Below are 55,491 nucleotides of genomic sequence, written 5' to 3' on the forward strand. Positions count from 1 at the left end.
CATCTGGTTCTGACGGTGGCTGGGGGCGAGGACCTCCCGATCGCGTCTTCGCCTGCGGACGCCGAGGAGACCCTGGCACGGCTCAGGGAAGCCATCCTGCCCGAGGGCATCCCTGCCGGGAGCGAGAGCCGATGGTCGATCGACCTGCTTGACCGCCTCGGGTGACAGCGAACGCCCACTCCCGTACGGAATGTTGGGACGCCACGTTCAATTTGCTCTGGTCCGTACCTCGGGTCGATGGATTCGGCCGAGGTTCGAACCCGTGCAGGTGATCTCCCGACGGAGCCTGGCGTCTACCAGTTTCTCGACAGCACGCGCGGGGACGCAACTGTGCTGTACGTCGGCAAGGCCGTCGACCTTCGGGATCGAGTCCGGTCGTACGCAGATCCTCGGGGTGAGCGCATCCGGCGGATGGTCGAGCGTGCCGCCGATATCGACGTCGTCGTCACCGACACCGAGACCCAGGCGCTCCTGCTGGAGGCGAACTTCATCAAGCGCTACCAACCACGGTACAACGTCCGGTTGCGCGACGACAAGTCCTACCCGCTCGTCCAACTCACCGACCACCCCACGCCGCGGATCGAGATCACGCGCGATCCCGACGAGGGCGCGGACGTCTTCGGCCCCTTCACCGACAAGAGCCAGGTCGAAACCGTCTGCAAGGCGATTCGGGAAACCTACGGCCTCCGTGGCTGTTCGGATCACAAGTACGCCAACCGCGACCGGCCGTGTCTGGACTACGATATCGGCCTGTGTTCGGCCCCGTGTACGGGCGAGATCAATCCGGCAACCTACCGTGAGGACGTTGCGGCAATCCGGCGGTTCTTCCGCGGCGAGACCGGCGTGCTCGCGGAGCCGATCCGCGCAGAGATGGAGCGGGCCGCCGACTCGGCTGCCTTCGAGCGCGCGGCGAACCTCCGGGACCGACTCGCTGTCGTCGAGTCCTTCCACACGGGGGGCGGTGGGGCCGTCGAATCGACCCAGGACCGGACGACCGACGTGCTGGCCGTCGCCCTGGAGGGAGACGCGGCGACGGTCGCGCGACTCCACAGTACGGGGGGTTCGCTGGTCGATCGGGAGCGTCACGCCGTCGAGACCCCTGACGATCGACGGGCTGGCGACGTCCTCGCCGCCTTCGTCCCGCAGTACTACGCCGAGCGGGAGTTGCCCGATCGACTCCTTCTTTCGGAACGGTTACCGGACGACGACGTTCGCTCCTGGTTGACTTCGGCTGGTGTCGACGTGGTCGTCCCCGGCGCGGGACGGGAAGCGACGCTGGTCGATCTCGCACTGAAGAACGCGAGACGCAAGACGGGACAGGACGACGGCGTGGCCGCGCTCGCTGACGCGCTCGGTCTCGATGCTGCCGACCGCATCGAGGGCTTCGACGTGAGCCACACCGGCGGTGGGAGTGTCGTCGGCAGCGACGTCTGTTTCGTCGACGGCACCCCGGCGAAACCGGACTACCGCCGCAAGAAACTCCCCGAGGGAAACGACGACTACGCAGCCATGCGGTCGCTGATCGGCTGGCGAGCCGAGCGGGCCGTGGCAGGCCGTGACGATCGGCCCGATCCCGATCTGCTCCTGATCGACGGTGGCGAGGGACAGCTCGCGGCCGCTCGCGAGGCGCTCGACGCCGTCGGCTGGGACATCCCCGCGGTCGGCCTGGCGAAGGCCGAGGAGCGCGTGATCACACCCGAGCGAGTCTACAAGTGGGACGACGACGCGCCACAGTTGCAACTGCTCCAGCGCGTCCGCGACGAGGCCCACCGCTTTGCCGTTCAGTATCACGAGACACTCAGGGACGACGTGTCGACGGCACTCGACGACGTCCCGGGCGTCGGTCCCGAACTTCGGACGCGGCTGCTGGGGCGGTTCGGCAGCGTCGACGGGGTGCGGGAGGCGTCGCTGTCGGAACTACGCGACGTCCCAGGTGTCGGTGAAGCGACGGCGAAAACGATACGACGGCAGCTTTGACGTGGGGTTTCGGAGTACTCTCCCGACGTGACCGAGGATTTATTATGCACACGATAATATTATCGCATGCATAATGATCGACCGGGAACCCGAACGGGAATGGCTCATCCCTCGGATCGAAGGCCCAGACCGGGAGACGCTCGTCGTCTACGGACGCCGTCGGGTCGGGAAGACGACACTGGTCACGGAGTCCCTGGCGACAGCCGAGGTAGAATCGGTCTACTATCTCTGTGATCGACGCGGGACATCGGTAAACGCACGGGCGTTCGGCGAACGGTGTGCGAAACACTTCGATGACGTCCCGCCGGCAGTCGATGGCTTCCTCGATGCCTTTCGATACGTGGCTGATCGTGCCGAGGGTCCGTTTGTCGTCGCCCTCGACGAGTTTTCGTACCTCGTCGAGGAGGACGAAACCGTCCCGTCAGTTTTCCAGACTATCGTCGACGAAGTGCTTGCTGGAACAGACGTCTCGCTCATCCTGCTTGGCTCGTCGATTTCGATGATGGAGGACGGTGTCCTGAGTTACGAAAGCCCACTGTACGGGCGGCGGACGGGGCAGTGGCGGATGGAGCCGATGACCGTCGGCGAAGCCGCTGCGTTCTTTCCGCAGTACGATCCCGTCGAGTTGATCGAGACCTATAGCGTTCTCGGAGGGATTCCGGCGTACCTCGAACAGTTCGATCCTGCCAGTGACCTCCAGGATAACATCGAACGGGAGATCCTTTCGAAAGGCGCGTTTCTGTACGATGAACCGGAGTTCCTCCTCCGGCAAGAACTCCGGGATCCGACGACGTACATGTCGATTCTCGAGGCGATCGCGGCAGGAGCGACTCGCGTCACTGAGATCGGAAACGAGATCGACCGCGACGCGAGTTCGCTTTCACGATATCTGGACAACCTCGTCGAGCTCGCGCTTGTCGAGCGGGAAACGCCGGTGACTGATCCTGACGGCCCTGGGGTATATCGACTCACCGATCATTTCGTCCGCTTCTGGTTCCGGTTCTGTCTGCCGAACCGATCACTACTCGAACAGGGTCGTTCGGAACCCGTCCGGGAATCTATCGAGGAGTCGTTCCCGAGTCACGTCAGCTGGACGTTCGAAGACGTCTGCCGACAGGCAGTTCGATCAGCCGCGTTTCCGGTCGACTGCTCGCGCGTCGGGCGCTGGTGGTACGACGATCAGGAAGTCGACGTGGTCGGGATCGACGAGGCGACGGAAACACTGCTGTTGGGGGAATGTAAGTGGACCGTTGAACCAGTCGGCCCTGGATTGCTAGCGGACCTCGAGACGACCGAACCGTCCGTTAGATGGTGTGGTTCGGACCGATCAGTCGTTTACGCGCTGTTTTCGAAGAATGGATTCACCGGGGAGTTGCGGGAGATCGCACTCGACCGTGAAGATCTCATCCTTTGTACCCCGGCGGATGTGCTTGATTGTTTTGAAAGCTAATCGCCACTCGCGGGCGTTCCGACAGTCGCATCGGCCTCCGATCCGACGCCGAGCCATGCCGACGCGGGTTGGCCGAGCGGGACGTGAACCCCGGCGTTGTTCCCGAGGCTGTGGGCGAGCATGTACAGCCCCCACACGAACAGCCAGAGGAAGAGCGCGCCAGCGATTGCCCGCGGGAAGGCGAAGAGATCCGCGAGGCCGGCACTGACGAGCGTCAGCCCGCCGGTCGGACCGATGAGGAACTCGAACCACGGCTTGACGACCAGCGCGATCGACCACATCCCGAGGATAATCCCGAGGAAGATCGTCCACGCGCCGAAAAATGGGTTCAGCGAGCCGACCGGGCCGAGTGCATCGGCGACGAGCATCAGCCCCGGGCCCCACATGAACAACATCCCGAAGGCAGCCATCAGGGTGCCGCCGGTCGAGTCGCCCTTCCGCAACGAGATCAACCCGGCCGCGAACTGACAGATCCCGCCGACCAGACCGATCGAGGCGACCAGCAGTCCAACGTCGGTGCCCCACCAGCCAAGGAAGTCGCCGGCGAATACCAGGTTGATCCCCGCAAGCGGCGCGAATCCGAGCGCCCCCGGGTCGCCCCATTCACTCTGTGCGTCTGATTGTGACATTTCTTGCCTCTACATTTCGTGGCCCCCACTATACAATTTTCGCTCCTCAGGGTCTGTGTGGACAATTATGGGGGATTCCGGGCGTCGGGAGCGTAGATCGGGTCGGGTGCGTATCCAGGGATCCATCTGGATCGGCAGTTGACGCGTCGAAGGGGCGGGATCCATCGGTAATGGCGGTACGGTTTCCCGTCTTCAGTGGGTCTTTACCCCCGGAGTGCGTGTTTTGGGTATGGGCGACCCCAAATCCGACAGCGTTCCGGCGTCCGAGACGGAGTGGCGTGAGGTTTTGACTGAAGAGGAGTACCACATTCTCCGCGAGCGTGGGACCGAACCCAAATTCAGTGGCGAGTACCTCGATGTCGACGACGACGGTGTCTTCCGATGTGCCGGCTGTGGCGCGGCGCTGTTCGATACGGACTCGCAGTTCGAGTCCGGCCACGGCTGGCCGAGTTTCACCGACGTCGTCGAGGACGGCAACGTCGAGACGGAACTCGACACCCGCCACGGCCGCGAGCGGACCGAAGTGCTCTGTGCGGAGTGCGGCGGCCACCTGGGGCACGTCTTCGACGATGGACCGGAGCCGACGGGCAAGCGCTACTGTATCAACTCCGCGGCGCTGGATTTCGAGACCGACGACGAGTGAGCGACCGGCCGGAGGTTTTTTGCACGTATTCGAAGTCAATGGGAGTGTGCCACGAGACGATACCGCGGAGGAACTGAACGAGAGTCCGTCGGGAGACGATACCGCGGAGGAACTGAACGAGAGTCCGTCGAGAGACGATACCGCGGAGGATCTGAACGAGAGTCCGTCACTGGACGATAGCGTAGAGAGATTGAATACGAGTCCGTCACGAGATGATAGTACGGAGGAGACGGACGGGTTGTTCGCCGAGGACTGGCTGGCTGATCTCCGTGACGTGCCGGTAATCCCCGGCGTCGTCGCCGGCGGAGTGGCATGGCTGTTGGGTTACCTTCTCATGGCCGCGCTATTCTTCGTCGGCCCGGCCACGCTGAGCGCCGGGTCGACTGTCGAACGTCTCCGCGGGATCGGGGTGATCTTCTACAACGCACAGTTCGTCAACGGCGCTGAGACTCTCTCCGCAGAGGGTGTCCAGGAGACTGTCCGGTTCAATCTCATTCTGGAACAGACCGTCACTTCGGTCCCCGAACCGGTGTATTTCGCCATTCCCGTCGTCGCGATCCTCGCCGTCGGGGCCGCGGTCGGGTACGTCGCCCTTGAGCACAACGCCGAGTACGTTACGGTCCCGCTGGTCGGCATCGCAATGGTGGCCGGCTATCTCCCGCTCGCCGTGGCCGGGGCGTTCCTTGTGGAACTTCCCGTCGGGTGGGCCTTGGGGACGCTCGTCCTGGAACCGGATTTGCTGGAAGCAACCGCGTTCGGGTTTGCTTACCCCTTCGTTATCGGGTCCGTTGGTGCGCTCCTCGGCTACGCTCTAAAGCAGTGAGTCGCACCGCGATTGGTTATTTCGGGAACGGGAACAGATCGGTCTTAATCTCGTCCCGTCGCCCATCGAGAATGTTAAACCGTTCGTTTCGACGCTGTTCCAACCAGTAGAGCAAGCGCTCGGCCCACTTGAGTTTCCGTCGCTTCTCTTTACTGAGCGAGTCGTCCTCGAAGTCCCACCCGGGGAAGACGAGTTCCTCGGCTCCCAGATGATCGGCCAGAAACGCCGCCCGGTCACCGTCCGTGAACCCGCCGTAGTTCACCACCGATCCGGTCGGCGCGGCCTGGGTCGTCGGGACGACGCTCGATAGGTCCAACGCCGGCACGGACTGCCGGAGTGTACTCACGTTGTCGCCGTGAGCGTGGACGGCCACCGGCACGCCCGCTTTGGTGAACTCCCGCACCGTCTCGGCGTGTTTGTCCAGATCGGTCACCACGAAATCGAGCTCGAATCCGATCTCGCGGAGGCTGTCGGCGCCCGTCGAGGCGGCGACGATGCGGTCCGCCTCGCGAACCACGTCAGCGTCCTCAAGCAGTGACGGCCCGGCCCCCGCGACGGCGACGGTCTCGCCTCCGAAGGCGTCCGGCGCTGGTTCGTACGGCTCGACCGCTCGTCGCTCGTACACTGACGCCAGCCAGTCGCGCGCCCGCTCGTCGCCCGCCCGGTCGTAGCCGAAGTCGTCGAGGATGGCCTCGTAGACCGGCTCCCAGGTGGCAAAGTCCATCACTCGAACGCCTCGGGACCGACGCCCAACTCGTGGCCGATTATCGCCGCGTCTCGCGTCTCGGCCACGTCGTGGGCCCGGATCACGTCGGCACCGCGTTCGACAGCCAGCGCGGTCGCGGCGAGGCTGACCGGCAGCGCCTCCTCGGTCGACCGCCCGACGAATTCCCGGAGGAAGTTCTTGCGGTTGATCGAGACCAGCATCGGCCGACCGAGCTCGCGGAAGTCGCTCAGTCGGTGGAACGTCTCGCGATCGTCTTCGAGCGTCTGGGATTCGCTCCACCCCCCGAAGGCCGGGTCGACGATCGTCTTCTCGGTGAACCCGCCCTGTTTGAGCGCCTCGTAGACCTGATCGACGTAGTCGGCATCGGCCGCCCACTCGGCATCGCAGCGTTCGGTCCAGTCCGTCTCGCCGACGGCTCCCGGCCGTTCGAGGTCCGGTGGGCTGGCCATCTTCACGACGGCGGCATCGTGGGATTCACAGACGGCGGGCATCTCCGGGTCGGCGAAGCCACAGACGTCGTTGACCATGTCGAAGCCACGCGAGAGGGCCTCGTCGGCGACCTCGCTGTAGCGGGTTTCGATCGAGAAGACGGCGTCACCGTCGACGGCGTCGATGGTCTCGATCGCGGTGTCGAGGCGCTCGCGTTCCTCCTCGGCCGAGAGCACGTCGAGGCGCTTGTTGGCCGATTCGAGGCCGACGTCGACGATGTCTGCGCCGGCGTCGATCATGTCCTCGACGTAAGCGGCCGCCTCGTCCGGGTCGGCGAAGACGCTCGGGTCGTACGGCGACTCCTGGCTGATGTTGAGCACGCCCATGATCCGGGGTGGGTGGTCGTCGCCGATCCCGAGCCCTGCGGCGTCCACGTTGTGCATAGTGGGGGCGACGACCGGGACGGCCAAAAACGGTTGGTCCCCGGCGAAGGCGCTCGGCCGTATGGTCTCGTCGGATCCCATCGACATCACTCACTCAAAAATGCAATCAACTCTGTCATTATAAGAAGGAGCAATAACCAAAAATTATTTTTAACTCAGTATGTAATTGCGGCAATTATGTCTGCAAGTGGTGGGCGGCGGGGATTGTTCGCAGTGATCGCGTCGCTTCTCATGATCGTCTCGATGTTGCCGGTAGGGACCGTCTCTGCTGGGACAGTCACCGAAACCGCGGGGAACACAGCGTCGGCTGATACTGTCCCCGAGGTCTCCATGGACGGGCCGCCGGTGGTGTTGAAAGCCCAGGCCATGGAACGGATCGGGAACCTCTCGGCTCCCTCGAACCGTCTTGCATCCGCCAGGGATCGCGCCCGAGCACGCGTGAACGATTCCTTTGCGTATTACCAGGGGCCGAGACGCGTCAGCGACCAGCAACTTTTCGTTGACGACGCCGTCGCGCTACGGGCGCTGGCTGCCTTCGACGGGACGAATCAAAGCAAGCGAATCGGGCAGATCGTCGAGTTGGTAGCGCGAGCGGATAATCAGTCTGCCAGGCAAGTCATCCGTGATGCTGAATCCGCATTCAAGGCGACTGAAGCGGACCTCGGCCCAGGAATGACACATAGTGCTGCGGCGCACATCGACAATGCTCGGCGACAACTCAACCGTGCCGAACGGATTCGTGACCGTGCAGCGGATAACTCGGGTGCCCAGTCCATCCGGACGACGGCACGTGCCGTCCGGACGTACGGCACGGCGCTCAACCAGGCACGGACTGCCTTGGGATTGATCGGTGGCGAGATTGGCCCGGAGGTGACGCTCACCCGACGGACGGATCCGGTCCGCAATGGAAGCGAACGAGCGCGCTATACGCTTGTGGGACAGGTCTCGGATCCGACCGGGCTAGACGCGGTGAACGTCACTGCGACGATCAACGATGATCGGACAGTCGACCTTCCGCTTCGCCGTGGCTACGCCAACGCCACCTTCGCGAAAACGATCAATCTCACCGCCCGTGTGAATACGATCGAAATCTTGGCCGTCGAAAGTACCGACAACCAACAGTCGAACAACGGCAAGCAGAAATCCAAGCAGAAGGGCAAAAAGAAGGGCAAAAAGAAGGGCAACAACGGCAACGGTGGCCAGTCATCCGGGCAGAGCCAGGCGAGCACGGTCGTGCTTCGCCTGGACGGTGACGGCCTGCCCGATACCTACGAGAAGAAAGTGACGGGCACGGATCCGCTGGATCCCGATAGTGACGCGCTCTCGACTGACGTGAACGAGGCCGACAATGGCACGATCGACGGCCACGAGGATTTCGACGGCGATCGTCTGTCAACGATCCGAGAACGCGAACTTGGGACGGATCCACTCGAGGCTGATACTGATGGTGATGGCCTCCCCGATGGCTACGAGCGTTTCGGGACCGGAACGGATCCACTCGATATTGACACGGACGGCGATGGCACTTCCGATGGTGCGGAAGACCTTGACGGAGACGGGTTGACCAACACTGAAGAGTACGACGCTGAGACCTCACCACAGTACGCCGACATCGACGGTGACGGGTTGACCGATCCCCAGGAACTCGCCAACGGGACGGATCCGTGGCAGGCCGACACTGACGACGACGGCCTCGACGATGGCGTCGAACCGACCGACCCGTTCGGGACTGATCCACTGGACCCTGACACCGATGATGACGGTGTCGACGATGGCAACGAGACCTACACGACCATGGCGGGAAACGAAAGTCTGGGGGTCGATGTCGAGTTGACTGGTCAGGGGAACGCTGCAGCCGAAACGACAGTGCAGGAACCGTCCGATGCAATGTTCTCCAAGCGGTTTGGTCCGCCAAACGTCTCAGCATCTTCGTACGTGTCCATCGAAACGCAAGCAGAGATCAATAACGCGACGGTGCAGATCGGCTATGACGGGCGTAACGTAACGAACGAATCGACACTCGGTGTCTACACGTTTAACGAAACGAGGAACACGTATCAACCACTCCCCAGTACCGTGGACCCCGCGAACGACACGGTGACGGCACGAACGGAGCATTTCTCGAAGTTCGTCGTCTTCAATCGGTCAGCGTGGCACGCATTTCTCGACCGCCGCGCGGGGTATCCGGATGAAGATCTTGAATTTGGCGTAATAAATGAGACTTTTGACGACCTCGATGAGTGGACCTGTTCGAATGTTCCACGAGGATCGGACGATTCCCACCTCGATACACCGACGAAAGGCTTCTGTAAAATCGAAGACGGCGCAGCGAAAGTCCAAGAGGAGACGAACCGAGCGAGGTTTCTCAATCGGACGGTTTCCTTACCCAGTTCGCGGGTTCTCGATGGTCGATCATTGCATCTAAAGAGTTCACTACAGGCACACGTCGATGCCCAGTGGTCAAACGCAGCAATCAATCTATATATTTCGCCAGTCAGCGAGACTGGTGCCGGGGCCAACTCCCAGCGGATTTTCACATTGAGTAACGACGGCAGCAACGAAGACGAAACGATCGCTGCCGCACCAACCATAGACATCAGCAAGTTCGCCGGCCAGCAAGTCCGTCTCTCAATCGAAGCAGACGGACGGTGGACTTACCAGAACCAGAATACGACGACGTGGATCAAAGCCGACTACATCAACATCAGTACGGCGAAGGCGGCGGATGAAGACACTGACGGTGACGGAATCCCGGATAGCTTGGAGGAACGTGGCGTCCCACTCTCGAACGGGGAGCGTGTCGACCTCATCTGGCTTTCTAGCAAGAAAAATTCCACCGATGAACCGCTCGGCTACGATACGGACAACGACGGGCTTGCAGATGGCCAAGAAGTGTTGATCGACCAACCGGTGTACGCAGACACGAGCCATCGAGGAAAGACCTTCGTGGGCTACGAGTGGCGGAGCCATCCCAAGACAAAGTTTTCCGATGGGGATGGATTGACAGATGGGATCGAGTACAAGGGGTGGTCAATCGATACGATCAACAAGAGCGGTCAAGCATATCGCTGGGCGAACAGCACCGAGCAACCAGCGAATGGGACACTAGAAGTCTCCTCAGATCCCCAATCCAAGGATTCGGACGGTGATGGACTGACCGATTTCGAGGAGAAGAAATACACATATACGGATCCGCGGAGTTCTGTGACGTATTCACTCTCTCAAGAAAGAGCAGAATTACTTGATGATGTACGAATGCACCGGGATAAAGAGTTCTTGATGGATGTTCTAGGTGTCTCTCCCCAGTTGGCTCGCGGTCGGATCACAGCGCAACCGGGTATCGTTGACGACGCCGGAACTGATTTCGACTTCGTCGTCGATGATTCGGTACCCTCGGGCATATCCAAACCGCAACGAATCCACCGTGTGACGCTCATCGGACTCGATGGCAAGAATCAGACGGATATTTGGATGTCGAACGAGGAAGAAATCAGCTGGACGGCACCTTCAGGATGGGACGCAGAAAAACCGCTTGACCCGTGGGATCCTGACACCGATGACGATGGCCTGACCGACGGTCAGGAAGTGCATGGCTGCTCCGTGGTCACTGGCGGGTGGAATGACCATCAGTATACCTGGGATCGGATTTACAACCCGTCGAATCCAAGTGATCCTGACACGGACGACGACGGTTACTGGGACGGCTTCATTGGCGTCCACGGTGTCGGGTATTCGGACAAGGTGATTCTGTATCGGGAACACTTACACGATAGTGATTCAGGTGTCCCAGCACCGAGCGGGGTTCGCGGGGATGAAACGGTCCCTGAGCAGGCGTTACTGCACGAGGTATCCGGAGAGACGCCGGGCGCTAATATCTACGATAATGAGACTCGGTATCACTCGAAGGTTCACGTCGGTGAGTTGCATTGGGGCACGTCGCCGACTGACGAACACAGCGAACCCGACACGTCCTGGACGATTGAAGTGGATTTCTACGATGGGATCCAACACGAGGCGATCAACACGTCAACGTGGGAAAACGGTATTGAGCAGAACATGCAGTTGTACGGTCTGGACGTGGATCTGATCCGTGACGAAACGATAACCGACCAGATGTTTCGTAACAGTACAGATGAGGAACGGAGAGGCATGCCAGATCAGGAACTAACCGATGGAATCTCATATACACTCCCGGAAGGGGGCAAGGAGTTAGAAACGACATACGGCAATTTCAGCAAATCACGACAGTATATCGACGAATGGCTTCTCGTTGGCCCGAATATACAAAACAAACTACAGCCACGTCCCTTTTACGGAGGGAACCCCATCGGACCGACGATGGCCGTACATGTGACAGATCTCCAATCACTCCGCTCTAATATTTCGGTGCCAGTCCAGCACTCACCCTATCAAGCCGAACTGGCCATGCTGACGGCCGATACCACAATGCACGAAATCGCCCATACGTATTGTGTGGGTCTCGCCGACGATGAGGGTGTGGACATGAACAAGTGCCTGATGGAGAATGAAACCTACAGTGGAAGCAACGCGGATGAAACGCCGGAATACATTTGGAATGAAAAGGAGCGATCGTTGATGAGTGCCATTTCCGAAGAGAAGTTTGGGCAACCGATGAACGGTGAATATTCGATCTTCAGCATTCAGGAGTTGCTAACGATCCATGAACCTGAATAACAAACTCCTCGTTGGGAGTCTCATCTTCGTGGTTCTGGTAGTGGCTGGTGGTTCTATATTTGTCTTCACGGGCGGTATTGGTCACGAAGAGAAACAAGCACCGAACCCACCACCACAACAACATACGGATATCGATTTTGATGGAGATATTTCAACAGATCCACGATTCAATCTCACGGGGACTATTGAGATCAGAGGCATAATCAATGGATATCCCTCTTTCACAAACGTAAGCATCCGACTCTATCGAGACAATGGTTCGATTATCGATAGTCGATGTCTAGGAACCATCTCTGAGGAACAGGCATTGAACGTCTCACTCACGGCCAACGAGTTGCCAAAGTACGTCATCTTTGCGTCGCCCGAATTCTGGACAAAGTCTACTGTGGACGATTTTCAGGTGGATTATTTCTATTACGGAAATGGAAATTATTTGCCGATCACCTGGACGGAGCCATCTGACGTATCGATCGACCTCAAGCGCCATCGACCATGCCAGAATACCGACTAAAGCGGTTGAACCTCGATAATCATACCACAATGCACGAGATCGCCCATTCGTATTGTGTGGGTCTCGACGACGAGGGTGTGGACATGAACAAGTGCCTGATGGAGAATGAAACCGACAGTCAGGTCTGGACACGGACGGTGACGGCTACTGGGACGGCTGGATCGGCGTTTACGATGTCGGATATTCAGATACTGTGATTCTGTATCGAGAGCATTTACAGTCAGGAAATGGCATCGAAGATGACGAGATCGTTCAGGCTCAGGTCGGGGTCCACCACGTCGACGAAGTTTCCTCTGCGGGTGGTGCCGACATCGACGGCGACGAACAGGACGAACATTCGAACGTTCACATCGGTGAGCTCCAGTGGGGGACTGACCCGACCGACGAAACCGACAAACTGGACGAGCAGTTCGAGATCGAGGCCGACTTCCTCGAAGGACCGGCTAATCAAGAGCTCAATACGCCTGAATGGGAGCGCGGGATCGAGGACAACTTCGCGCTCTACGGTATCGACATCGAGATGAACAGAGACGACACGATAACGACACCTGACGGGACTTTTGACATTATCTGGGCGGCCAAGAAATACTTCAGCCCCACCAAGGTGGCCGACGAGCCTCACGACCTGTATCTCATGGCTGGTGGCTCACCGAGGGATTTCATCCCGAACTCGGATGCAGCAGGTGTGAATATCCAGGCCATCCTCAGAACGCACGACGAAGTGCCAGGCTGGGCACGTACCATCGCCAGCGAAATCACTGACGATGCACTCATGGCCTTCACGGAGAACATCAACGCAGGTGCGTTCGCAGACCCGAGCGATTACAACCAGACCCCATACACGAGCGAGTTACAGCTAGTCTCGGCTGGGGTGGGACTGCACGAGCTTGGACACTCCTTCCACATCGGCGAAGCTGATGACACCGGGCCGCTTCCCGGTGGTGAAGTCTATACAGCCGATGAAAATGATGGCACATTGGAAAGAGTGAAGATAAACGGGGATGAACGGCTCGCATGGAGTCTGATGCGATCTGGGTGGAGGCCTAGAATGCTATTCCAATCCAATTCCGCCGCGTATCATGGTTTCAGCCTCGAAGAACTGTCGACCATCCAGCGACCATGACAATGAAAAACCAACTGCATCTACTGCTGGCCATTGGTCTGATCTTGTTCTCCGGGTGTACATGGTACACGTCGGGCCCTTCCCAAGAGGCATCGATCGAATTTTCCGGATCGATCAATGCCTCCGAAGGTGGATTTGTGATGGATGGGGAGTTGGTCAACTATGGTCAAGAATCTCATCAATTCAGCAATGTCACGGTATACCTATATGATGAAAATAAAACCCTCGTCTCAGCAACTCCTCTTGGTGTCCTCCAAGACGACCCACTTTCTACCACAGTGCAATCCGATCGTCTACCAAAGTATGTTATCATATATTCAGAAGAATTCTGGGACGTTGACGAATTCCAGGTTTATTACTTCGTTCAAACAAATCGAAGCGACACGAGCTATCGTGAACACGTAGCTGGCTCGATAGAAGACCTGCCTGTCATACCCGGAACTGAAATGAATACGACAACAGGACGTTCATAGAATGAGACTGGAAGCGACCGAAATCCACGAACTCGGCCATTCGTGCGGCATCGGTGAAGCCGAAGACACCGGGGCGCTACCCGGTGGCGAAGTGTATAGTTGAGATAACGACGACGAAACACCAGAGAATCTATACACGCTGTCAGCTGCTGATTGGAGTATTATGCGTTCTGGTTGGGAAGACGACCTCCTCTTCACCCACAATGGGACTAAATTTCACGTCTGCAGTATTGAAGAACTCACAACGGCCTCGGAGCCCAGATAAGAACCATGGCGTCTACTCGAAAGATCGTCCTCCTCGTCTGTGCGGCGCTACTAGTCTTTGGAGCAGGCTGTGAGCAACTTGATCACACACCAGACCCGAGCGTCAAATTCGATGGCAACATCACCGCGTCAGAAGGAAGCTTCGAGATAGAGGGCCACTTCTACCGATCTGTCGGAAACGAGTATGTTTACGAGAACGTGATGGTGCACTTGCTGGACGAGCGTGAGGAACGGATCGAGTCAGTCCATCTCGGGACGCTCGATGAGCGACTCCCTGTCTCGGTCTCGTCTTCGAGCATTCCAGCGTATGTCATCGTCGATTCGCCCGACTTTTGGCAGCAAAACAATTTCGCCGTGGAATACTTCGAATACAAGGACTGGAAAGGGCTGTCCTACGATCTGCAGTGGGCCAGTAACCGATCGGAGCTCCCGGCCCAACCGTGATACTGGCCATCATATCCCGATCCAGCCAATCAGATCCAAATCCGATGTCGTTCTATCAGAAGTTCTTAATCCGTACCCCATTGACGGGGGCGCTTGAGTTCGCTCGCTGCCTTCTCGAGAGCGAAGTGTATAGCGGAAATCTTGATGATGGCGACCTGACGGATTACGAGGAGAAGACGTTCAACGTCTGGGAGACTGATCTGGTTGAGGACGCTTACCATGATGATAAGTCGAAGCTACACCTCTTCTGGACGACGGACTACGGTTCAGACATTCCAAAATATATCCCCCATGACGTGATCGGCCAGATTCCAAGTTCGGTCGGTGGAATGGAAGGGCACACAGGCTCGCCGGCACAGATCGCGTTCATCGAAGGCGTCTGGAGTACGCCCCATGGGGCTGTGATGTTCGACGACAATTTAGGTGGCCCGGCTGACAAACACCAAGTACTGATGGAAGAGATCGGCCACGGACTGGGTGCGGGCACGGCCGACGATCACACGCTGCGGATCGGTGAGTGTTACAGTGGTGGGACTTGCTATACCGGGGCAGATCAAGATCAGACGCCAGAGAACGTGACTAGATACAACGATGGAAAATGGCCTGTGATGGGGGACGCCAGATATGTGGGTCCACAAAGGACTGCATTTAGTATCGAAGAGTTACTCACAATTGACTTCAATGATATCCCGAGTGTAGATGAATAAAATGGTCTCTCGGCGAGAACTCATCGGATCAGTCGGAGCAGCTATCGCCATGAGCGGGTGTTTCGCTCCAGGAGGGCCAAAACAACGAACATTGTCACTCGAAAATGTGAGTGTAAAAAAAAAAGACGAAGGCGTATTCCAGATATCAGCACGGACGTATTTCAGCGTCAGAAATTTAGACCCAAACGACGCTTTCCACGATATTTCGATTGTTGGGTATACTGAAGGGAACGAGATCGTTTGTCGTCACTCTGTAGAATTAGGCTCAGAACTAAGCCATAAAGTTATAAAAGAGGTCACGTTCACTTGTACGGAACTCCCGAACTATTTGACCACGGCGGTTGAAGAGGATTCCTGTGATTCGACCTTTTTCTCAAAGCATAGAATCACTAGGTCTGATTCAAACATTACGATAGAATACGTTGGTGACCGTCGTTGTGTCGAAAATATAACCACGATTGCTGAGTGAGCTCGTTTATATCCTGATGATTAATCCACACTTGCCGCGGGCAGGGCCGATGACCCAGACTCCAGCCAGTCACATGATTACGATGGCTCAGACCACTCGTCGTCGATCTGCTGCAGGGCCTCGCCCGGCGCGAGCCCTTGCTCGGCCGCGATCGCCTCCGCGAGTTCGTACGCGCGGCGCTCACGAGGACTTTCCAAGTCGCGTGGATTCCCAGCGAAGCGGATCAGTGCCTCGGCGACGAGCAGCCAGTCCTGCGAGCGGAGATCGGGTATGCATTGGGCTGGCCGCGTTCCAGTACAAAAAGGTGCGGTCAGTCGTCACATCGCGCTTTCGAATTTCTCGCACAGCCACGCGACCGCAAGCAACTGACCCCATCGAAACCGTCTCAGAAGAATGCTTAACACAGATCCGTCTGTGGCCTGGTGTATGGCTCGCGAGATGAAGTGTCCGGAGTGTGGCTTCGTCAAATCGTACGACAATATCGCGACGGCTTCCGATCGGTGTCCCCGATGTGACGAACCCTGGGAGCCGAATTACTGAGCAATGTTGTTGCAGTGATCGACTGTCACTATGTGATTGCCGTGAATACGCTCGTGAGGAGTGAGTTGTCTTCAGCCCCCAGGGTGTCGGTGAAATCAGGTCAACGCCTCAGCGAGGAGTCGTAGGTGTCTCGGCGGGTGTGGTTGTCGGGATGTGTGAAGTTACGGCGTCCGTGAGGGTGGGCGTTGCCTCGATCGTCTCCGTCGGCGTAGCGTCGCCGGTCGTTTCACTGCAGCCGGCCAGCGCCAGCAGAATCACGAGGACGAGAGTGAGGAGACGGAGGCGTATATGATCCTCATAACGAACACGACGGGAGGAATCATTACAGGCCGGGCCTCACGACGTGGGGATGCGTATACGACGACGAATGACTTCGGAACCTCTCTCTTCATGGACACGTTCCGGAACAGTAACTTCCAGAATCGGTTCCTCAGCATGGTGACCCACGAAGTCGGGCAGTTGCTGGATGTAGGATTCGCCGGCACAGAACCACAGCCCGAAACAACCGTTCCGACAGCGCGCTCTTTTTGGTCGCCAGGCGAGTACCCCGCGTATGGCCAAGGTTTCGATCGGGTTGCGCGGCTGGCGTTTCGAGGAGGACGACGTGTTCGACGACGATGGGTCGCTCAAGACACTCGTCGAGATGCCACCGGACACCCGGAGTCGCATCCTCCGGCTCACCGCGCTGGTCGGGGAACCGTGTGACGCCTGCTACCTCGAGCACGGCGAGGCAAACGTCGCCGAGTGCAACGTCGGCAGCATCGTCTACGGCGAGCCGACCGGGACCGTGTTGCTGTGTGGCCCCCACGAGTCGGACTTCCTCTACTGGTATCGCGAGGAAGGGGGTAGCGACCTCGCCGGCGAGCCGGAACTCGCCAACGCCTTCCAGGAGTGGTTCGCCGATGGCGGGCGCGCCCCGGCGGGCTACGGCGGCCTGGAGCACGTCGAGGAGGATCGCGACGAACTTCCCGACGTGAATCCGGGCGCGCTCGACTCCCTGGAGGACGAACTCTGTGCGATGGACGAATCCGAACGGGAGGAACTCGACGCCGACGTCGAGGACCTCGACCTCGATATCGACGAATGAACGTGAGCGTCGCCGTCGTCGATGCCCAGACCCCGGGCAACGTCGGGACGATCGCCCGCGCGATGAAGAACTTCGGCCTCTCGGATCTCAAACTGGTCGACCCGCCCGAACTCGATCCCGACGGGGAGGCCTACGGCTACGCCGGTCAGGCCCGCGATGACATCATGCCCAGCGCCGACGTGGTCACCTTCGAGGAGATAGTCAACAACTACCATACCGTTGCGACGACGGCGATCACCAACGAGGACGCGACCAAGCACGTCCGGTATCCCTTCGTGACGCCGCGGGAACTCGGAGAGGAACTCAAGGGAATAGACAGCGACGTCTGCCTGGTCTTCGGCCGCGAGGACGTCGGTCTCTCCAACGAGGAACTCGCCGAGGTCGACCAGATCTGTTCGATCCCCGCCAGCGACGACTACCCGGTCCTGAACCTGGGCCAGGCCGCGACGATCGTGCTCTACGAACTCCGGGCGCTGACCGTCGAGGAGACGCAGCTGCCCGAGATCACCGACCGGGCCGACCAGCCGGCCATCGAGGGGCTACACGACCAGTTCGGGAGCTTCCTCGAGGTGATCGACCACCCCGAGGAGAAGCGAGCGAAGGCCGGCCGGCTCTTCCGGCGGGTGATCGGGCGTGCCCATCCGACAGGGCGGGAGGTTCGGACGTTGCGAGGGCTCTTCAGGCGCGTCGAGCAGAAACTGGAGGACTAGGGTCGGGTTTTGTCGGCCGGGATCGTCTTGAAGTTCCGAACGTCGGCGATCAGATCGGCCAACAAGTGCGCATAGAGGACCGCCGCCGAGAGAACGCCGAAGAAGGGGTCGACGGCCAGCCAGACGCCGGGCACGAGCACGCCAGCGATGACGACGTGACTGATCAGCCGGTGGTAGGGGCCAAGCTCGTCCGCCTCGAAGATCGTCGCGGGGTCGGTGACGACGATCCAGGGTGCCCGGAGGACGCGACGGAGTGGGTCCAGGCTCCCTGAAAGCAGCCACGCGAGCACGAAGTGATCGAGGTCGATCAGTACGCCCAGCGCCACGCCATAGCCCACCGCGAGCGCGGGATCGACCGTCGGTTCGACGGCCAAAACGACCCCGCCAGCGACGACCAGCGAGATGGCGGCGTGAGCGCGTGAGTACATGGGAAGGAGTTTCCGGTCGGGCAGGGCGATCAGGCGCGTTTCTGGATCTCCTCGCGGAGCACGTCGCTGACGACATCGCCATCGGCTTTCCCCCGGAGTTCGCCCATACACTCGCCCATCAGCCCGGAGAAGGCACCCATCCCCTCGTCCTCGATCTGGCTTGCGTTGCGTTCGACGACGGTGACGACGGCCTCGCGGACTTCGTCCTCGCCAGCACTGCCGAGCCCCTCTTGCTCGGCTGCCTCCTCGGCGCTCAGGTCGGGGTTCTCCGCGAGGGCGGCCAGCAGATCCGGGACGCCCTCCTTGGCCAGTTCATCCTCGGCCAGCAACCCGAAGACCGACTGGAAGTGATCGTCCGTGAGGTGCTCGACCGGCGCGCCGTCCCGCCGGATCTCGGTGACGGTCGATTCGACCGTCTGGGCGGCCAACGTAGCGTCGACCCCTGACTCGACGGCTTCTTCGAACAGTTCCCACCGCTTCCCGTAGGCGACTTGTTCGGCCAGGCCGGCGTCGAGATCGAAGTCTTCCTGGTAGCGCTCGGTCTTCTCGGTGAGGAGTTCGGGCGTTTCGACTTCCTCCGGGTCGGGTTCGACCGGCGGGACGTCGGTTTCGGGGTACATCCGCGCCGCGCCGGGCAAGGGTCGGAGATATCGGGTCGTGGCTTCTTCAGTGGCGTCGCGGGTCTCCTCGGGGACGCCGTCCATCGCGGTCTCGGCCCGCTCGGCGACGGCTTCGATCGACTGCTCGGCGATCTCGGGCGCGTCGGCGACGATGGCGACCGCGTCCTCGCTCTCCTCACCAGTGACGGCGTCGGGATCGAGGTCGACGGCCTCGGCCAGCGCTTCGACTTCAGCCTCGGTGACGCCGTAGGCCGGCAGTTCGTCGGTGTGGAAGATTCCGCCGGCCCCGTGGCGCTTGGCGTGATCGGAGAACTCGGTTCCCAGGCGACGGTCGGGCTGGATCTCCTGGCCGACGAGGCCGCCGAAGCCGGGCAGGGCGACGGCCCAGACGTCACCGCCATCAGTGAGTGCGCCCTGGATGACGCCGCTGTCGGTCCCCTCGAAGATTTCGGTCACGGCCTGTGGATCACCGACCGTGGCGTCCCGGTCGTCGAGTTCCTCGGCAATGTCGAGCAGTTCGGCCTGGCGGCCCACTTCATTGCGGACAATCGCCTCGATGTCTTCGAGACTCTGGACGCCTTTGATCTCGACGCGTGCTCCCTCGGCGATCGAGACGTTGACGTCCTGGCGGATCGTCCCGAGGCCGCGCCGCACTTGGCCGGTCGAGCGCAGGAGCATCCCGATGCGTTCGGCGGCCTCCTGGGCCTGTGCTGGCGAGCGGATGTCCGGGTCGGTACCGATCTCGACCAGGGGGATCCCGAGGCGGTCGAGGCTATAGCGCACGCCCGAATCGGTCTCCTGGACACGCTGGGCGCTCTCCTCTTCGAGCATGAGGTCCTCGACGCCGACCGGCCCCTCGCTGGTTTCGATCTCGCCGTCGGTCGCCACCATCATGGTGCGCTGGAACCCGGAGGTGTTCGAGCCGTCGATGACGAGTTTGCGCATGACGTGAACCTGGTCGACAGCGCGCATGTCGAGTAACTGGGCGATCTCTAAGGCGACGGCCATCGCTTCGTCGTCGACTCGATGGGGCGGTTCGTCGTCGGCCTCGACGAGACAGGTCGAATCGTAGGTGAGGTACTCGAACTCGCGTTCGACCTGACTCTCCTCGAGTGCGGCCTCGTCGAGTTCGCCGAGTTCACTCTTCGTTGGATGGAGGTATCGCGTAATGGTCGTCGTCGATTCGTCGGGCTCGCGGAGGGTCGTCGGGCACTCACAGAACAGCTTCGCCGCCGTGTCGAGTTGCTGGTGAATCTCGAGGCCCGCGACCAGTCCAAGGGCCTCGTAATCGAAGTCCTCAGTCATTAGGGGAGAGTGACACGCCGGCGGGGAAAAACGCACCGTTGTTGGCGTCATCTACCAGGACACTGCGATGCAATGACTGGCTATGCCGTCGTCATGTGATCTGGGATGGGTGCCTCCGAAACGACGACAGTGGGCCGTTTGCCGGTCTCCTCGTGTTTTTGATGCTGGCTCTGCTATGGTATCGTATGTCAATGCGTTTCCTGGTGGTCACGTTGCTGGTGGCGACAGCCGGGTGTACGACGTTGACCGGCTCCGAGGAACCTGAGACGGTTACTCCAGCAGCAGTCCCGACAGACGATCCGGCAGACGCTCCCGCACAAGTGGTCGTTCCGGGAGTCTACGCCGACGGAGAGATCGATGTCTCGTGGCTCGTTGATGCCCATCGAGAGGCGCTTGCCAACCAGTCGTTCGTCTGGCGAGCGACGCGTAACTGGAGTGGGCAGGTCGGCAACGTTTCCTCACAGTTCGGCACCTTCCAAGAGATCACATTCGAGGAGGGAACCCGGTACGTCCGGGACACGAATCAGGACCTCAACGAACGGGGCGAACCGATCTACATCCGGTACAGTGAGTACGCCAACGGCAGCGATCGGTATACTCGAAGTATCCGGTACCTGTCGGGCGAAGTCGAATACAATCGGATCAATGTGTCGGACTCGACCGCGCGACTCATGCAACGGATAACGGCACCGGTCGCTCTCTATTTGAGTGCGGACTCGGTGCGTTCCGAGCCAGTTCGAATCGATGGAGAATCCCACTACCGGATCGACGTTAGGTCGGCCCCAGACACCGTCAATACGGGAATCAGTAATTATTCAGTCACGGCTTTCGTGACTCCAGATGGGATCGTTCGGAATCTCTCTGTGGTGTTCACTCGATCGAACGGCGATGCCGCCGAAACCATCCGATCCCAGTTCCAATTCGAAAAAATAGGCAATGTGACCGTCGATGAGCCGTCGTGGGTCGCTGACGCTCGAGCCAATCTCACTGCCGGCTGAGACGCTTTGTCGGCTTCTGTGGATACCCCTTGCGGAGAATCACCGAGGTGAGTATCTTTTGCCGAGGAGCACCGAGTCGATCACTCCTCGCCGAGAATCACGCGCTCGGTCATCGTCGCCGGGTCGAGCACTTCGTCGGCTTCAGCTTCGGTGAGGTAGCCTTTCTCCACGGCGACCTCCCGAATCGTTTGGCCGGTCTTCATCGCTTCTTTGGCGACTTCGCTGGCCTTGTCGTAGCCGATCGCTGGGTTGAGCGCCGTCGCCAGCGCCATGCTCTGCTCGACGCGCTCCTCGCAGTGCTCGCGATCGGCCTCCAGCTTTGCGACGAACTTCGTCGCGAAGGCACCGCTGACGTTGGCGATCAGCCGCGCGGACTCCAGGACGTTGCTCGCGATCACTGGCTTGTAGAGATTGAGATCGATCTGGCCGTTGGCCGCGCCGGTCGAGACCGCCGCGTCGTTGCCGACGACCTGGGCGTACGCCTGGTTGACCGACTCCGCGACGACCGGGTTGATCTTCCCCGGCATGATCGAGGAGCCGGGCTGGTTCTCGGGCTGATCGAGCTCGCCGAGCCCGTTGCGCGGCCCGGAGGCGAGCAGTCGGAGGTCGTTGGCGATCTTCTGGAGCGATCCCGCCACGGTCCGAAGCGCGCCGTGGACCTCGCTCATCGCGTCGTGGGCGGCCTGGGCCTCGAAGTGGTTGTCCGCCTCCCGGAAGGTGAGCAGCGTCTCCTCGCTGATGTATTCGGCCGCCAACTCGGGGAATTCGGGGTGGGTGTTGAGCCCGGTCCCGACGGCTGTCCCACCTAGTGCCAGTTCGGCCGCCCGTTCGCGCGTCTCCTCGACGCGGGCGATCCCCTTCTCGATCTGGGTCCGGTAGCCCGAGAACTCCTGGCCCAGCATCACCGGCGTCGCGTCCTGGAGGTGGGTCCGCCCGGTCTTGACCACGTCGTCGAATTCCTCCTCCTTGATCTGGAGTTCCTCCCGGAGCGTCTCCAGTCCGGGGAGGACGTCGCGTTCGATAGCTTCGAGGACCGCAACGTGCATCGCCGTCGGGATGACGTCGTTGCTCGATTGGCCGTAGTTGACGTGATCGTTCGGGTGGATCTTCTTCGACCCGATCTCGCCGCCGACGATCTCGGTAGCTCGATTGGCGATCACCTCGTTGGCGTTCATGTTCGTCGAGGTACCAGAGCCCGTCTGGAAGATGTCGACCGGGAACTGGTCGTCGTGATCGCCGGCGATCACCTCGTCGGCGGCCGCGACGATGGCGTCGGCTTTCTCCTCGTCCAAGAGGCCGAGATCGCGGTTGGCCTGGGCCGCACCCTTCTTGACGACGCCGAGCGCCCGGATGAATCGCCGTCCGAAGCGCTGGTCACTGATCGGGAAGTTCTCGATCGCGCGCTGGGTCTGTGCCCCCCAGTAGGCGTCGGCTGGTACTTCCATCTCGCCGAGGCTGTCCGCCTCGATGCGGTAGTCCTCGTTGCCGTAGTCCCTGCTGTCGGTCATTGCGTCCGGGGACACTCACGCCAGGAATTTAAGTGTCCGCGTGGCGGCGGCTGGGACGACTTGCTCACTCGATCCGGAAGATCGGCGGCGAAAGGTTCTCGCTGTGGCACTCCGGGCACCGACTCGGCTCGTTCAGTCGGTCGTCGAACCCGTCAAAGCCACAGTCCTCACACGCCGGGGGCGCGACCAGCAACTGCTCGTCACTATCATCGAGCGACCGGGCGATGTGCTCGACGTGCTCGATCACCGTCGCCGTCGAGAGTTCGAACGCCGCGGCGAGCGCCGTCGCGGACAGCGATTCCCCCCGTAATCGATCGGCGATCCGCTCGCGCGTGGTCCGCTGCATAGCCGTCGTTGCCGGGCCGGGAATATATACCGTCGGCTTTCCCGACACGACCACAGTCGGAACAGTACGCCTTTACCCACTCCGGCGTAGGAGTAGCCATGAAGCAGGCGATCGTCGCACGCGCTGATCTGAACATGGGCGAGGGCAAACTCGCGGCCCAGGTCGCCCACGCCGCCTTGATGGCCTACGAGGACGCGGACAGTCGAACCCAGTCGGCCTGGAAGGGCAGCGGCCAGAAGAAGATCGTCCTGCAGGCTGACGGCGAAGCAACGCTGTTCAAGCTCGCCGACAAAGCCGAACGCGAGGGGCTGGCCCACGCCATCGTCCGGGACGCCGGCCACACCGAACTCGAACCCGGCACCGTCTCGGCGCTGGCGGTCGGTCCAGCGGACGAAGACGCCGTCGATCGCGTCACGGGAGACCTATCGTTATACTGAGTGATGTTTGCCACTGAGACGCAGAACCGATGTACCGCATTCAATCGACCTATTTATCTCTTACTGAAAGGTTTATGTGGTATCTGCCCTAACTCGGGGTGAACACATTACGAGGCTACGAGTATGCAAGGGAACCAACAACAGCAGGCCTACGATCGCGGGATTACGATTTTCTCGCCGGACGGCCGGCTCTATCAGGTCGAGTACGCACGGGAAGCCGTCAAACGCGGGAGCGCAAGCGTCGGTGTCCGGACCGACGAGGGCGTCGTCCTGGCGGCGGACCGACAGACGCGCTCGTCGCTCATCGAGCGCGACAGCATCGAGAAGACGCACAAGATCGACGACCACATCGCTATCGCGAGCGCCGGGCACGTCGCCGACGCGCGAAAGCTCATCGACTTTGCTCGCCGGCGCGCACAGGTCGAACGGCTACGGTACGACCAGCCGATGGGTGTCGAGGCGCTGACGAAGGCAATCACCGACACGATCCAGGAATACACCCAGACGGGTGGCGCACGCCCGTTCGGCGTCTCGCTGATCGTCGGTGGCATGGAGAATGGCGAGCCCCGCCTCTTCGAGACCGATCCGTCGGGGACACCCTACGAATGGTCGGCACTGGCGGTCGGCGGCGGTCGCGAGGAGATCCAGGAGTACTTCGAGGACAACTACGAGGACGGCATGACCTTAGAGCAGGGTGTCGGTCTCGCCCTGGAGGGGCTAGCGGAGCCGAACGACGATGGCCTCGACCCCGACGGTGTCGACCTCCAGACGGTCGACGAGGAAGGCGTTCTCGGTGTGAGCCAGGACGTGATCGAGGAGCACCTCGAAGAGCGCGACCTGCTCGGAGGTGACGACGAATGAACCCTGATCTGAACATGAACCCCCACGACAGCGGACGGACAGACCCCTACGCACCCGAACTCGGCGAAATCGCGACCGACGAGGGAGACGGCGAGAACGTGACGAAGACCGGGACGACGACCGTCGGCCTCGCGACCGAGGAGGGCGTCGTGATCGCGACTGACCGCCGGGCGAGTCTCGGCGGTCGGTTCGTCTCGAACAAGAACGTCGTGAAGGTCGAGGAGATCCACCCGACGGCAGCGATGACACTCGTGGGCTCGGTCGGCGGTGCCCAGTCGTTCATCCGGACGCTGCGCTCGGAGGCCAGTCTCTATGAGACGCGTCGGGACGAGCCGATGAGTATCAACGCGCTGGCGACGCTCGCGGGCAACTTCGCCCGCGGTGGCCCGTTCCTCGCCATTCACCCGATCCTCGGCGGCGTCGACGACGAGGGCAGTCACGTCTACACGATCGACCCCGCCGGCGGCGTCATGGAGGACGACTACGCCGTCACCGGCAGCGGGATGCAGGTCGCCTACGGGACCATCGAGGGCGAGTACGAGTCGGATCTCTCCACCGAGGAGGCCAAAGAGCTCGCGACGAACGCGGTCCAGGCCGCCAGCGAGCGCGACACCGGTTCCGGCAACGGCCTCGTGATCGCCGAGATTACCGACGAAGGCGTCGAGATCGAGGAGTTCGACGACCTCGCGGACGCGCTGTAGACGGCAAGAATTCGGTTTCGATTTTCGTGCCTTCCACACGTCGACCAGCACGCTCTTTTCCGGTGACAGTGTAGGACGCCCAACTCTCGATATGCGACAGGCACACCCCGTCGAGCAAGCGGTCGGCATGGAGTACTACGTCAGCGACAGCGACGGCGTCGGCGGGCACCTTCGTCGGGAGCCCGCGGCCTTCGGCGTCCGTGAGGTCGAAGCCTTCCAGGTCGAGCCCATCGACGCCAAGCAGGGCGCGTACCCACACGTCGTCTTCCGGGCGACGCTCGCGGGCTGGGACACAAACGACTTCGCGAGCGTCCTCTCGGATCACCTGGGGATCAGCCGCGAACGCGTCTCCTGGGCCGGGACGAAGGACAAATACGCCGAGACGACTCAGCTGTTCTCCGTCGCGAAAGTCGACCCCGCCGATCTCGAAACGATCGACCTCTCGAACGTCGAGATCGAGGTTCTGGGCCGGAGCGGCCGGCCGATCCTCTTTGGCGATCTGGCGGGCAACGCCTTCGAGATCGAGATCAGCGAACCCGACGCGCCCGGAAATCTCGATGGAGTTCTCGACGAACTCGCCGCGTTCGCCGGCAGCGCGTCCGGCGGTGGCGAGGACGACGGCTCGATCCGCATTGGCGTCCCCAACTACTTCGGCCAGCAACGCTTCGGCAGCCAGCGCCCGGTCACCCACGAGGTCGGCCTCGCCGTCGCCCGCGGCGGCTGGACGGACGCCGTTCTCGCGTACGTCGGGAATCCACACGACCGCGAGCGCGAGGATACTCGCAAAGCCCGGAAGTACGTCACGGAAACCGAAGACTGGGAAGGCGCGCTCGATCGACTCCCCAAGCGCCTGGGCTACGAACGGTCGATGTGCCACCGCCTCGTCGAGAACGGGGCCGACGACCCCGAAGACTTCCAAGAAGCGCTGGAGGCGGTCCCGACCAACCTCCAGCAACTGTTCGTCAACGCTGCCCAGTCCTACGCGTTCAATCGGATTCTCTCGGCACGATTGGAGCGCGGGCTTCCCTTCGACGAACCGGTGGCCGGCGACGTGGTTTGCTTCGCTGACAGCGACGCCCCGGAGGAGATCGAACTGCCGGATACCGGCCGGACGCAGCGTGTAACCGCGGACAACGTCGGGACGGTTCGCCGCCACTGCGAGCGCGGGCGGGCGTTCGTGACCGCGCCGCTGCTCGGGACCGACAGTGAACTGGCGGATGGTGAGCCGGGCGAGATCGAACGGGCGGTCTTTGAGGATCTCGGGATCGGTCCGGCGGACTTCGACCTTCCGGGGGAGTTCCACTCCGAGGGGACGCGACGGGCGATCCTCCTGCGGACCGACATCGCCGTCGAACGGGATCCACTGACGCTCTCGTTTGCGCTCCCGAAAGGCTCCTATGCGACGGTCGTCTTGCGGGAGATCACGAAAGCAGATCCGGCGGACCTTTGAGCCCGCAGGTCATTCGTTGGGCAGATTCTCGACGCACGTGAGGAGGTCGTCTTCGGTGGTCCATCGGCAAAGCCGGCCTGCGTCGTCGAGCATTTCGAAGATGCCCGTCTGCATCGCGCTGTAGGGATCCTCGCTGTCGACCTCGGTGTCGAGTTCGTCCAGATCGAGGGCCTCGTACTCGCGTTTGAACACGTGCGTCTTCGCGAAGTACTCCTCCAGGGCGGTGAAATAGCCCTGTTCGACGAGAAAGCCGCCGTGGGCGTGTTCGGCGACGCCGACGATGACGTCCGTATAATCGGCCAGCAGCCGGAACTTGAGGTAGGTGTTCGTCCACTCTTTGCGGACGTCGACCATCAGGAACGCGTACGCGCCGGGCCGCTGGTTGAGTCGGTCCTTGACGAGCTGGAGGCGATCGATCTCCGGCTGGCCGTAGCTGCCCAGGATGAAATACGCCCGCTCGGCGGAGAAGATCGGCGCGAGTTCGCCGACGCTTTGCTTGAGCGATTCGTATTCCTCGGGTGTGAGTGAGGTCCCGTGGAGATACGACTTGGCCTTCTCGGCGACCTCTTCGACAGAAACCGATTGCTCGTCCATCTGGGAAACGGTTCCGCACGCGAACACTTCAATCCAACTACTGCTTCCCTCTGTGATTCGTCTTTGATCGATTCGCCACCAACCGATTCGTATTTGAGCGAAACGCTTTTGGACGAAGCGGCCGAACAGTGTGATAATGAGTACGCCAGAGACGCCGCCGAGCGACCTCGAAACCGTCCGGAGTCGGCTCAACGTCGTCACCCAGGAGACGCGGTTCTCGCTGCTGCAGGACGTCCTGGGCCATCCCGACGGGTTACCGACGCTGAAGGAACTCGATTACGTCAACCCGGGAAAGAGTCGGACTACGATCCGCCAGCACCTCGCGGAACTCGTCGACGCCGGGATCGTCGAGGAAGTGTTGCTTCCCGAGGACCAGCGGCGCAACGACCGCCCCTACAAGTTCTACGGCCTCAGTGAGGAGGGACGGGCGTTCTTGGAGGAGCACAAACTTCTCCGGGCGGAAGACACGCTGCGAGAGATCTACGATCGCGTGGAGAAAACCGACGAGATCGAACGGTACGAGTCCGCACCGCGACCCGAGCGGTGAGTATCAACGGATTTCAGAGCTGTCTTGGATATCGCATAGCTAATGCTGCCACTGGAACGCGCTTCGAATCGTCAGTGGCACAACGGCGACGATTGCTCTGACACTGAAGACATTTAAATAGTCGCTCTGGGAGCAGAATATTTTTACAGTTCGACTACTACATTATAGATGAGTACGGGAGCAGGTCAACACCACGGTCCCGTGGTGCGTGGCCTGGGAAGGGAAGTGAGGTAGTGGCTCACGCCTGTTGACTCCCCAGTTGGTTTCCGGTGTCAATAATGTACTGAGAGACGTCTTCATCGTCAATACGGTTCTTGACAAGGGTCTCAAATTGTTGCTGGGACAACTCTCCGAGTGCGTCTTCTGATGGGCGGTGTCCCGTCAGCCACGCTGCCACCTTCGACTCAAACGTGCTCTTCTGAGCGACTCCTTTCGGAGCCAGTTCATAAATGCGCCCCTCAAAATCAACGGACGGAACAGACCGTGAGCTATCGAAACGCTGGACGTGGTCTATTCGTTCAACTGCGTCCCCCTGTTCTATTCGATAGCGAAAAGCGTTGCAGGCGCAATCTGCCACAGTGACTTCAGGGTACGTTCTGTCCCCTTTTTCAAGTGTGGCGAAAGCGATGTTGACGTTGTTTTGGTTCTCGAAGTAGTCGTCAAGTATCTCAGATCGGGAGCGGAGGATGTTCTGTTTTCCCCCGAAGTTTGAGACACGGCCATCCAGGATGACGAGACAGTTAGTCGTGTCACCGTCGTGAGAGACGCCTGCTGGGACAACTGCTTTGATCGCCTCGACGGCCATGAGTGCCCGCTGGCCGCGATTAAGTGTCCCCCAGGCTGCTCGCGCTCGGGTCGGTATCTCAGTTTGTCTGAAGAACCTATAGAGTTCACCGACATCCAAGTCTGTCGATTTTTGTAGCCAGGGCTCAACACCGGCATTGAGCAGTTCCTTCACGACATGGACTGACTGCTTTCTGTCGATGAATGAAGCGCTTACAACAGTCGGGATTCTGTTTTCGTGTATGCCGGTTTCGTCGATTGCGATTACCGACTCAAACGCCTGTCCTGACGCTGTCGTCCCGGATAATTTGACAGGCGCGACCACAATCTATGCCGGTGACCCCTCAGTATAAACCTTCTACTCTGGCGGTATCATACGCCACTGCAGGGATCGGTCACAACGCGAGTCATTCTCCCATACGGCGGTCGAGTAGCATGACGACAGCAGAGCAGGAAAGATGAACCAGCAGAAGGGACATCTGAAAACCCTAAGCGGAACGCTGGATCAGGTACGCTCCTCGATCAACAAATCCATGATCGAATGACCCACTCATCTGCGCTCCTCGTCAGGCATCTGTCTCGGGCGGTTGCTCGCGCGCACTCGGGATCGCTTCGAAGTATGGATCAACCGACTGCATGTCGAGGACGACCTCCCGGAGGGCCTGCAAGACGGCGATGGCGAAGGCGTATTGGAGATCTAATTCCCGGGCAGCCACTCGTTCGGACATCGCGCCGTCAGCATAGGGGATGGCGTAGGTGAGGGCGGCCGCAAGCTTTCCCAGGCCGTGCTTTTCGAGCAGAAGGTCGAGATCCTGATCTCGGGGTGCGCGTCCAACCGCCTCGATGAGGGTCGGCGTGACTGTGTGTTCGTCCCCGTCGAGGGTCGCAGTGAGCGAAATCGGAACGGCCGAATACCGGTGGGTCTTCCGTGTCTCGTCTCGAGTCAGCATACCAAGTTCGACGAGCGTGCCCGTATCCGAGTACGCCGTCGTCCGTGGCATCTCCAGTGCATCGCCGATATCGTCGATGGTGACCTCCCCCTCGCGGAGGACAAACGTGTACAGTCGCGCCAGCCGTGGCTCCTCTAAGAGCTGGGCGACCGACAGGAGGCCGTTGATGGCCCGCTCGGAATTCCCGGCGGTTCTCGACATATAATTCATAATTCGTGTATTGAGTATTAACGTTTGGGGAGCACGTTTTAGACGGTCGGCGTTGGAGACCGATACATGCCAGCGGAGCAGGCCGAAGCGGCAGGTCCGATCGACGCCTTCCGATCGTTCTTCGCACTCAGGCGGGACGTCCTCGTCCTCTCGATCGCGATGTTCGCGTTCAGCCTGGGCTTTCAGATGACCAGCCGCTACCTCCCGGAGTACATGACTGCGCTGGGGGCTTCGGGGTTCGTCGTCGGCCTCTACGGCACGTTCGGCAACGTCATCTCGGCGGTGTTCCCCTATCCCGGTGGTGCTATCTCGGACCGGATCGGCTCCCGGTACGCGCTGACGCTGTTTGGCTTTCTCTCGACGCTCGGCTTCGCCGTCTGGCTCGTTGCGGGCCAGTTCGACGCGATCACGGTCGCCGGCGTGACGATCGAACCCTGGGTGTGGATCTTCGTCGGCCTGGTCCTCGCCCAGGCCTGGAAATCCTTCGGCCTGGGAGCCTCCTTCGCTGTGGTCAAGCAGGCGACCGACCCCTCGCGGCTGGCGGCCGGCTTCGCGAGCACGGAGACCTTCCGCCGGGTGGCCTTCCTCGTCGGCCCGGTGCTGGCGGCCGTCCTGCTCGAACTGCAGTGGAACGTCTCCCTGCTCTCGCCGATTCTCGGACGGATGGGCGACTCGTTCGCGACGAACTTCCAGTACGTCCTGCTGGTCGGGGTGGTTTTCGGCGCACTCGGGACGTTGATCCAGCACTGGCTGTACGACGCGAGCGAAGACACGATCGGGGGCTCCTTCGCGGGGATCGAGCAGATCCGGGCGGACCTCCGGGAGATGCCCGCGGAGCTGCGACCGCTGCTCGTCGGCGACACCCTCGTCCGGTTCGCCAACGGGATGGTGTACGTCTTCTTCGTCCTCGTGGTGACGCAGTTCCTCGAAGTGGGGTTCGACGCGTCGTTCGGATTCCTCGGATCGACCTATGCGGTCACCCTCTCACCGGCGGCGTTTTTCGGCATCCTCCTGGGAGTCGAGATGCTGGTCGCGCTGCTCGTGATGGCGCCCGCGGCGAAGGCCGCCGAGTACGTCGGCCTCAAACCGGTCGTCGCGCTTGGATTTGCGGTCTATGCGATCTTCCCGGTCGTCCTCATCTACGCCCCGGCGACGGAGACAGCGATGATCGCCGTCTTTGCCTTCTCTGGCCTTCGATTCGCCGGCCTCCCCTCGCACAAAGCGCTGATCGTCGGCCCCGCCGAGGCCGATGCGGGCGGCCGGGTGACTGGCACGTACTACCTCCTGCGGAACACGATCGTCATCCCGAGCGCTGCCATCGGTGGGTATCTCTGGGACTACGTTAGCCCCGAGGTCGCGTTCACGCTCGCTGCCGCGGTCGGCGTCGTCGGGACCGGCTACTTCCTGGTCTTCGGCGAGGAATTCGAGGCCTATCGGTAGCCGTCTCTACTGGATGCACTCGCGGATCGCCCTGCTTATTCGATGGGAGTTCCGATAGGACACTGATGCAGTGCCGGCAGTGCGCCGCCGACCTCGATCGACCCGGCGACTACTGCCTGGTGTGTCACACGGCGAACGCCGACGTGGTCGTTCTGGAACTCGACCGCGAGCGTGCCCGAGTGACGACCATTGACGACGAGGACATCCTGGGGCGGCGCGTCGTGACGACGACGCCGGAGGACGGCGAGTTGAGCGGCGTCGAGTTGCGGAACTTCGCCGGCCAGGTCGCCGACGAGGTCCATCGCAAGCGCCCCGAGGAAGTCTACGTCACCGGCGATCGCGAGGTTATCGACGCCGTCCGATCCCAACTTCACTACGAGTGTTACCGCGTCGAGGGCGAGAATCCGGTCGATCGGGTCCTCGAGCGCCGTGGGGAGCCCGCCCTGGAGGTCGTCGAGGCAAGCGCGGCCGAGAAGATCGGCGGCACCCACTCGACGTTGATCGGTGATCGCGACGGGATGCGTGCGATCGAGACGGTCGCGGGCCACCCTCACGTCAAGAAGATCATCCCCGGCCCGATCGACGCAAGCGGATCGAGTGCCCGCGGCGGTGTCCGCGCGAAGGCGACCCGCGCCGACGAGGGAGGGAACGTCCGACTGTTGATCCGGGACGGCTCCAGCGTCCAGGAGAACCGCGTCGTCACGACGGCCAACGATCGGGAACTCGGCGAGCACGTCCGGGCGGACTTGAACGAGGCGCTGTCGGACGCCGATCTTGGGGAGTGAGCGGCCCGGTCGTGGGCACCGGCCCCGTCGGCTGCCCGCAACTCAACAGGTTTATCAGCCCGCTGCCGTGATATTTCACCACTATGGCTGACGATCGTACCGGCAGTTCCGGTCGGTTCGGCGCGCGATACGGGCGAGTCTCCCGCCGTCGCGTCGCCGAGATCGAGGCGAACATGAACGACGACCACGAGTGCCCCGAATGCGGCCGCGACCGCGTCTCCCGGCAGGGAACCGGTGTTTGGGAGTGTGGCTACTGTGGATACACATTCACCGGTGGTTCCTATAGCCCAACCACCCCCGGCGGACGCGCCGCCCAGCGGTCGATCCGCGCGGCACTCGCCGAGGAAGGCGAGGAGACGGAGGCCTGAGATGGCCTACAAGTGCTCGCGCTGTAAACGCGACGTCGAACTCGACGAGTACGGCGGCGTCCGCTGTCCGTACTGCGGTCACCGGGTCCTGCTGAAGGAACGGTCCCGCGACGTCAAAGAGATCGGCGTCGAGTAAATGGAGTACGAGGCGGTTCTCGATTTCGCGTACGACGATTCCGACAGCGCCGCACTCATCGAGGGCAGCGTCGCCCAGGAGATCGCCGAGATCGAGGGTGATCGCACCCGGGCACGGCTCGATCGGGATGGAGACACGCTCTCTATTACGATCGCCGCTGCCGACCCAGTCGCACTGCGGGCCGGCATGACGACGTGGACGACGCTTGTCGAAGTGGCCGAACGAGCTGGCGGGGTCTGAGCCGCCATCGGCACGTTTATCGGCCGACTCGCCTTCTGGGTTGATATGGCAACGAGACAACAGGGAGACCGGATCCGGAGTGACTCGCTTGTCGACTCGGTCTCGATCGGTGGTGGACTGGCGGCCGGTGTGATCGCCTACGTACTGGGGTATGGCGTGATCGCCATCTCCAAGTCTGACGCCATCGATAGTGCGTCCGGAGTATTTGGGATTCTTAGTCAGTTCGCCGGCCAGATCGACTACCCGACAGGGTGGAAGCTCGCTGGCTGGGTTTTCTACCGCGCACACAACGTCGACATACTCCTCGAGAGCTCAGGGACGGAATCATCGAATCCCATCGCGCTTACCGAGACGGTGTTCTGGGAGCCGTGGTTCTTTGCGGTCCCGGTGATCGCACTGGCGCTCGCGGGGGCGGTCGTCGCCTACGCGACTGCTGCCCGGTCCACGACGGCGGGTGCCGTGGCCGGAGGCTCAGTCGTGCTTGGGTACATCCCCGTGGTGGCCGTCGGTGCGGTGGTGACCGGCTGGTCGACCGCGTCGGACGGCTCCTTCATGAGTTTTGAAGCGTCCGCCGGTCCGGATCTCCTCCCTGCCCTGCTCGTCGCGGGGTTCATCTATCCTCTTGTTGTCGGCGGAATCGGTGGATCGATCGCCGGCGCGATCCGCGGTCGGTAACGGCTTTTTCGCCGAGGGGACGGAGATGGCGACGAGATTCCCAGCCAGCAGTGGGGTTGTCACGCCGCCGGCGGTGAGACCACAAAAGGTGGGTTTTTCTGTGCTCGTCCCAACGTAGCGGGTATGCAGGGAAATCTGCCACCTGAAGCACAAGAGAAGCTCGAAGAACTACAGGACCTCCAGGAGACGGCCCAGCAGGTCGCCCAGCAGAAACAGCAGGCCCAGACCCAGCTGACCGAATCCGAGAACGCCCTTGAGGCCCTCGAAGACATCGATCCCGATTCGACGATGTACCGCGAAGTCGGCGAGCTCCTCGTCGAGACCGAGTACGACGAGGCCGAGGATGACCTCAGCGAGACGGTCGACAACCTCGAAGTACGCGTCGACTCCCTCGAAAAACAGGAGGAGCGCGTCGAAGAGCAGTTCGAGGAACTCCAGGGCGAACTCCAGGAGATGCTCGGCGGTGGCGGCGGTGCGCTCGGCGGCGGTCCGGACGTCGGTCCGGGCGCTGGCGGTGCATGAGCGACGACGCCACAGCATCCACTGACGCGGAGACACCAGCGGACGAAACGGTCGTCGAGACGGCCGCGGCGACGGCCGAAGACGTCGTGTTTTCGCGCCTCGACCGGTCGGCGATCGACGATCTCGACGTGACGGTGACGTTCGAAGACAAGGTACTCGAGATCGACGTCTACCTCAACGCGCCTGACGCGCGGGCCGACCCCGAAACGGTCGCCGACGACGCCGCACTCGCGGCTCGATCGGCTGTCGACGATCTTTTCGACGCCTGACCTGGCGGTCGGCGTCGCTTTTCGTCGCGTGTCTCAGTGCCCACGATCGACAGTCGAGGTGCCCGGACTCTCGTCGGTTCGATCGCTGATGAACCCGGTCCGGAAGCCGATCCACGCGAGCCCGCTGATGAACAGGATCGGCGGCAGAATCATGAAGCCCCACAGCGGGTCCAGTCCCCACCCGAGCAACAGCAACAGGTCAGCGAGCCCGAGCGCGAGAAACGGCGTGACCGCCTTCAGCGCCTGCACGCGGTCGTATTCGGGATCCGGACGGGGGTCACTCATTGGCAGTTCTTGGGGGCTCTCGCCCAAAAGCGCGCCGTTCACCCGCGGCGATTGCCTCTGAAACGGGCCGAAAACGACCCGTCTACTTCCCCCAGAAGGGATCCTTGTTCCGCCGCTTGTCCAGATACATCGACAGCGCCTCGCGCTCGTCGGCGGGGATCTCTTCGGTAAGCTCCTGTTCGAGGATCTTGGCGTGTTTCTCGGGGAGTTCGATCCAGAGTTCGTCGCCTTCCTCGATGTCCCGGCCGACCGTCGGGCCGTCGATCGAGACGGCGACGCGCTCGCCCGCCCGTGCCTCATCAACGTCGTCGCCCTCGTCCTGGATGCCCTTGAGCTGGCCGACGCGTTCCGGTTCGCCCCCATCGAATCGGGCAACGTGGGAGTTCCGGACGATCGTCCCCGAGAGGATCTCGACGCCGACCACGGCGGGATCGGACTGCCGGAAGGTGTGGTCGTCGAGGATCCGGAACCGCGCCGGGCGGGTGATGTTGTCGAGGATCTGTTCCTGCTGGGACTCCTCGATCGCCGTGACGTGGTCGTCGTACTCCTCGACGAGCTGGTAGATGACGTCGTTCTCGAACAGTCGGACGTCCTCCTGTTCGGCGAGGGCGGCGGTGTCCTCGAGGATGTCCACGCCGAAGGCGAGGATCGCCCGGTGGGTCGGTTCGTTGGCGGTCTCGGCGACCCGGATGTCGCGTGGCGCGACGTCGCCGACCTCCGCGCGCATGATCGGGATCTCCTCGTCTTCGAGGGTACTCGAAATCGCTTCGAGGCTGCCGAGGGTGTCCGCCTTGACCACGATCCCTTCCTCCGCGGTCTGGACTTCGACTTCCGCGAGTTCGGCCTCGACCTCGGCGATGACTTCCTCGACTGGGCGGTCGCGAACGACGCGAACGGGCGCGCCGGCCATCGCGTCATCGAGGTCCGGCGCGGCGATCTTCACCCCGGCTGCGGCCGCCACCGAATCGACCTTCTCGAACTCCTTTTCGGTCCGGATCTCGGCCAGCGGGCGGGGCTGGAGCAGTGCGCGGACTTCGGTGACGATCGGCTCTTCGAGTCCGCCCACGACGAGCTGGTCGTCGGCACGGATCGTCCCGTCGTAGACGACGGCATCGATCGTCGTGCCGAACCCGCGTTCGTCGGTGACCTCGAGGACTGTCCCCGCGCCCGGCCCGGTCACGTCGACCGCCATCTCTTCCTTGAGATAGCGCTGGGACAGACCCATCAGCACCGTCAAGAGGTCGGGGACGCCCTCGCCGGTCATCGCCGACAGCGGGACGACGCCGATGTTGTTCTGGAAGTTCTGGACGCGCCAGTAGAAGTCCGCCGAGAACCCCTCGTCGCTCAACTGGCCGATGAGTTCGTAGAGTCGCTCGTCGAGGTCGGACTGGACGCGGTCGGGCTGGCGTTCCTTGCTCGCCTGGATCGGCTGGTCGTCGGTGGGGTTCCAACCCGGGATCGTGTCGACCTTGTTGGCCGCGACAATGAACGGCGTCTGGGTTCGCCTGAGGATGTCCAGTGCTTCCTCGGTCTGTGGCTGGAAGCCGTCGGTGACGTCGACGACGACGATGGCGATGTCCGCCAGCGCGCCGCCCCGTGACCGAAGCGTCGAGAAGGAGTGATGGCCCGGCGTGTCGATAAACAGCAGGCCGGGCAGGTCGAAGTCCTCGGGATCGACGAGGTCACCGGCCATCTCGCCGATCACGGACAGTGGCACGGCGGTCGAGCCGATGTGCTGCGTGATCGCGCCCGCTTCGCCTTCGGTCACTGCCGACCCGCGGATCTTGTCCAGTAGCGTCGTTTTGCCGTGGTCGACGTGGCCCAGGACCGCGACGATGGGAGTCCGGAGCGACGACGACTCGGTCGTATCAGTTGGTGTGTGTTCGGCCATCCCGTCTCACCCTGAGAAGTGGTTGGTCGAGTTCGGCGTTCTCTCCATTTAAGATGTTCGTATCGCTGTCGACAAGCCACGCGAGTACTGGGGAAAGTCGCCGATCGCGTTGTCCGTCATGCGTCCGACAGCCCGTGGCGTTTATATAAAGAGCGAGGCGAATACCCCGACCCACCGTGGTCGGGGGTGAAGCCGTCACACCAGGATACAAACCATTAAGTCGACATATCTCTAATCAATAGATAGCGATGGAATACAGCTACCGCTACCAAGCTTACCCGACACAAGCGGTAGCGGAGCGGCTGGAGCACCATCTCGATGTTCATCGCCAACTCTACAACCACGTCCGCTGGGATTACGAGAATCGCCCCGCGGACGACAAGCCGAGCGAGTACGAACAGAACAACAAACTCCCCGAGTGGAAGCGCAAGTGGCCGCTATTCCGTGATCTACACTCGAAAGCCGCCCAAGCCACCGTCGCACGCTTCCACCACAATCTCACTGTCTTGAGCAAACTCAAGGAGAGGGGGTACAACGTCGGTCGGCTCACACGCCAAGCGCCCAGTGATTACCGGAGTGTGACGTACAACCAAAGTGGTTTCGACCTCGATGAAAAGAGGGGCCACGACAAAGACGCGTACGTCCGCTTCAGTAAGATTGGGTGGGTAAAGATCCGCTACTCACGTCCAATCCCTGACCACGCCACGATTAAAGAAGTCACGGTCAAACAGGAGACAACTGGCGAGTGGTTCGTCTCTTTCGGGCTGGAAATCGACGATGCTACCCTCCCCGAGAAGCCCGACGTGGACTCGTTGGACGCGAGCAACAGCGTGGGTATCGACCTCGGCATTCTCAACTACATCCACACGTCGGACGGAACGACAGTGGAGTGGCTTGATCTCGAAGACGAATACGAGCGTCTGCGCCGCGAGCAACGCACCCTCTCACGGAAGGAGAAGGGGTCGAACAACTACGAGAAACAACGGAAGCAGGTCGCTACGGTGAAGCGTCGGATTCGTCGCAAAGTGCTGGACTACCAGCACAAGATAACGAAGTATCTCGTCCGTGAGTACGATGCGGTGTTCGTGGAAGATCTCAACGTGAAGGGGATGCTTCAGGGCGATGGAAACGCCCGGAACAAGCAGAACGCGGCGTGGCGACAATTCATCACGCTCCTCGAATACAAGGCCGACCTGCACGGCACGCACGTCGTGCAGGTCGAACCCGAGGGAACAACCAAAGAGTGTGCTCGGTGTGGCGTGGAGACGGCGAAACCCATCTGGATCAAGGAACACTCCTGCCCATCCTGTGGATTCGAGACGGATAGGGACGCGAATGCGGCGATGAACGTGTTGCAGAGAGCCTTTCAGGAGTTAGGGCTGGGATGGCCCGAAGACACGCCTGTTGAGACTGTGACCGCTACGGACACGATTCAGTTTGAATCTGTGTCTGCAAGTCACGTCGTGGAAACAGGAAGCCTGCCCTCGTGAGAGCAGGATTCCCCGCGCCACCGTTCGCGGGGAACATTCAAGTAAGAGGATCGGGTACACCGCTGTATGGCCGAAATACTCGCCGAGAACCTCTCCGGGAAAGACGTCATGGGCTCGGACGGGGCCGAACTCGGTATGCTGTACAACATCACGATGGACCTCGAATCGGGGCGACTCGAAAACCTGATTATCGAGCCCGACGAGACGCTCGGTGAGACGGCGTTCGGGCGGGACGACGACGGCCGCCTTCGCGTCCCTGTGAGCCGCGTACAGGCTGTCAAAGACCACATGATCATCGAACGCTAAGGTTGCTAAATGAACGTTCTCGACGCCTCGGCTTTCATCAACGAGTATCACACTGACGAGCAACTCGCCACGATCCCTCTCGTTCGCGAGGAACTCGAAGACGAGAGCGCGTATCGCTTCGACGCCCTCGAGGGGTCGGGGATGCATCTCCACATCCCCGACGAGGAGACCGTCGAACGCATTCGCCGGGCGGCCGACGAGACCGGCGACCTCGAAGAACTGTCGACGACCGACATCCGCCTGATCGCCGCCGCCTTCGAACTCGACGGCGAACTGGTCACCGACGACTACGCGATGCAGAACGTCGCCGAGAAGCTGGAGATCGACGTCGAAGTGATCGCTCAGGACGGCATCGAAGAACAACGCGAGTGGCACTTCCAGTGTCAGGGGTGTGGCCGCGAGTTCGACGAGAATCACGACCGCTGTCCGATCTGTGGCAGCCCGCTTTCGCGAAAGAATCCCTCGAGCGCCTAAAGGTCGGCGTCAGTTTTGCCGGCTGAACCACGATCAGCCCGATCGTCGACCGGTCGGTCTCCGTCGAGAGAGTCCAGACCCAGCGCCAGCAACTGCCGGAGCACTTCTTCGTCCGTGAGATCGTGCTCGCGGGCCAGTTGCTCGATGTCGCGGGCCTGGTCGTCGTCGACGACGACCGAAAACCGGGTCGGCATACTTGTTGTGAATGGTTGCCATAGTATAAATCCGCGTCAGACAGTCGTCGGACCGCCGGCTCACGATACCAGGGCGACACCGGCTGGCGCGATATCGTTGACTTCGACGTAGTACTGCAGGAGGAACTGGATCGCGTTGAACACGGCGTGGATGAGGATCGGGACAGTGAGATTCCGGGTTCGGCGGTAGCTTTCCCCGAGCACCAGTGCGAGAACGAACAGGACCGGCAACGTCGCCAGCAGTGGCCTGATTCCCTGCGTGAAGTACGCCGGAATGTGGATGAGCGCGAACAGGGCGCTGGCGATGAGGACCGCGTTACGGCGGTTGAACCAGTCGTACAACGACTTCTGGATGATGTTTCGATAGAAGAGTTCCTCGGCCGGGGCGATCACGAGAAAGGAGAGTGGCGCGAGCACGAGATAGATCTCGGCGCTGCCGGACTCCTCGACGATCCCGGAAACGCTGTGTTCGGCTGTCTGAATACCGAGTGCCTGGGTCAGCAGGCTAACCACGACCAGCCCACCCATCAGAAAGACGAACCCAAGGACGCTGTACCCGAGGTCACGGAGGCTCGGCAACTTCACGTCCAGATATTCCACGTCGAGGTCGTAGTACTGGAGGTACACGCCGGCGAGGATGACCATTCCGGCCCCGCTTGCGACTAATTGTAGCGAGTATTCGGCGGTGACGGAGAGCGAATCAGTCAGCAGCAGGACTGCCAGAAGGAACGGGGCAGCGAGGAGGCTACTTCCGAGAAGCCCGACGAGCGACCACCCGGCCGCGAGGACGACCGCTCGAATCTGCTTCGGGTCCACTCCGGGTTCCGATGCCATGGCCAGATAGACGGCCAGCAACCCCAAAGACCCTGCGCTTTCGGGGGTTGCCTTCCGGGGGTGAAACCACCGCGTTTATTCGCCAGCCGTGACAACGGTTCGGCATGGCCGAACCCACGAGCGAAGACGCCTACGAGGGGGTGTTCGGTGCGTTCCCCTACGCCTTCGGTGCGACCGATTCGCGGCTCTGCCGGGTGTACATCGTCGTGGGTGGACTGTTCGCCGCTCTCGCCACGGTGGTGTTCGTGCTCGCGGTGATCTCGCTGATCGGGGAGACCCTCGGCACGCCGGGTGGCCTGTTGACGAGCGCGCGGGCCTTTTACGTCCTCATCGCGTTGCTGATCGTCGGGCCGCTACTCGCGCCGACGTTGCTCGTTGCCCGACGCCACCGCCGGGGGACGGGTGATCGACGCTACGACCGCGCTCTCGGGACGACCGGCTTTCTGTTTCTCGTCTCGCTGTACCTCGGTGCCGTGGCGTCGATGCCGGCGTCGTTCGTCCTCGACGGGGAGACGATCACGCGGCCCGCCGCCGATGGCGTCTTCGGTCCGCTCGTCGAACTCCTCTACGCGATCCCCGAACCAGCCGCACCCGTCGTCCCGGCACTCGCGGTGGCGATCATGGCCCTTGTACACCGCCGGTATCGGTGAATCAAAGAGGGACGGAGTCCTGCGTTCGGGTATGAGCGAGAAAACGGGGACGTTCGTGGTTACCCACGTCGACGGCGAGTCGGCGGTCCTGACGGACGTCACCGACTCCCACGTGCATACACTTTCGGCACACCCGGATTTCCAGACCGATGACGTGATCGAGGCGACGATCCGGGCCGAACCGCCGATGGAAGTCACCTGGGAGGTGGCCGCGATCCACGACCGCCGGACCGTACCGATCGAGCGGAGTCCGGAGACCCCGACCAAACAGGCAAGGGACATCGCCACAGACCAGGCCGTCGGAGAGGTTACACGCCGGGAGCGTGCCGGCGAGGGTGAAGTACACGTTTTGACTGTTCCGGCGGAACAAACCGAACAGGCCGTCGCGGACGTCATCGACGACGACGAGACGGTCAGGCGGGCGGCCCGTCTCGGCGTCGACCGCGTCGAGATTCGGGCTGACGATGGTGTCCTCAGTGTTCGCTATCTGCCGTAGTCACTTTTCTTCGACCGTCGCGGAGCAGCCGCTACATCAATCGCTGCCGTCACCGACGACGCTCTCCCAGTCGTGATCGAAGTGTGCCCCCTCGCGCTCGCGGGCGCTGGCTGCGACTTCCATGAATTCAGCCGATGCACGCGCTTCCGGAATGGTGTGGCCGCCACAGTAACTCAGGCCGGACCGGATCCCGGCAGCGAACCGGTCGGCGACGTCAACGAGGTCGCCGCTGTATGGCGTCAGCCCCTCGACGCCCTCGTCGGCGTCCGCCGCTGCGCCGTCCTTGTCCGTCCGGTCCTCGTTGGCGGCGGTCGTCGCCATGCCCCGCGAGCGCTTGTACTGGTCGCCCTCGATCTCGACGACGTCGCCCGGGGCCTCGGCTGTCCCGGCGAACAATCGTCCGAGCATGACCGTATCCGCGCCGGCCATCAGCGCCTTGACCGCGTCACCGGAGCTCTGGATGCCGCCATCAGCGATGACTGGCACGTCGAGGTCTTCGGCGGCGTCCGCACACTGATCGACTGCGGTGAGTTGCGGGACGCCAGCGCCCGCGACGCGCCGGGTCGTACAGTGCGAGCCGGGGCCGATACCGACCTTGACGGTGTCGGCTCCTGCCGCGTATAGATCACGGACGCCTTCGGGTGTCGCGACGTTCCCGACGATAAGGTTCGCGGGGTCGTATTCGTCGACGAGGGTTTCGACTGCCGCAAGCGCGCGTTCGAGGTGTGCGTGGGCGACATCCAGGACGATCGCCTCGGCCCCGGCTTCGAGCGCCCGTTCGGTCCGTTCGAGGTAGCCATCGGCGATGCCGACGGCCGCGCCGACGCGCTCGCCGGCTTCGACGACCGCCCGCACTTCGGCCACCTGTTCGTCGATCGCGAGGAACCGGTGGATCGTCCCGAACCCACCGGCCGCCGAGAGGGCGATCGCCGTCTCGCGTTCGGTCACGGTGTCCATGGGCGCACTCAGGAGTGGGCGCTCGAGTTCGATGTCGGGTGTGAGCGGCGTCGAGAGATCCACGTCGTCGCGACTGTCGACCGGCGAGCGCTGTGGGACGAGCAACACGTCCCCGTAGGAACGCCCTGTCGTGAGGTCTTTCATGCCGCCACTATCACAGGGGAACCAGCCCTATAAGCCCGTCGTCACTGGTTGGGCGGGCGTGCAAACTGGTCGAAGCATCCACACGGTGACTGTCGGCAACGAGGACACAAAGACGCTTTAGGAAGGCTTATTCAAGCCCGTGCCACACGCATTGTCATGATAGAGTTCGAGGTACCGGAAGTCGATTATACGAAGTATTCCAACCGCCAGCTCGCGGCTGTCCCGCTGGCGGTGCTGGCGCTTGCGCTCGTCGTGTTGATCGGGGCGTGGGCGGTGACTGGCTCGCCAGTCGCACTCGGCATCGATTTCACGGGCGGGTCACAGATGACCGTCCAGACGGATTTGTCGGCGGCGGACATTCAGACGAACTTCACACCCGAGCCTGAGTCTGTTCAGGGGCTCGTGCTCGAAGACAACGCCTACCGCCTCACGTTCGGTAGCGGGGCGAACATCACCGAGCTAAAGGGTCAGGCCACTTCATCGGGGATGAACGTCACCTCGAGTGGGTCGACACCGGCGTCCTTTGGAGCTGACAGCATGCGGGTCGCCCTCTTCGGGATCGCCATTGCTTTCCTCGGCATGAGCGTTCTGGCGTTCGCACTCTTTCGGACGTTCGTCCCGAGTATCGCGATCGTCATTTCCGCGTTCTCCGACCTGGTGATTCCCCTTGCCGTGTTAAGCCTCTTCCAGGTCAAACTCTCGCTTGGCACGGTGGCCGGCCTCCTCATGCTGATCGGGTACAGCGTCGACTCGGATATTCTGTTGAACAACCACATCCTCCGACGGCGCGGGGAGTTCTACGAGAGTACGTACGCCGCGATGCAGACCGGTGTGACGATGACGCTGACGTCGATCGTCGCCATGACCGTCATGGCAATCATGGCGACGCTGTTCGGCATCCAGATCATGGCTCAGATCGGCATCGTGCTCGTGCTGGGGCTGAGCGTCGACCTGATGAACACCTACATGCTCAACTTGAGTCTGCTTCGCTGGTATAAATTCCACGGGGTGAACAGATGAATATTCGAGAGAACTGGCGGATCGTCCTGCTGGTCGTGTTCGTCCTGGGTAGTGGTATTGCCCTGTTCGCGCCCGTCACCGGTGGCGCAGACGATGGCGGTATCACCAACCTCCAGTACGGGATTCAACTCGACGGCGGGACCAGCATTCAGGCCCCTGCGGTGGGGATCACGGCCGAGGACGTCAACGTCAGATTCCAGCAAGAGACCGCACTCGAACAGAACCTCTCGGAGTCGCTATCGCTTGACCTAGCCGACATCAGGGTTTCGAATGAGTCATCGACTGTCGAGGTATTCGTGCGAAACGTCACTCACGATCAGCTTCGGAACGCACTGAATGCGGAAGGATATCAACCGGGAACTGTCCGTGACGGGGTGACCGGCCAGACTCGCGAAGATATGGTCGATGTCATTCGAGACAAGATCACCGAATCCGCACTCAGTGGCGGGAGCGTCTCGAGACTCAACGCGATCGAGGGGAACCTCATCTCGATCACTGCGCCGGATCGCGATCGGGAGGAACTTCGGTCACTCCTCAACGAGCGTGGGATCGTCCGTGTCTACGCGGTTCATCCGGACGAGAACGGATCGTTCGTTCCGTCACAGGTACTGGGCCAGGACGAGTTCGGACGGATCGGGACAGCACAGGAACGGGAAGTGGCCGATGGAACAGAAGCTTTCGTCCCGGTGACGATCAACGATGACGTCGCCGAACGGTTCCAGCAGGATATGGTAGAGTACGGCTTCAACCAGGATCGCAACTGTGGCTACGATCGGTCGCAGATCACGAACGTTTCCGCGGTCGACGACTATTGCCTGGTTACGACACTCAACGGAGAAATCGTCTTCTCTGGCGGTGTGGATGGGGATCTCGGCAGGTCGTTCGCTTCGGGTGGGTTCGCCACCGATCCGTCGTTCAGAATGACCACCGGAGAGAACATGACCCAGGCGAAAGACCTCGAAATCAGCCTTCGAGCCGGCCGTCTCCCCGCACCCCTCGACTTCGAGAACGCGAACTATCAGGAACTCGAACCGGCGCTCGGCCAGCAGTTCCGGACTGACTCCCTGATCACGGGGATCATGGCCGTCCTGGCCGTCAGTGGCATGATCTTCTTCCGGTATCAGGACGTCCGGGTTGCGCTACCGATGATCGTCACCGCGATGTCCGAAGTGTTCGTCCTCCTTGGCTTCGTCGCGCTCGTCCAGTACCCGTTGAATCTCTCTCACATCGCCGGGTTCATCGCGGTCATCGGGACCGGGGCCGACGACCTCATCATCATCGCCGACGAGATCCTTCAGCGTGAGGAGATCGCTACCGATCGGGTGTTCCAGAACCGATTCCGGAAGGCGTTCTGGGTCATCGGGGCAGCCGCGGCGACCACGATCATCGCGATGAGCCCGCTGACCGTGCTCGGCCTCGGTGATCTGAGTGGGTTCGCCATCATCACCATCGTCGGTGTGCTGATCGGGGTCCTGGTCACCCGGCCAGCGTACGGGAACTTCCTCCGTCGGCTCGTTCTCGACACCTGAGGCCGACCGTCCCCACGGTCGGACCGGAGTCGGCGACCTTTTTGCGATCGGTTGCCTTTCGCTACCAATGACTGACGACGAGCCCTTCTACTGTGAGACCTGCGAGCACCCCGTCGCTCGCGCGGACGTGATCCGCACGGAGACGATGGGCGGACTCGATCCAACAAAGTGGCAGACGTTTTGCTGTCCGGACTGCGGGAACCGTCTGGAGACGGTGTTCGTCGGCGACGAGTAGGTCTCCTGCTGGGAACGTTCCTCTCGCTTTCTCAGGAAACGGAACGCTTGTTAGCCGCCGAACCCGTCTGGCAAGTAATGAGTCACTCGCCGCCGGTTCGTCGCCTCGCCGACTGGGATCACGAGCAGTTACTCGCTCTCGCTGCCGAGTACGAGACCCCACTGTACGTCCTTGAGACCGGACGCGTCCAGGCAAATTACCGCCGGTTCGACGCCGCGTTCCCGGATGCCGAGGTAATGTACGCCGCAAAGGCACACACCGGCCGGGCTGTCCTCTCTGCATTGCTCGACGTCGGTGCCGACATCGAGTGTGCTGCCCGCGGGGAGTTACAGCGGGCGATCGAAGCGGGCGCAGACCCGAACACACTCCAGTACACGGCCGTCAACCCGCCCGCCGCGGACCTTGACTACGCTGTCGAACTCGCCGACGAGTACCCCGGGCTGACGATCACTGGCGGCGCTCGGGACACGTTTGACCGCCTCCAAGCGCGCGGGTACGACGGCCGCGTTGCCATCCGGATCAATCCCGGGATCGGGACCGGCCATCACGAGAAGGTCGCGACGGGCAAGGACGCGAAGTTCGGGATCCCGGCCGAGCGCGTCCCCGATCTCGCTGCCGATCTCCGGGAGCGATTCGATCTGGTTGGTCTGCACGCCCACGTTGGCAGCGGCGTCCTGACGGGCGAAGTCGACGAGCACGCCCGTGCGCTCGGCAAAGTTGCAGACCTCGCGCGGGAGGTCGGCGACGGCGACTTGGAGTTCGTCGACTTCGGCGGCGGGTTCGGCGTCCCCTATCGCGAGGACGAACCACCGCTCGACATCGAAGTCGTCGCCGAGACGGTCCGGGAGGCGGTGGGCGACCTCAACGCGACGATGAAGTTCGAACCCGGCCGATACGTCGTCGCCGACGCCGAGTTGATCCTCGCGAGGGTCAACACGGTCAAGGAAGCTCCCGAGACGACTGTCGTCGGCGTCGATGCCTCGCTGTCGACGCTGATCCGGCCGGCGATGTTCGATTCCTACCATCCGATACGGAACGTCTCCGCGCCGGATCGGGCGGACGAGGCAGTCTCCGTCGGCGGCCCCTGTTGTACCAGCGCGGACGTCTTCGCGACCGACCGACCGATCGCTCGCCCCGAACGCGAGGACATTCTCGCGATCGGCAACGCCGGCGCGTACGGGTACGAACTCGCGAACAATTTCCACTCCCAGCCCCGGCCTGCAGAGGTCGCGATCGAGGGCGACGGCGCACGCATTGTTCGTCGCCGGGAGACGATGGCCGACGTCACGCGCGTCGAGGACGAGACGGCCGGCGCGCCCGATGCGGAGCGTGAGTGATGGCGTTTGACATTCTGGATTTCCACGAGCAGGCAGTCCGGACCGAATCCCAGGAGTCGGTCGAAGCGATGCGATCGGTGCTCGTCGAGACACTCGAAGACGATGGGGTGAGTGTCCGCGTCGATGGGGGTGGCAACGTCGTCGCCCACCGGAGCGGCAGTGGTGAGACTGACGACACTTCCCATCTCCTGCTCAACACCCACCTCGACACGGTTCCGCCACACGTGCCCTTCGAGCGCGACGGCGAGATCGTCCGGGGCCGAGGTGCCTGCGACGCGAAGGGGTCGCTGGCGGCGATGGTCGGGGCCTTCCTCCGCGCCGAAATCGGCGACGGGCGCGTGACGCTGGCGATCACGCCCGACGAGGAGACGACCCAGACCGGCGCGGCCCACCTCGTCGAGACGCTCGATGCCGACCTCGACGCGGCGATCGTCGGCGAGCCGACGGACCTGGACGTCTGTTACGCCGCCCGTGGCCAGTTCGAGGGCCAGATCACCCTCACCGGCGAGAGCGCCCACGCCAGCGATCCGAGCGATGGAATCAACGCCGTTCGAGTGATCGGCCCGACGATCGAGTCGATGGATCGCTACGACGACGCACGCGGGACAGCCGCTCACGACACACTTGGATCGCCGACGCTGACCCCGACGATGGTCGAGGGCGGCGAGGCCCCGAACCAGATCCCGGCCGAGGTACGGATCACCTTCGACCGCCGGAGCGTCCCGCCCGAGCGCAGTGAGGATTTCCCCGCCTCCCTGGAGGCTCACCTTCGGAACTTGCTTCCCGACGAGATCGGCGTCGACGTCTCCCTCGTCCGCCCGGACACGCCGTTCCCCGAAGCCTTCGAGACGGACCCAGACGCTCAAATCGTCGAGGTCCTGCGGGACGCGAGCGGCGGGAGCGTGCGCCCCTTCGGCGCGGCGACGGAGGCGGCCCAGTTCGCGAAACTTGCCCCGACGGTTGTCTTCGGTCCGGGCGTGCTGGCTGACGACGAGGGGCCGGTTGCTCACTCACCACGGGAGTACGTCGACCGGCAGGACGTTCTGCGGACGGCGGACGTGCTAGTCGAGACGATCGAGACCATGCTGGCGGTGGGTGATCAACCGGCAGAGCGTGACGCTTCCAGTAGCTTCTGACAGGAGGCCGCCGTTTGTCGACCATGGAGCGACCGCCGGTTTCGGTCCTGCTACCGACGACGACCTGGACGCCAGCCTGCCGGCAGGTGGCCGAGCAACTCCGGGACGACGACGAACTCCTGGTTCTCCCCGATCACGAGAGCGATCCAGTTGCAAAGCAAACAGGCCACCCTCCGTCAGTGTCGGTGATCCCCGCAGGCGACCCCGATGGCTGCTCGGGCAAGGCCAACGCGATCGATGTCGGCATGGAACGAGCCCGCCACGACCGGCTCGTCTGGACGGACGACGACTTCGAGCATCCGCCTGACTGGTTGGACCAACTCTCGGCCGACTACGACCGCCACGGCCCGGTCTCGGAGGTCCCCTTCTTCCGCGGACGCGACGCGCTTTCGGTGTTGCTCGAACCCACCAACGTCTTTGGCGGCACACTCACGACATGGGCGGCCGATATCCCCTGGGGTGGGAGCGTGATCTTCGAGCGTGGTGATCTCGAAGTCGACGCCTTCCGGGCGGACCTGACCCGGACGATTAGCGACGATGGAACGCTGGACGAGCATCTGGACGTGACCTCGATACGACGGGTTCATGAGGTTTCGGCCGGCGGCACGATCGATGAGTCTCTCGAACGGTTCGTCCGATTCATCAAGATCGTCCGGTTCCACGGCCCGGGTATCACTGTGTTCAACGCCCTCGCATTGCTCGCCCTCACTGCGCTCCTCGTCCTGTATCCGGTACTCACGACCGTCGCAGTGACACTGTCCTATGGAATCATCTACGCGGCTTTCGGCATCCGCCGGTGGACGTTCCTGCTTGCAGTACCGGCGACGATACTGAATCTCCCGCTTTTCGCGTACGCACTGGCCCGCCGGACGTTCGTCTGGGGCGGGCGGCGCTATCGCTGGCGAAGCATGTTCGACGTCGAGGTCGTCGAGTAACCGTTGATTTGGATAGGATTGGCCAGGATGTCATAGAACGGTTCACAGGGTGGTTGTTTTCATGGCGGCTAGAAGTGAATATCCGCTCAGTGCGTATTACGCACCGGCCTATACTGGCCTATTCACGTCTCGGCGGCGACGCCGTGGTGACCGAGTGTTCCCAGTCGAACCCGGGATCCGTCGCTCGATCCGTCGACGCCCGCGTCCAGGGCGTATACCACGCCAGCGATCGGCGCGCCGCCAGACGCCGGCGTTGGGCCCGGCCCACCGACGTAGACGATGCCATCGACGACTGTCGGCGATGAGCTGACCGCCGCTGCTGGTTTGGCGAACGCCCACTCCCGCTCGCCCGTGGCCGCATTCACCCCGTATAACACACCCAGGTACGTGTACTCGGCGTCAGTTTTGGCCGCGGTGCCGACAATGACGAGCCCATCGACGACCGTCGGCGAGGACGGGACGCTCGACAGTTCGCGATACCCCCCGGTGAATGCCCACTCCCGCTCGCCCGTCGCCGCCTCCAAGGCGTACAGCGTCCCGTCATAGGAGCCGACGTAGACGGTCCCGCTCGCGACCGTCGGCGATGAATACACGCCCGCAGACGGTTCGGTGAACGCCCATTCTTGGTCGCCCGTCTCTGTATCCACCGCGTACACCGTCCCGTCATCGGAGCCGACGTAGACGGTCCCCGCCGCGACCGTGGGCGATGAATCGACGGAATCTGACGGCTCGGTAAACACCCACTCCTGGTCGCCCGTGGCGGCATCCACCGCGTACAACGCCGCATCTTCGTGGTCCTCGAAACGGCTCCCGGAAGATCCGACGTAGACGGTGCCCGCCGCGACCGTCGCGGACGAGTTCACGGCTCCATTCGGCCCGGTGAACGTCCACTCTTGATCGCCGGTTGTCGCGTCCACCGCGTACAGCGTCGAACCCCAGGTTCCGACGTAGACAGTCCCGTCCCGGACGGTCGGCGAGGCGTCTATCGTGCGTGGTGGCTCGGTGAACGCCCACTCCTGGTCGCCCGTCTCGGCATCGACCGCGTACAGCGTCGGCCCGGACCCGACGTAGACGGTCCCGTTTGCGACTGCTGGCGACGAGCTGATCGATTCCGAAGGCTCGGTGAACGTCCACGATCGCTCGCCGGTGGCCGCATCCACAGCGTACAACGCCGCACTCTCAACTGAGGTCCCCATCGATCCGACGTAGACGGTCCCGTCGACGACTGTCGGCGACGACCACACGTTCCCGGCTGGCTCAGTGAATTCCCACTCCACGCTGCCACCATTTTCGTCGGAAACAGTGGTAGCATTCCCTTTCTCGTCGGTAACTGTGGTATCATCACCGTTCGTATCGGTAGAACCCGAACTCTCAGTGCCCATGCCCACACAGCCGGCGATCGTGCCGAATCCCAGCCCGGCGGCCGTCCGCAGTACGTGACGCCGACTCACTCGTTCGGTGAGATCACGGGTCATTCGGCGGTGTCCCTACGACACGTCCGCGCCCCTTGCTGCCCGGATTTCGAAACCTCGATTGGGTCGACCATCTCGAAATGACGGGGCACCCCATAGGGAACGCGCGTACTATCCCCGACGAAAACACGCTGGCGGTTCATATCGTTCAGTAGTGTAAATAATTACATAAGCCTGTTCCTGGTTTCGAATATGGATTAGCATCCGCGCGAGCGTCGCGAGGTCGCGAAGCGACCTCGGTAGAGCGAGCGGTGCAACCGCGAGCCAGCGAGCGCGGTTCACCGACGGCGAGACCGGCGGTCGAGCCGTCGGCCTTTTTCACCGCTGGGAGAGCAAGCTCTCCCGAGCCCACACTCACTGCGTTCGCGTGGACCATGTTTTTCGAGGAGTGGGTTGTGGGCCCATGGGCCCGCAACCGAATGCCGTGGCGACGAAGTCGCCACGCGGTTCCCACAGCGAGCGAAGCGAGCGAGGAAACCCGACGATGAAAAAGATGGTCTAGTATGTTTTGGCGAAGTATGCGGTCTCCTCGGCCTCGTCGCCACAGATCGCACACTCGTCGTGGATCGGTTCCTCGTCGCGATCTTTGGGCACCATCACGATCTCGGCGGCGATGGCGTCCTTGATCGGCTCCTCGCACGCTTCGTCGCCACACCAGCCACACTTGACATAGCCGCCGTGCTGGCCAATGGTGCCGAGGATTTCCTCGCGGGATTCGGCCTCGCGGATCTCGCCTTCCAGGGTTTCCTCGGCGCTGGCGTACAGCTTGGCGAAGATGGTATCCAGGTGGTCCTCGACCGTCTCGGCGACGTTGTCGCGCTCGACCGTGATCTCCTCGCCGTCGGGGCGGTGGACGAGCGTGAGTTCGTCGTCAGCGACCTCGTAGGACCCGATCTCGATCCGGAGCGGGACGCCGTTGAGCTCGTGTTCGTTGTACTTGAACCCGGGGTTGCGGTGGTCGCGGTCGTCGAGTTCGACCCGGACGCCAGCGTCCTCGAGGTCCGCCTCGACGTCCTCGGCGTATGCGAGGACGTCGTCCTTGCTGTCCTCGTCCCAGATCGGGACGATGACGACCTGGGTCTCGGCGAGCGTGGGCGGCAGGACCAACCCCTGGTCGTCGCTGTGAGTCATGAACAGCGCGCCCAGGGCCCGCCAGGACAGCCCCCAGGAGGTCGTGTGGGCGGTCTTCACTTCCTCGTCCTCGTCGACGTAGGTCACGTCGTAGGCTTCCGCGAAGGAGGTCCCCAGATAGTGGGAGGTCCCGCCCTGGACTGACTTGCCGTCGGGCATCAGCGCCTCGACGGTCGTCGTCGTGTGCGCGCCGGGGAACTTGTCGTGGTCGGGCTTGCGCCCCGAAAGCACCGGCATCGCCAGGACGTCCTCGTAGAGCCGCTTGTACTGGCCCAGGCGAGTTTCCATCTCCTCGACGGCGTCTTCCTCGTCGTGGTGGGCGGTGTGGCCCTCCTGCCAGAGGAACTCCTTCGTGCGGAAGAACGGTTTGGTCTCCGTTGCTTCCCACCGGACGACGCTACACCACTGGTTGACGCGGATCGGGAGGTCCCGGTGTGAGCGGGTCCATTGGGCGAGGAAGGGCGTGATGATGCTCTCGCTGGTGGGCCGAACCGCGAGTTGCTCCTCCAATTCATCGTAGCCACCCTTCGTGACCCACGCCACTTCGGGGTCGAACCCTTCGACGATGTCCTTCTCCTTTTCGAGGTAGCTTTCGGGGATGAACATCGGGAAGTAGGCGTTCTGGACGCCCGTCTGCTTGAACCACCCGTCGAGATGATTCTTCAGGCGCTCCCAGATAGCGTACCCGCGGGGTCGGGTTACGATAAAGCCGCCCATGGGGGCGTAATCGGCCAGGCCGGCCTTCTGGACCAGTTCGGCGTACCACTCGCCAGTCGCGTGTTCCTTGCTCTCGGTGATCCCGAGTTCCTGCTCGCCGCTCATACCCCAACCTCCGGAGGCGGAGATATAAACCCGCCGTGTTCCTGGCGTCCCAGCCCCGATACCGCCCGGCCTCAGTCAGCGACCAGTCGCGGGGCGTTCTCGCAGTTCGTCTGTAACGTTCCCACGAACGATCCGGTGTAACCGAAGATGTTCTCGTAGCCATAGGCCGAGAAGAGAATGGGGTAGAACCCGTCGGCGGCGGTGAGCCCCTCTCCGTCCGCGGCGGCGTAGGTCTCGCCCGCATCGACGTACGTGAAGTTCTCGGCGAAGACCTCGTACTCCGCTGCCGACGGCTTCTCGACGGGTTCGCTGAGGTCATAGACCGACAGATCGGTCGAGACCGTGTACCCCGGCAGCGCGCCCGTCGCCGTCAGAAACTCCAGGGCGATCCGATAGGCGTTCTCGGCGGCCTCGACCGATCGCTGGTAGCCCGTCTCGACTTCGATGATCGTCGCGTCGGTTGCGAACAACCGTCCCTCGACGTCGTGACCGGTGCGCACCAGCGCAGCGACCGAAAGCTGGGGGACGATCGCCCGCGTCGTATCGTCGAGTCCCGGGCTGATCGCAAACGGCGTCGCCGAGGACTGTGTCGAGTGTAGCGACAGCACGGTACACCCGCGGATCTCAGCTGCGAGTTCTCGTGCGAGCTCCCGCTCGTGGGCATCTTCGGGGACGTCCTCGTCGAACGCCCGGTTGAGATCCGTCTCGAGGTACCGCTCGCCGGCTTCCAGGGCTTTCTCGTTGGCGACAATCAGTTTTACGGGCCGCTCGACGGTCGCCCCGTTCGAACGCAGTCGCTCGATCGCCTCGACGCCGCCGGGCTCGTCGCCGTGGATCGCCGCCACGATCGCCAGTTCCGGCTCGCCGTCTCCGAGCTGTTCGACGCGCATGTTCACCAGTTCAGTGTCGACCCTCAAGAGCGCGTCGGGTCCGACTGTCGTCGTGCCGTGTCTCCTCGCTTCCGGTCACTCGGGGTCGACGCTGAACGGACTCGCCGTGGCAGTCCACTTCCAGCCGGGTAGCCGCGTCTGGAACCCTGCAGCCAGTGCGGCGTCGAGATCGTCGAGCCCCGCAACGTCGTCATCGCTGCCATGCGTGTGGACGTCAGCGTAGTGGTATGTCGCTTCGGCGAGCGTCCCACGCGGCTGTCCGCCGGCGATCGTGGCGGCGAGTTCCCGTCCGAGAAACTCGTCGACGACGAACCCCGGGTAATCGTCTGTGACGTCGAGTTCACGCAAGAGGCCGACCAGTGCAGTGACGTTGACTGCCAGGTCGCCGTCGGCGAAGACTGCTGTTACGGCCTCTCGATACTGTTCGTCAGTGATCGCTTCGACGTCGGTGTCGAATGCGTCCCCCAGGTGCTCCCGGAGTTGATTGATCAGTGGAACCACGACAGTCGCTCGATCAGCGACCCACGTTCGCTCGGACTCGACACGGTCTCGCGTCACGTTCATAGATCGATCTCGGGGGCGGGGAGCCTCAACGTTTCCGAAGGTTTTTATTAACCGAGGGGAATAAGCAGGTACGGAATTCGGTTTTCCGGGCTCCCACTGCTAGTGCTACGGGACCGGACCGATGCGGATGCATCACTGTCGCACCATGACATTACTAATCAGTCGTCGTCGTTCCAGTCGGCTCTGTTCACGTCGTCCGAGTCGCTCGGGTATCGACGTGACGGCCACCCGGGAAACGACGGGGGCGTCTTGCAGCTATGAGTAACGTAGATCAGCAACTTGCGGATACGAAAGAGACGATTGTTAGCGAAGTACCCAATGACATTTCGATCACGGATGTCACCTACGAGGGGCCGGAACTGGTCATCTACACGCGCGATCCAAAGTCTTTCGCGGAGAACGGCGACCTCGTTCGTCGGCTTGCGTCGAAACTCCGCAAACGGATCACCGTCCGTCCGGACACCGACGTCCTTTCGCCACCTCGGGAGGCCCGTGACGAGGTCCACTCGGTCATCCCCGAGGAGGCCAGCGTCACCGATCTGGACTTCCACGAGGACACCGGCGAGGTCGTCATCGAGGCCGAGAAGCCGGGGATGGTGATCGGTCGGCACGGATCGACGCTCCGGGAGATCACCCAGAAAGTTGGGTGGACGCCGGAGGTCGTCCGGACCCCGCCGATCGAGTCCTCGACGGTCAGCAACGTCCGGAACTTCCTCAAACAGGAACGCGACGACCGCCGGGACATCCTCGAACGCGTCGGTCGCCAGATCCACCGCGAGGAGATGTCCGACGACGAGTGGGTCCGGATTACGACGCTTGGCTGCTGTCGGGAAGTCGGCCGCGCGTCGTTCATTCTTTCGACCCCCGAAACCCGGGTTCTCATCGACGCCGGTGACAAACCGGGCGCGGAAGACGAGTATCCCTATCTGCAGGTACCCGAGGCCCTCGGTGTCGGCGCGAGTTCGATCGACGCGGTCGTCCTCACCCACGCCCACCTCGATCACTCCGCGCTCATCCCGCTGCTGTTCAAATACGGCTACGACGGGCCGATCTACACGACAGAGCCGACGCGTGACCTGATGGGGCTGCTCACACTCGATTATCTCGACGTCGCAGCTAAGGAAGGGCGCGCCCCGCCGTACGACTCCGAGATGGTCCGGGAGGCGATCAAACACACCATCCCGATCGAGTACGGCGACGTGACCGACATCTCGCCGGACATCAAGCTCACGATGCACAACGCCGGCCACATCCTCGGTTCGGCGATCTCACACTTCCACATCGGCGACGGCCTGTACAACGTCGCGTTCTCGGGGGACATCCACTACGACGACACGCGGCTGTTCAACGGCGCAGTCAACGAGTTCCCCCGCGTCGAGACGCTCGTTCTGGAGTCGACCTACGGCGGGCGCAACGACTACCAGACCGACCAGGCGGACTCCGAACAAAGGCTCAAGGAGATCATCCGGGAGACCTACGAGCGCGACGGCTCGGTCCTGATCCCCGCCTTCGCTGTCGGGCGATCTCAGGAACTCATGCTCGTCCTCGAAGAGGCGATGCGTGAGGGTGACATCCCGGAGATGCCGGTCCATCTCGACGGGATGATGTGGGAGGCGACGGCCATCCACACCACCTATCCCGAGTATCTCCGGGACGACCTGCGGGATCGGATCTTCCACGACGACGAGAACCCCTTCCTCGCCGACCAGTTCAACCATATCGACGGCGGCGAGGAGGAGCGCCAGGAAGTCACCGACGGCGAACCGGCGATCGTCCTTTCGACGTCGGGGATGGTCACTGGCGGGCCGATCATGTCCTGGCTCGAACACTTCGGCTCCGATCCGGACTCGACGCTCACCTTCGTCGGCTACCAGGCCCAGGGGACCCTCGGCCGGCGGATCCAGAACGGCTGGGACGAGATCCCGATGAACAACGGTAACGGTCGCGGTCGGGGCAACACGCTCTCCCTGGAGATGAACGTCGAGACCGTCGACGGCTTCTCCGGCCACGCCGACCGCCAGGGCTTAGAGAACTTCGTGAAGACGATGAACCCCCGTCCGGAGAAAGTGCTCTGTGTCCACGGCGACGAATCCTCGGTCCAGGACCTCTCGTCGGCGCTCTATCACGAGTACAACATGCGGACGTTCGCGCCCAAGAACCTCGAAACCTTCCGGTTCGTCTAGACGATCCTCTTGTCTCTGGCCGTCGACGCGGACTTGTTCACTCTTCGTTGGATTCGTAGACGAACCGTTCGACCACTGCATTCGACTCGCAGGTCCGCCCGCGGCCGGTCGCGTACGGCCCGATCATGACGCCGGTGAAGCCGTCCGCGACCTCTGTCGCGAGATAGCGCGTCGACGCGGTCGCCACCTCTTCGCCGTC

59 protein-coding genes and 1 pseudogene (2 of these 60 running past the window's edge) are annotated in these 55,491 nt (G+C 62.1%); 40 read left to right on the plus strand and 20 right to left on the minus strand.

Going from position 1 to position 55,491, the window contains the following annotated elements:
- From HUTA_RS12940 to HUTA_RS12950, 3 genes are all read left to right on the plus strand, one after another.
- Nucleotides 1–165, plus strand: partial view of a hypothetical protein gene (locus HUTA_RS12940; RefSeq protein ID WP_015790362.1) — the end only. It extends 471 nt beyond the left edge of the window; the window shows 165 of its 636 coding nt (coding positions 472–636); its start codon lies beyond the left edge, outside the window; it ends in the stop codon at nt 163–165.
- Nucleotides 166–237: 72 nt separating this feature from the next.
- Nucleotides 238–1,977, plus strand: coding sequence for an excinuclease ABC subunit C (locus HUTA_RS12945; protein WP_015790363.1), 1,740 nt, complete (start codon nt 238–240; stop codon nt 1,975–1,977).
- A 73-nt stretch (nt 1,978–2,050) separates the two neighbouring features.
- Complete coding sequence (locus HUTA_RS12950; RefSeq protein ID WP_015790364.1) at nt 2,051–3,427, plus strand: ATP-binding protein; 1,377 nt, start codon at nt 2,051–2,053, stop codon at nt 3,425–3,427.
- On the opposite strand, the gene HUTA_RS12955 is transcribed toward HUTA_RS12950, so the two are convergent.
- On the minus strand, nt 3,424–4,056 hold the full coding sequence (locus HUTA_RS12955; protein WP_015790365.1) for an acetate uptake transporter family protein: 633 nt from the start codon (nt 4,054–4,056) through the stop codon (nt 3,424–3,426). The genes HUTA_RS12950 and HUTA_RS12955 overlap by 4 nt on opposite strands.
- A 229-nt stretch (nt 4,057–4,285) precedes the next feature.
- Between HUTA_RS12955 and msrB the strand changes: the two genes are divergently transcribed.
- The gene (gene msrB, locus HUTA_RS12960) at nt 4,286–4,699 is read left to right on the plus strand and encodes a peptide-methionine (R)-S-oxide reductase MsrB (RefSeq protein ID WP_015790366.1); all 414 of its coding nucleotides are present in this window, start codon (nt 4,286–4,288) and stop codon (nt 4,697–4,699) included.
- 46 nt (nt 4,700–4,745) lie between these two features.
- Nucleotides 4,746–5,522 (plus strand): hypothetical protein, encoded by a 777-nt coding sequence (locus HUTA_RS12965; RefSeq protein ID WP_143920383.1) that lies wholly within the window; start codon nt 4,746–4,748, stop codon nt 5,520–5,522.
- Nucleotides 5,523–5,538: 16 nt separating this feature from the next.
- Here HUTA_RS12965 and HUTA_RS12970 read toward each other — a convergent pair whose 3' ends face one another.
- Both HUTA_RS12970 and folP read right to left on the minus strand, forming a co-directional pair.
- Nucleotides 5,539–6,246: a 6-hydroxymethylpterin diphosphokinase MptE-like protein gene (locus HUTA_RS12970; protein ID WP_015790368.1), complete on the minus strand. Its 708-nt coding sequence runs from the start codon at nt 6,244–6,246 to the stop codon at nt 5,539–5,541.
- Between the two features lie 35 nt (nt 6,247–6,281).
- A pseudogene (gene folP, locus HUTA_RS12975) lies at nt 6,282–7,121 on the minus strand (dihydropteroate synthase); the annotation flags it as partial.
- On the opposite strand from folP, the gene HUTA_RS12980 reads away from it, so the two are divergent.
- The 9 genes from HUTA_RS12980 (at nt 7,077) to HUTA_RS13020 (ending at nt 18,144) form a co-directional block, all read left to right on the plus strand.
- Nucleotides 7,077–11,816, plus strand: coding sequence for a hypothetical protein (locus HUTA_RS12980; protein ID WP_143920384.1), 4,740 nt, complete (start codon nt 7,077–7,079; stop codon nt 11,814–11,816). The pseudogene folP and the gene HUTA_RS12980 sit on opposite strands and share 45 nt — an antisense overlap.
- Nucleotides 11,803–12,327 carry a hypothetical protein gene (locus HUTA_RS15400; protein WP_015790371.1) on the plus strand — a complete coding sequence of 175 codons (525 nt, stop codon included), beginning with the start codon at nt 11,803–11,805 and terminating at the stop codon, nt 12,325–12,327. Before HUTA_RS12980 ends, HUTA_RS15400 begins: the two co-directional genes overlap by 14 nt.
- 29 nt (nt 12,328–12,356) lie before the next feature.
- Nucleotides 12,357–12,524: a hypothetical protein gene (locus tag HUTA_RS15675; protein WP_169304900.1), complete on the plus strand. Its 168-nt coding sequence runs from the start codon at nt 12,357–12,359 to the stop codon at nt 12,522–12,524.
- On the plus strand, nt 12,521–13,450 hold the full coding sequence (locus HUTA_RS15970; protein WP_015790373.1) for a hypothetical protein: 930 nt from the start codon (nt 12,521–12,523) through the stop codon (nt 13,448–13,450). Before HUTA_RS15675 ends, HUTA_RS15970 begins: the two co-directional genes overlap by 4 nt.
- 140 nt (nt 13,451–13,590) lie before the next feature.
- Nucleotides 13,591–13,923, plus strand: coding sequence for a hypothetical protein (locus tag HUTA_RS12995; protein ID WP_169304901.1), 333 nt, complete (start codon nt 13,591–13,593; stop codon nt 13,921–13,923).
- 270 nt (nt 13,924–14,193) lie between these two features.
- The gene (locus tag HUTA_RS13000; protein WP_015790376.1) at nt 14,194–14,631 is read left to right on the plus strand and encodes a hypothetical protein; all 438 of its coding nucleotides are present in this window, start codon (nt 14,194–14,196) and stop codon (nt 14,629–14,631) included.
- A complete protein-coding gene (locus HUTA_RS13005; RefSeq protein WP_143920385.1) occupies nt 14,628–15,338 on the plus strand; it encodes a hypothetical protein in 711 nt (236 codons plus the stop codon). The genes HUTA_RS13000 and HUTA_RS13005 overlap by 4 nt, the downstream gene beginning before the upstream one ends.
- A gap of 1,562 nt (nt 15,339–16,900) precedes the next feature.
- Nucleotides 16,901–17,434: a hypothetical protein gene (locus HUTA_RS13015; protein WP_015790378.1), complete on the plus strand. Its 534-nt coding sequence runs from the start codon at nt 16,901–16,903 to the stop codon at nt 17,432–17,434.
- Nucleotides 17,431–18,144, plus strand: a complete 714-nt coding sequence (locus HUTA_RS13020) for an RNA methyltransferase (protein WP_015790379.1) — start codon at nt 17,431–17,433, stop codon at nt 18,142–18,144. The genes HUTA_RS13015 and HUTA_RS13020 overlap by 4 nt, the downstream gene beginning before the upstream one ends.
- On the opposite strand, the gene HUTA_RS13025 is transcribed toward HUTA_RS13020, so the two are convergent.
- Both HUTA_RS13025 and gatE read right to left on the minus strand, forming a co-directional pair.
- Nucleotides 18,141–18,572, minus strand: coding sequence for a hypothetical protein (locus HUTA_RS13025; RefSeq protein WP_015790380.1), 432 nt, complete (start codon nt 18,570–18,572; stop codon nt 18,141–18,143). The genes HUTA_RS13020 and HUTA_RS13025 overlap by 4 nt on opposite strands.
- Before the next feature lie 29 nt (nt 18,573–18,601).
- Nucleotides 18,602–20,497 (minus strand): Glu-tRNA(Gln) amidotransferase subunit GatE, encoded by a 1,896-nt coding sequence (gene gatE / locus HUTA_RS13030; RefSeq protein ID WP_015790381.1) that lies wholly within the window; start codon nt 20,495–20,497, stop codon nt 18,602–18,604.
- 185 nt (nt 20,498–20,682) lie between these two features.
- Between gatE and HUTA_RS13035 the strand changes: the two genes are divergently transcribed.
- The gene (locus HUTA_RS13035) at nt 20,683–21,495 is read left to right on the plus strand and encodes a hypothetical protein (protein WP_143920386.1); all 813 of its coding nucleotides are present in this window, start codon (nt 20,683–20,685) and stop codon (nt 21,493–21,495) included.
- An 80-nt stretch (nt 21,496–21,575) separates the two neighbouring features.
- Here the strand turns inward: HUTA_RS13035 and HUTA_RS13040 are convergent, their stop codons facing one another.
- The gene (locus HUTA_RS13040; protein ID WP_015790383.1) at nt 21,576–23,003 is read right to left on the minus strand and encodes a class II fumarate hydratase; all 1,428 of its coding nucleotides are present in this window, start codon (nt 23,001–23,003) and stop codon (nt 21,576–21,578) included.
- 64 nt (nt 23,004–23,067) lie between these two features.
- The gene (locus tag HUTA_RS13045) at nt 23,068–23,349 is read right to left on the minus strand and encodes a transcriptional regulator (RefSeq protein ID WP_015790384.1); all 282 of its coding nucleotides are present in this window, start codon (nt 23,347–23,349) and stop codon (nt 23,068–23,070) included.
- A 98-nt stretch (nt 23,350–23,447) separates the two neighbouring features.
- Between HUTA_RS13045 and pth2 the strand changes: the two genes are divergently transcribed.
- The 4 genes from pth2 (at nt 23,448) to truD (ending at nt 26,798) form a co-directional block, all read left to right on the plus strand.
- Complete coding sequence (gene pth2 / locus HUTA_RS13050; protein WP_015790385.1) at nt 23,448–23,786, plus strand: peptidyl-tRNA hydrolase Pth2; 339 nt, start codon at nt 23,448–23,450, stop codon at nt 23,784–23,786.
- A gap of 123 nt (nt 23,787–23,909) precedes the next feature.
- On the plus strand, nt 23,910–24,647 hold the full coding sequence (gene psmA / locus HUTA_RS13055) for an archaeal proteasome endopeptidase complex subunit alpha (RefSeq protein ID WP_015790386.1): 738 nt from the start codon (nt 23,910–23,912) through the stop codon (nt 24,645–24,647).
- On the plus strand, nt 24,644–25,348 hold the full coding sequence (gene psmB / locus HUTA_RS13060; RefSeq protein ID WP_015790387.1) for an archaeal proteasome endopeptidase complex subunit beta: 705 nt from the start codon (nt 24,644–24,646) through the stop codon (nt 25,346–25,348). The genes psmA and psmB overlap by 4 nt, the downstream gene beginning before the upstream one ends.
- Nucleotides 25,349–25,439: 91 nt before the next feature.
- The gene (truD, locus tag HUTA_RS13065; RefSeq protein ID WP_015790388.1) at nt 25,440–26,798 is read left to right on the plus strand and encodes a tRNA pseudouridine(13) synthase TruD; all 1,359 of its coding nucleotides are present in this window, start codon (nt 25,440–25,442) and stop codon (nt 26,796–26,798) included.
- Nucleotides 26,799–26,807: 9 nt separating this feature from the next.
- Here truD and HUTA_RS13070 read toward each other — a convergent pair whose 3' ends face one another.
- A complete protein-coding gene (locus tag HUTA_RS13070) occupies nt 26,808–27,392 on the minus strand; it encodes a hypothetical protein (RefSeq protein WP_015790389.1) in 585 nt (194 codons plus the stop codon).
- A gap of 136 nt (nt 27,393–27,528) precedes the next feature.
- Between HUTA_RS13070 and HUTA_RS13075 the strand changes: the two genes are divergently transcribed.
- Nucleotides 27,529–27,939 (plus strand): helix-turn-helix domain-containing protein, encoded by a 411-nt coding sequence (locus HUTA_RS13075; protein ID WP_015790390.1) that lies wholly within the window; start codon nt 27,529–27,531, stop codon nt 27,937–27,939.
- Nucleotides 27,940–28,177: 238 nt separating this feature from the next.
- Here the strand turns inward: HUTA_RS13075 and HUTA_RS13080 are convergent, their stop codons facing one another.
- Both HUTA_RS13080 and HUTA_RS13085 read right to left on the minus strand, forming a co-directional pair.
- Nucleotides 28,178–29,047 carry a hypothetical protein gene (locus HUTA_RS13080; RefSeq protein ID WP_049941354.1) on the minus strand — a complete coding sequence of 290 codons (870 nt, stop codon included), beginning with the start codon at nt 29,045–29,047 and terminating at the stop codon, nt 28,178–28,180.
- A gap of 241 nt (nt 29,048–29,288) precedes the next feature.
- Nucleotides 29,289–29,882: a DUF7437 domain-containing protein gene (locus HUTA_RS13085; RefSeq protein ID WP_015790392.1), complete on the minus strand. Its 594-nt coding sequence runs from the start codon at nt 29,880–29,882 to the stop codon at nt 29,289–29,291.
- Nucleotides 29,883–29,948: 66 nt separating this feature from the next.
- Here HUTA_RS13085 and HUTA_RS13090 point away from each other — a divergent pair, with 66 nt between their 5' ends.
- From HUTA_RS13090 to HUTA_RS13125, 8 genes are all read left to right on the plus strand, one after another.
- Nucleotides 29,949–31,322, plus strand: a complete 1,374-nt coding sequence (locus HUTA_RS13090) for an MFS transporter (RefSeq protein WP_015790393.1) — start codon at nt 29,949–29,951, stop codon at nt 31,320–31,322.
- A gap of 65 nt (nt 31,323–31,387) precedes the next feature.
- Nucleotides 31,388–32,107: a DUF2103 domain-containing protein gene (locus HUTA_RS13095; RefSeq protein ID WP_015790394.1), complete on the plus strand. Its 720-nt coding sequence runs from the start codon at nt 31,388–31,390 to the stop codon at nt 32,105–32,107.
- 83 nt (nt 32,108–32,190) lie between these two features.
- On the plus strand, nt 32,191–32,475 hold the full coding sequence (locus HUTA_RS13100) for a 50S ribosomal protein L37ae (protein WP_015790395.1): 285 nt from the start codon (nt 32,191–32,193) through the stop codon (nt 32,473–32,475).
- A gap of 1 nt (nt 32,476) precedes the next feature.
- Nucleotides 32,477–32,611 (plus strand): DNA-directed RNA polymerase subunit P, encoded by a 135-nt coding sequence (locus HUTA_RS13105; RefSeq protein ID WP_015790396.1) that lies wholly within the window; start codon nt 32,477–32,479, stop codon nt 32,609–32,611.
- The gene (locus HUTA_RS13110; protein ID WP_015790397.1) at nt 32,612–32,851 is read left to right on the plus strand and encodes a KEOPS complex subunit Pcc1; all 240 of its coding nucleotides are present in this window, start codon (nt 32,612–32,614) and stop codon (nt 32,849–32,851) included.
- 45 nt (nt 32,852–32,896) lie between these two features.
- A complete protein-coding gene (locus HUTA_RS13115; RefSeq protein ID WP_015790398.1) occupies nt 32,897–33,526 on the plus strand; it encodes a hypothetical protein in 630 nt (209 codons plus the stop codon).
- Nucleotides 33,527–33,649: 123 nt separating this feature from the next.
- Complete coding sequence (locus HUTA_RS13120; RefSeq protein WP_015790399.1) at nt 33,650–34,048, plus strand: prefoldin subunit beta; 399 nt, start codon at nt 33,650–33,652, stop codon at nt 34,046–34,048.
- Nucleotides 34,045–34,317 (plus strand): DUF3194 domain-containing protein, encoded by a 273-nt coding sequence (locus tag HUTA_RS13125; RefSeq protein ID WP_015790400.1) that lies wholly within the window; start codon nt 34,045–34,047, stop codon nt 34,315–34,317. The genes HUTA_RS13120 and HUTA_RS13125 overlap by 4 nt, the downstream gene beginning before the upstream one ends.
- Before the next feature lie 33 nt (nt 34,318–34,350).
- On the opposite strand, the gene HUTA_RS13130 is transcribed toward HUTA_RS13125, so the two are convergent.
- A complete protein-coding gene (locus HUTA_RS13130; RefSeq protein WP_015790401.1) occupies nt 34,351–34,602 on the minus strand; it encodes a hypothetical protein in 252 nt (83 codons plus the stop codon).
- Between the two features lie 82 nt (nt 34,603–34,684).
- Nucleotides 34,685–36,493: a translation initiation factor IF-2 gene (gene infB, locus HUTA_RS13135; RefSeq protein ID WP_015790402.1), complete on the minus strand. Its 1,809-nt coding sequence runs from the start codon at nt 36,491–36,493 to the stop codon at nt 34,685–34,687.
- A 248-nt stretch (nt 36,494–36,741) separates the two neighbouring features.
- Here infB and HUTA_RS13140 point away from each other — a divergent pair, with 248 nt between their 5' ends.
- The 3 genes from HUTA_RS13140 to HUTA_RS13150 all read left to right on the plus strand — a co-directional run bounded on the left by HUTA_RS13140 (nt 36,742) and on the right by HUTA_RS13150 (nt 38,763).
- Nucleotides 36,742–37,983 carry an RNA-guided endonuclease InsQ/TnpB family protein gene (locus HUTA_RS13140; RefSeq protein ID WP_015790403.1) on the plus strand — a complete coding sequence of 414 codons (1,242 nt, stop codon included), beginning with the start codon at nt 36,742–36,744 and terminating at the stop codon, nt 37,981–37,983.
- Nucleotides 37,984–38,049: 66 nt separating this feature from the next.
- The gene (locus HUTA_RS13145) at nt 38,050–38,289 is read left to right on the plus strand and encodes a PRC-barrel domain-containing protein (RefSeq protein WP_015790404.1); all 240 of its coding nucleotides are present in this window, start codon (nt 38,050–38,052) and stop codon (nt 38,287–38,289) included.
- A 9-nt stretch (nt 38,290–38,298) separates the two neighbouring features.
- Nucleotides 38,299–38,763, plus strand: coding sequence for an NOB1 family endonuclease (locus HUTA_RS13150; RefSeq protein ID WP_015790405.1), 465 nt, complete (start codon nt 38,299–38,301; stop codon nt 38,761–38,763).
- Here the strand turns inward: HUTA_RS13150 and HUTA_RS13155 are convergent.
- Nucleotides 38,760–38,957 (minus strand): hypothetical protein, encoded by a 198-nt coding sequence (locus HUTA_RS13155; RefSeq protein WP_015790406.1) that lies wholly within the window; start codon nt 38,955–38,957, stop codon nt 38,760–38,762. The genes HUTA_RS13150 and HUTA_RS13155 overlap by 4 nt on opposite strands.
- A gap of 60 nt (nt 38,958–39,017) precedes the next feature.
- Nucleotides 39,018–39,791: a CPBP family intramembrane glutamic endopeptidase gene (locus HUTA_RS13160; RefSeq protein ID WP_015790407.1), complete on the minus strand. Its 774-nt coding sequence runs from the start codon at nt 39,789–39,791 to the stop codon at nt 39,018–39,020.
- A gap of 104 nt (nt 39,792–39,895) precedes the next feature.
- Here HUTA_RS13160 and HUTA_RS13165 point away from each other — a divergent pair, with 104 nt between their 5' ends.
- Nucleotides 39,896–40,441, plus strand: a complete 546-nt coding sequence (locus HUTA_RS13165) for a hypothetical protein (RefSeq protein WP_015790408.1) — start codon at nt 39,896–39,898, stop codon at nt 40,439–40,441.
- A gap of 31 nt (nt 40,442–40,472) precedes the next feature.
- Nucleotides 40,473–40,937: a DUF5812 family protein gene (locus HUTA_RS13170; protein WP_015790409.1), complete on the plus strand. Its 465-nt coding sequence runs from the start codon at nt 40,473–40,475 to the stop codon at nt 40,935–40,937.
- 36 nt (nt 40,938–40,973) lie between these two features.
- Here the strand turns inward: HUTA_RS13170 and HUTA_RS13175 are convergent, their stop codons facing one another.
- A complete protein-coding gene (locus HUTA_RS13175) occupies nt 40,974–42,038 on the minus strand; it encodes a guanosine monophosphate reductase (RefSeq protein ID WP_015790410.1) in 1,065 nt (354 codons plus the stop codon).
- Nucleotides 42,039–42,194: 156 nt separating this feature from the next.
- Between HUTA_RS13175 and secF the strand changes: the two genes are divergently transcribed.
- From secF to HUTA_RS13200, 6 genes are all read left to right on the plus strand, one after another.
- Nucleotides 42,195–43,058: a protein translocase subunit SecF gene (gene secF, locus HUTA_RS13180; RefSeq protein ID WP_015790411.1), complete on the plus strand. Its 864-nt coding sequence runs from the start codon at nt 42,195–42,197 to the stop codon at nt 43,056–43,058.
- Nucleotides 43,055–44,587 carry a preprotein translocase subunit SecD gene (locus HUTA_RS13185; RefSeq protein ID WP_015790412.1) on the plus strand — a complete coding sequence of 511 codons (1,533 nt, stop codon included), beginning with the start codon at nt 43,055–43,057 and terminating at the stop codon, nt 44,585–44,587. The genes secF and HUTA_RS13185 overlap by 4 nt, the downstream gene beginning before the upstream one ends.
- 67 nt (nt 44,588–44,654) lie before the next feature.
- The gene (locus tag HUTA_RS15680) at nt 44,655–44,822 is read left to right on the plus strand and encodes a hypothetical protein (RefSeq protein WP_015790413.1); all 168 of its coding nucleotides are present in this window, start codon (nt 44,655–44,657) and stop codon (nt 44,820–44,822) included.
- Nucleotides 44,823–44,899: 77 nt separating this feature from the next.
- Nucleotides 44,900–46,159: a diaminopimelate decarboxylase gene (lysA, locus tag HUTA_RS13190; RefSeq protein WP_015790414.1), complete on the plus strand. Its 1,260-nt coding sequence runs from the start codon at nt 44,900–44,902 to the stop codon at nt 46,157–46,159.
- Nucleotides 46,159–47,295 (plus strand): M20 family metallopeptidase, encoded by a 1,137-nt coding sequence (locus HUTA_RS13195; protein ID WP_015790415.1) that lies wholly within the window; start codon nt 46,159–46,161, stop codon nt 47,293–47,295. Before lysA ends, HUTA_RS13195 begins: the two co-directional genes overlap by 1 nt.
- Nucleotides 47,296–47,318: 23 nt before the next feature.
- On the plus strand, nt 47,319–48,230 hold the full coding sequence (locus tag HUTA_RS13200) for a glycosyltransferase (protein ID WP_015790416.1): 912 nt from the start codon (nt 47,319–47,321) through the stop codon (nt 48,228–48,230).
- A gap of 122 nt (nt 48,231–48,352) precedes the next feature.
- Here HUTA_RS13200 and HUTA_RS13205 read toward each other — a convergent pair whose 3' ends face one another.
- From HUTA_RS13205 to HUTA_RS13220, 4 genes are all read right to left on the minus strand, one after another.
- Entirely contained in the window at nt 48,353–49,705 is a 1,353-nt protein-coding gene (locus tag HUTA_RS13205) for an outer membrane protein assembly factor BamB family protein (RefSeq protein ID WP_015790417.1), read from the minus strand.
- Nucleotides 49,706–50,200: 495 nt separating this feature from the next.
- Nucleotides 50,201–51,655, minus strand: a complete 1,455-nt coding sequence (gene proS / locus HUTA_RS13210; RefSeq protein WP_015790418.1) for a proline--tRNA ligase — start codon at nt 51,653–51,655, stop codon at nt 50,201–50,203.
- Between the two features lie 71 nt (nt 51,656–51,726).
- Nucleotides 51,727–52,545 (minus strand): M14 family metallopeptidase, encoded by an 819-nt coding sequence (locus tag HUTA_RS13215; protein ID WP_015790419.1) that lies wholly within the window; start codon nt 52,543–52,545, stop codon nt 51,727–51,729.
- Between the two features lie 75 nt (nt 52,546–52,620).
- Nucleotides 52,621–53,109 carry a hypothetical protein gene (locus HUTA_RS13220; protein WP_015790420.1) on the minus strand — a complete coding sequence of 163 codons (489 nt, stop codon included), beginning with the start codon at nt 53,107–53,109 and terminating at the stop codon, nt 52,621–52,623.
- Between the two features lie 257 nt (nt 53,110–53,366).
- On the opposite strand from HUTA_RS13220, the gene HUTA_RS13225 reads away from it, so the two are divergent.
- Nucleotides 53,367–55,292 carry a beta-CASP ribonuclease aCPSF1 gene (locus HUTA_RS13225; protein ID WP_015790421.1) on the plus strand — a complete coding sequence of 642 codons (1,926 nt, stop codon included), beginning with the start codon at nt 53,367–53,369 and terminating at the stop codon, nt 55,290–55,292.
- A 37-nt stretch (nt 55,293–55,329) separates the two neighbouring features.
- Here the strand turns inward: HUTA_RS13225 and HUTA_RS13230 are convergent, their stop codons facing one another.
- Nucleotides 55,330–55,491, minus strand: partial view of a glycoside hydrolase family 43 protein gene (locus HUTA_RS13230; RefSeq protein WP_015790422.1) — the final stretch only. 1,329 nt of this gene lie beyond the right edge of the window; 162 of the gene's 1,491 nt are visible here — the last part of the coding sequence; the start codon falls outside the window, past its right edge; the stop codon is at nt 55,330–55,332.

Source organism: Halorhabdus utahensis DSM 12940 (assembly GCF_000023945.1).
In the GTDB taxonomy this organism is placed as follows: domain Archaea; phylum Halobacteriota; class Halobacteria; order Halobacteriales; family Haloarculaceae; genus Halorhabdus; species Halorhabdus utahensis.

Excerpts from the sequence above, each read along its gene's own strand:
- HUTA_RS12945 (WP_015790363.1), top strand. The coding sequence starts at position 238 with ATGGATTCGGCCGAGGTTCGAACCCGTGCAGGTGATCTCCCGACGGAG.
- HUTA_RS12950 (WP_015790364.1), top strand. The coding sequence starts at position 2,051 with ATGATCGACCGGGAACCCGAACGGGAATGGCTCATCCCTCGGATCGAA.
- HUTA_RS12955 (WP_015790365.1), bottom strand. The coding sequence starts at position 4,056 with ATGTCACAATCAGACGCACAGAGTGAATGGGGCGACCCGGGGGCGCTC.
- msrB (WP_015790366.1), top strand. The coding sequence starts at position 4,286 with ATGGGCGACCCCAAATCCGACAGCGTTCCGGCGTCCGAGACGGAGTGG.
- HUTA_RS12970 (WP_015790368.1), bottom strand. The coding sequence starts at position 6,246 with ATGGACTTTGCCACCTGGGAGCCGGTCTACGAGGCCATCCTCGACGAC.
- HUTA_RS15400 (WP_015790371.1), top strand. The coding sequence starts at position 11,803 with ATGAACCTGAATAACAAACTCCTCGTTGGGAGTCTCATCTTCGTGGTT.
- HUTA_RS15675 (WP_169304900.1), top strand. The coding sequence starts at position 12,357 with ATGCACGAGATCGCCCATTCGTATTGTGTGGGTCTCGACGACGAGGGT.
- HUTA_RS12995 (WP_169304901.1), top strand. The coding sequence starts at position 13,591 with ATGGATGGGGAGTTGGTCAACTATGGTCAAGAATCTCATCAATTCAGC.
- HUTA_RS13000 (WP_015790376.1), top strand. The coding sequence starts at position 14,194 with ATGGCGTCTACTCGAAAGATCGTCCTCCTCGTCTGTGCGGCGCTACTA.
- HUTA_RS13015 (WP_015790378.1), top strand. The coding sequence starts at position 16,901 with ATGGCCAAGGTTTCGATCGGGTTGCGCGGCTGGCGTTTCGAGGAGGAC.
- HUTA_RS13020 (WP_015790379.1), top strand. The coding sequence starts at position 17,431 with ATGAACGTGAGCGTCGCCGTCGTCGATGCCCAGACCCCGGGCAACGTC.
- HUTA_RS13025 (WP_015790380.1), bottom strand. The coding sequence starts at position 18,572 with ATGTACTCACGCGCTCACGCCGCCATCTCGCTGGTCGTCGCTGGCGGG.
- gatE (WP_015790381.1), bottom strand. The coding sequence starts at position 20,497 with ATGACTGAGGACTTCGATTACGAGGCCCTTGGACTGGTCGCGGGCCTC.
- HUTA_RS13035 (WP_143920386.1), top strand. The coding sequence starts at position 20,683 with ATGTCAATGCGTTTCCTGGTGGTCACGTTGCTGGTGGCGACAGCCGGG.
- HUTA_RS13040 (WP_015790383.1), bottom strand. The coding sequence starts at position 23,003 with ATGACCGACAGCAGGGACTACGGCAACGAGGACTACCGCATCGAGGCG.
- HUTA_RS13045 (WP_015790384.1), bottom strand. The coding sequence starts at position 23,349 with ATGCAGCGGACCACGCGCGAGCGGATCGCCGATCGATTACGGGGGGAA.
- pth2 (WP_015790385.1), top strand. The coding sequence starts at position 23,448 with ATGAAGCAGGCGATCGTCGCACGCGCTGATCTGAACATGGGCGAGGGC.
- psmA (WP_015790386.1), top strand. The coding sequence starts at position 23,910 with ATGCAAGGGAACCAACAACAGCAGGCCTACGATCGCGGGATTACGATT.
- psmB (WP_015790387.1), top strand. The coding sequence starts at position 24,644 with ATGAACCCTGATCTGAACATGAACCCCCACGACAGCGGACGGACAGAC.
- truD (WP_015790388.1), top strand. The coding sequence starts at position 25,440 with ATGCGACAGGCACACCCCGTCGAGCAAGCGGTCGGCATGGAGTACTAC.
- HUTA_RS13070 (WP_015790389.1), bottom strand. The coding sequence starts at position 27,392 with ATGGACGAGCAATCGGTTTCTGTCGAAGAGGTCGCCGAGAAGGCCAAG.
- HUTA_RS13075 (WP_015790390.1), top strand. The coding sequence starts at position 27,529 with ATGAGTACGCCAGAGACGCCGCCGAGCGACCTCGAAACCGTCCGGAGT.
- HUTA_RS13085 (WP_015790392.1), bottom strand. The coding sequence starts at position 29,882 with ATGAATTATATGTCGAGAACCGCCGGGAATTCCGAGCGGGCCATCAAC.
- HUTA_RS13090 (WP_015790393.1), top strand. The coding sequence starts at position 29,949 with ATGCCAGCGGAGCAGGCCGAAGCGGCAGGTCCGATCGACGCCTTCCGA.
- HUTA_RS13095 (WP_015790394.1), top strand. The coding sequence starts at position 31,388 with ATGCAGTGCCGGCAGTGCGCCGCCGACCTCGATCGACCCGGCGACTAC.
- HUTA_RS13100 (WP_015790395.1), top strand. The coding sequence starts at position 32,191 with ATGGCTGACGATCGTACCGGCAGTTCCGGTCGGTTCGGCGCGCGATAC.
- HUTA_RS13105 (WP_015790396.1), top strand. The coding sequence starts at position 32,477 with ATGGCCTACAAGTGCTCGCGCTGTAAACGCGACGTCGAACTCGACGAG.
- HUTA_RS13110 (WP_015790397.1), top strand. The coding sequence starts at position 32,612 with ATGGAGTACGAGGCGGTTCTCGATTTCGCGTACGACGATTCCGACAGC.
- HUTA_RS13115 (WP_015790398.1), top strand. The coding sequence starts at position 32,897 with ATGGCAACGAGACAACAGGGAGACCGGATCCGGAGTGACTCGCTTGTC.
- HUTA_RS13120 (WP_015790399.1), top strand. The coding sequence starts at position 33,650 with ATGCAGGGAAATCTGCCACCTGAAGCACAAGAGAAGCTCGAAGAACTA.
- HUTA_RS13125 (WP_015790400.1), top strand. The coding sequence starts at position 34,045 with ATGAGCGACGACGCCACAGCATCCACTGACGCGGAGACACCAGCGGAC.
- HUTA_RS13130 (WP_015790401.1), bottom strand. The coding sequence starts at position 34,602 with ATGAGTGACCCCCGTCCGGATCCCGAATACGACCGCGTGCAGGCGCTG.
- infB (WP_015790402.1), bottom strand. The coding sequence starts at position 36,493 with ATGGCCGAACACACACCAACTGATACGACCGAGTCGTCGTCGCTCCGG.
- HUTA_RS13140 (WP_015790403.1), top strand. The coding sequence starts at position 36,742 with ATGGAATACAGCTACCGCTACCAAGCTTACCCGACACAAGCGGTAGCG.
- HUTA_RS13145 (WP_015790404.1), top strand. The coding sequence starts at position 38,050 with ATGGCCGAAATACTCGCCGAGAACCTCTCCGGGAAAGACGTCATGGGC.
- HUTA_RS13150 (WP_015790405.1), top strand. The coding sequence starts at position 38,299 with ATGAACGTTCTCGACGCCTCGGCTTTCATCAACGAGTATCACACTGAC.
- HUTA_RS13155 (WP_015790406.1), bottom strand. The coding sequence starts at position 38,957 with ATGCCGACCCGGTTTTCGGTCGTCGTCGACGACGACCAGGCCCGCGAC.
- HUTA_RS13160 (WP_015790407.1), bottom strand. The coding sequence starts at position 39,791 with ATGGCATCGGAACCCGGAGTGGACCCGAAGCAGATTCGAGCGGTCGTC.
- HUTA_RS13165 (WP_015790408.1), top strand. The coding sequence starts at position 39,896 with ATGGCCGAACCCACGAGCGAAGACGCCTACGAGGGGGTGTTCGGTGCG.
- HUTA_RS13170 (WP_015790409.1), top strand. The coding sequence starts at position 40,473 with ATGAGCGAGAAAACGGGGACGTTCGTGGTTACCCACGTCGACGGCGAG.
- HUTA_RS13175 (WP_015790410.1), bottom strand. The coding sequence starts at position 42,038 with ATGAAAGACCTCACGACAGGGCGTTCCTACGGGGACGTGTTGCTCGTC.
- secF (WP_015790411.1), top strand. The coding sequence starts at position 42,195 with ATGATAGAGTTCGAGGTACCGGAAGTCGATTATACGAAGTATTCCAAC.
- HUTA_RS13185 (WP_015790412.1), top strand. The coding sequence starts at position 43,055 with ATGAATATTCGAGAGAACTGGCGGATCGTCCTGCTGGTCGTGTTCGTC.
- HUTA_RS15680 (WP_015790413.1), top strand. The coding sequence starts at position 44,655 with ATGACTGACGACGAGCCCTTCTACTGTGAGACCTGCGAGCACCCCGTC.
- lysA (WP_015790414.1), top strand. The coding sequence starts at position 44,900 with ATGAGTCACTCGCCGCCGGTTCGTCGCCTCGCCGACTGGGATCACGAG.
- HUTA_RS13195 (WP_015790415.1), top strand. The coding sequence starts at position 46,159 with ATGGCGTTTGACATTCTGGATTTCCACGAGCAGGCAGTCCGGACCGAA.
- HUTA_RS13200 (WP_015790416.1), top strand. The coding sequence starts at position 47,319 with ATGGAGCGACCGCCGGTTTCGGTCCTGCTACCGACGACGACCTGGACG.
- HUTA_RS13205 (WP_015790417.1), bottom strand. The coding sequence starts at position 49,705 with ATGACCCGTGATCTCACCGAACGAGTGAGTCGGCGTCACGTACTGCGG.
- proS (WP_015790418.1), bottom strand. The coding sequence starts at position 51,655 with ATGAGCGGCGAGCAGGAACTCGGGATCACCGAGAGCAAGGAACACGCG.
- HUTA_RS13215 (WP_015790419.1), bottom strand. The coding sequence starts at position 52,545 with ATGCGCGTCGAACAGCTCGGAGACGGCGAGCCGGAACTGGCGATCGTG.
- HUTA_RS13220 (WP_015790420.1), bottom strand. The coding sequence starts at position 53,109 with ATGAACGTGACGCGAGACCGTGTCGAGTCCGAGCGAACGTGGGTCGCT.
- HUTA_RS13225 (WP_015790421.1), top strand. The coding sequence starts at position 53,367 with ATGAGTAACGTAGATCAGCAACTTGCGGATACGAAAGAGACGATTGTT.